Annotated in this window: 53 protein-coding genes, 2 tRNA genes and 3 pseudogenes (2 of these 58 only partly in view); 22 read left to right on the top strand and 36 right to left on the bottom strand. The window is 60.4% G+C overall.

From position 1 onward, the window contains the following. The 3 genes in view from mksF to mksB are tightly spaced (each overlapping or abutting the next) and all read right to left on the bottom strand, a layout consistent with a single transcriptional unit that may run on beyond the window. Positions 1–2,008: the 5' portion of an Mks condensin complex protein MksF gene (mksF, locus tag ACEN8Z_RS27385; RefSeq protein WP_495596259.1), read on the bottom strand. The gene continues 833 nt to the left of window position 1, outside the view; the window shows 2,008 of its 2,841 coding nt (coding positions 1–2,008); it begins with the start codon at positions 2,006–2,008; its stop codon lies off the left edge, out of view. Then, a complete protein-coding gene (mksE, locus tag ACEN8Z_RS27380) occupies positions 2,005–2,706 on the bottom strand; it encodes an Mks condensin complex protein MksE (protein WP_007997015.1) in 702 nt (233 codons plus the stop codon). Before mksE ends, mksF begins: the two co-directional genes overlap by 4 nt. Next, entirely contained in the window at positions 2,696–3,973 is a 1,278-nt protein-coding gene (mksB, locus tag ACEN8Z_RS27375; protein ID WP_007997016.1) for an Mks condensin complex protein MksB, read from the bottom strand. The genes mksE and mksB overlap by 11 nt, the downstream gene beginning before the upstream one ends. Before the next feature lie 236 nt (positions 3,974–4,209). Here mksB and ACEN8Z_RS27370 point away from each other — a divergent pair, with 236 nt between their 5' ends. Together ACEN8Z_RS27370 and rimI are read left to right on the top strand one after the other, a co-directional pair. Further along, a complete protein-coding gene (locus tag ACEN8Z_RS27370; RefSeq protein ID WP_495598202.1) occupies positions 4,210–4,956 on the top strand; it encodes an energy transducer TonB in 747 nt (248 codons plus the stop codon). After that, complete coding sequence (rimI, locus tag ACEN8Z_RS27365) at positions 4,949–5,401, top strand: ribosomal protein S18-alanine N-acetyltransferase (RefSeq protein ID WP_007981794.1); 453 nt, start codon at positions 4,949–4,951, stop codon at positions 5,399–5,401. Before ACEN8Z_RS27370 ends, rimI begins: the two co-directional genes overlap by 8 nt. A gap of 120 nt (positions 5,402–5,521) precedes the next feature. Here the strand turns inward: rimI and ACEN8Z_RS27360 are convergent, their stop codons facing one another. Next, positions 5,522–5,914 carry a serine kinase/phosphatase gene (locus ACEN8Z_RS27360; RefSeq protein WP_495596258.1) on the bottom strand — a complete coding sequence of 131 codons (393 nt, stop codon included), beginning with the start codon at positions 5,912–5,914 and terminating at the stop codon, positions 5,522–5,524. Between the two features lie 169 nt (positions 5,915–6,083). Between ACEN8Z_RS27360 and can the strand changes: the two genes are divergently transcribed. Continuing rightward, positions 6,084–6,728, top strand: coding sequence for a carbonate dehydratase (gene can, locus ACEN8Z_RS27355; protein WP_495596257.1), 645 nt, complete (start codon positions 6,084–6,086; stop codon positions 6,726–6,728). A 6-nt stretch (positions 6,729–6,734) separates the two neighbouring features. On the opposite strand, the gene ACEN8Z_RS27350 is transcribed toward can, so the two are convergent. The 3 genes from ACEN8Z_RS27350 to ACEN8Z_RS27340 all read right to left on the bottom strand — a co-directional run bounded on the left by ACEN8Z_RS27350 (position 6,735) and on the right by ACEN8Z_RS27340 (position 10,186). Next, a complete protein-coding gene (locus ACEN8Z_RS27350) occupies positions 6,735–7,259 on the bottom strand; it encodes an SET domain-containing protein-lysine N-methyltransferase (protein WP_495596256.1) in 525 nt (174 codons plus the stop codon). A 144-nt stretch (positions 7,260–7,403) separates the two neighbouring features. Beyond that, positions 7,404–8,576, bottom strand: a complete 1,173-nt coding sequence (locus tag ACEN8Z_RS27345) for a hypothetical protein (protein ID WP_495596255.1) — start codon at positions 8,574–8,576, stop codon at positions 7,404–7,406. Between the two features lie 191 nt (positions 8,577–8,767). Next, positions 8,768–10,186 carry a short-chain fatty acid transporter gene (locus ACEN8Z_RS27340; protein WP_495596254.1) on the bottom strand — a complete coding sequence of 473 codons (1,419 nt, stop codon included), beginning with the start codon at positions 10,184–10,186 and terminating at the stop codon, positions 8,768–8,770. Positions 10,187–10,386: 200 nt separating this feature from the next. Here ACEN8Z_RS27340 and ACEN8Z_RS27335 point away from each other — a divergent pair, with 200 nt between their 5' ends. The 4 genes and pseudogenes from ACEN8Z_RS27335 (at position 10,387) to ACEN8Z_RS27320 (ending at position 13,824) form a co-directional block, all read left to right on the top strand. Continuing rightward, the gene (locus ACEN8Z_RS27335; RefSeq protein WP_495596253.1) at positions 10,387–11,700 is read left to right on the top strand and encodes an MFS transporter; all 1,314 of its coding nucleotides are present in this window, start codon (positions 10,387–10,389) and stop codon (positions 11,698–11,700) included. Between the two features lie 118 nt (positions 11,701–11,818). Next, a pseudogene (locus ACEN8Z_RS27330) lies at positions 11,819–12,547 on the top strand (PAS domain-containing protein); the annotation flags it as partial. After that, positions 12,527–13,135 carry a methyl-accepting chemotaxis protein gene (locus ACEN8Z_RS27325; RefSeq protein ID WP_495598201.1) on the top strand — a complete coding sequence of 203 codons (609 nt, stop codon included), beginning with the start codon at positions 12,527–12,529 and terminating at the stop codon, positions 13,133–13,135. The pseudogene ACEN8Z_RS27330 and the gene ACEN8Z_RS27325, both read left to right, overlap by 21 nt. A gap of 89 nt (positions 13,136–13,224) precedes the next feature. After that, positions 13,225–13,824 (top strand): flavin reductase family protein, encoded by a 600-nt coding sequence (locus ACEN8Z_RS27320; RefSeq protein WP_495596252.1) that lies wholly within the window; start codon positions 13,225–13,227, stop codon positions 13,822–13,824. Between the two features lie 12 nt (positions 13,825–13,836). Here ACEN8Z_RS27320 and ACEN8Z_RS27315 read toward each other — a convergent pair whose 3' ends face one another. After that, a complete protein-coding gene (locus ACEN8Z_RS27315) occupies positions 13,837–14,205 on the bottom strand; it encodes a cupin domain-containing protein (protein WP_007997141.1) in 369 nt (122 codons plus the stop codon). 76 nt (positions 14,206–14,281) lie between these two features. Beyond that, positions 14,282–15,091: an AraC family transcriptional regulator gene (locus ACEN8Z_RS27310; protein ID WP_495596251.1), complete on the bottom strand. Its 810-nt coding sequence runs from the start codon at positions 15,089–15,091 to the stop codon at positions 14,282–14,284. A gap of 165 nt (positions 15,092–15,256) precedes the next feature. Between ACEN8Z_RS27310 and ddlA the strand changes: the two genes are divergently transcribed. Then, on the top strand, positions 15,257–16,351 hold the full coding sequence (ddlA, locus tag ACEN8Z_RS27305; RefSeq protein WP_495596250.1) for a D-alanine--D-alanine ligase: 1,095 nt from the start codon (positions 15,257–15,259) through the stop codon (positions 16,349–16,351). A 57-nt stretch (positions 16,352–16,408) separates the two neighbouring features. Here the strand turns inward: ddlA and ACEN8Z_RS27300 are convergent, their stop codons facing one another. From ACEN8Z_RS27300 to ggt, 3 genes are all read right to left on the bottom strand, one after another. After that, the gene (locus tag ACEN8Z_RS27300; RefSeq protein ID WP_095945264.1) at positions 16,409–16,780 is read right to left on the bottom strand and encodes a helix-turn-helix domain-containing protein; all 372 of its coding nucleotides are present in this window, start codon (positions 16,778–16,780) and stop codon (positions 16,409–16,411) included. A 3-nt stretch (positions 16,781–16,783) separates the two neighbouring features. Further along, positions 16,784–17,086, bottom strand: coding sequence for a type II toxin-antitoxin system HigB family toxin (locus tag ACEN8Z_RS27295; protein WP_495596249.1), 303 nt, complete (start codon positions 17,084–17,086; stop codon positions 16,784–16,786). A 175-nt stretch (positions 17,087–17,261) separates the two neighbouring features. Further along, positions 17,262–19,094, bottom strand: coding sequence for a gamma-glutamyltransferase (ggt, locus tag ACEN8Z_RS27290; protein WP_495598200.1), 1,833 nt, complete (start codon positions 19,092–19,094; stop codon positions 17,262–17,264). A 166-nt stretch (positions 19,095–19,260) separates the two neighbouring features. Between ggt and ACEN8Z_RS27285 the strand changes: the two genes are divergently transcribed. Then, positions 19,261–20,364, top strand: a complete 1,104-nt coding sequence (locus tag ACEN8Z_RS27285) for a DUF2817 domain-containing protein (RefSeq protein WP_495596248.1) — start codon at positions 19,261–19,263, stop codon at positions 20,362–20,364. Between the two features lie 169 nt (positions 20,365–20,533). On the opposite strand, the gene ACEN8Z_RS27280 is transcribed toward ACEN8Z_RS27285, so the two are convergent. The 6 genes from ACEN8Z_RS27280 to ACEN8Z_RS27255 form a co-directional block, all read right to left on the bottom strand. Further along, positions 20,534–20,610, bottom strand: a tRNA-Met gene (locus ACEN8Z_RS27280). 69 nt (positions 20,611–20,679) lie between these two features. After that, a complete protein-coding gene (locus ACEN8Z_RS27275; protein WP_495596247.1) occupies positions 20,680–22,152 on the bottom strand; it encodes an amidase in 1,473 nt (490 codons plus the stop codon). Positions 22,153–22,212: 60 nt separating this feature from the next. After that, positions 22,213–23,259: an ABC transporter substrate-binding protein gene (locus tag ACEN8Z_RS27270; protein WP_007981817.1), complete on the bottom strand. Its 1,047-nt coding sequence runs from the start codon at positions 23,257–23,259 to the stop codon at positions 22,213–22,215. A 27-nt stretch (positions 23,260–23,286) separates the two neighbouring features. Next, on the bottom strand, positions 23,287–24,093 hold the full coding sequence (locus ACEN8Z_RS27265) for an ABC transporter permease (protein ID WP_007981818.1): 807 nt from the start codon (positions 24,091–24,093) through the stop codon (positions 23,287–23,289). Then, positions 24,093–25,013 (bottom strand): ABC transporter permease, encoded by a 921-nt coding sequence (locus ACEN8Z_RS27260; RefSeq protein WP_495596246.1) that lies wholly within the window; start codon positions 25,011–25,013, stop codon positions 24,093–24,095. The genes ACEN8Z_RS27265 and ACEN8Z_RS27260 overlap by 1 nt, the downstream gene beginning before the upstream one ends. Before the next feature lie 15 nt (positions 25,014–25,028). Then, complete coding sequence (locus tag ACEN8Z_RS27255) at positions 25,029–26,147, bottom strand: ABC transporter ATP-binding protein (protein WP_007997126.1); 1,119 nt, start codon at positions 26,145–26,147, stop codon at positions 25,029–25,031. A gap of 226 nt (positions 26,148–26,373) precedes the next feature. On the opposite strand from ACEN8Z_RS27255, the gene ACEN8Z_RS27250 reads away from it, so the two are divergent. Beyond that, positions 26,374–27,279 carry a LysR substrate-binding domain-containing protein gene (locus ACEN8Z_RS27250; RefSeq protein WP_495596245.1) on the top strand — a complete coding sequence of 302 codons (906 nt, stop codon included), beginning with the start codon at positions 26,374–26,376 and terminating at the stop codon, positions 27,277–27,279. Positions 27,280–27,294: 15 nt separating this feature from the next. Here the strand turns inward: ACEN8Z_RS27250 and ACEN8Z_RS27245 are convergent, their stop codons facing one another. Next, positions 27,295–28,830 (bottom strand): methyl-accepting chemotaxis protein, encoded by a 1,536-nt coding sequence (locus tag ACEN8Z_RS27245; RefSeq protein ID WP_495598199.1) that lies wholly within the window; start codon positions 28,828–28,830, stop codon positions 27,295–27,297. Positions 28,831–29,684: 854 nt separating this feature from the next. On the opposite strand from ACEN8Z_RS27245, the gene ACEN8Z_RS27240 reads away from it, so the two are divergent. After that, positions 29,685–30,902 (top strand): MFS transporter, encoded by a 1,218-nt coding sequence (locus tag ACEN8Z_RS27240; protein WP_007997122.1) that lies wholly within the window; start codon positions 29,685–29,687, stop codon positions 30,900–30,902. A 186-nt stretch (positions 30,903–31,088) separates the two neighbouring features. Here the strand turns inward: ACEN8Z_RS27240 and ychF are convergent, their stop codons facing one another. From ychF to ACEN8Z_RS27200, 8 genes are all read right to left on the bottom strand, one after another. Further along, a complete protein-coding gene (ychF, locus tag ACEN8Z_RS27235; protein ID WP_007997120.1) occupies positions 31,089–32,189 on the bottom strand; it encodes a redox-regulated ATPase YchF in 1,101 nt (366 codons plus the stop codon). Between the two features lie 22 nt (positions 32,190–32,211). Beyond that, positions 32,212–32,796, bottom strand: coding sequence for an aminoacyl-tRNA hydrolase (pth, locus tag ACEN8Z_RS27230; RefSeq protein ID WP_277531739.1), 585 nt, complete (start codon positions 32,794–32,796; stop codon positions 32,212–32,214). Between the two features lie 169 nt (positions 32,797–32,965). Further along, complete coding sequence (locus ACEN8Z_RS27225; RefSeq protein ID WP_007973891.1) at positions 32,966–33,565, bottom strand: 50S ribosomal protein L25/general stress protein Ctc; 600 nt, start codon at positions 33,563–33,565, stop codon at positions 32,966–32,968. Positions 33,566–33,707: 142 nt separating this feature from the next. Further along, positions 33,708–34,649, bottom strand: a complete 942-nt coding sequence (locus tag ACEN8Z_RS27220; RefSeq protein ID WP_003208392.1) for a ribose-phosphate pyrophosphokinase — start codon at positions 34,647–34,649, stop codon at positions 33,708–33,710. A 46-nt stretch (positions 34,650–34,695) separates the two neighbouring features. Beyond that, positions 34,696–34,770 (bottom strand) — tRNA-Gln (locus ACEN8Z_RS27215). 36 nt (positions 34,771–34,806) lie between these two features. Next, entirely contained in the window at positions 34,807–35,658 is an 852-nt protein-coding gene (ispE, locus tag ACEN8Z_RS27210) for a 4-(cytidine 5'-diphospho)-2-C-methyl-D-erythritol kinase (protein ID WP_007997118.1), read from the bottom strand. Between the two features lies 1 nt (position 35,659). Then, positions 35,660–36,277, bottom strand: a complete 618-nt coding sequence (gene lolB / locus ACEN8Z_RS27205; RefSeq protein ID WP_007997117.1) for a lipoprotein insertase outer membrane protein LolB — start codon at positions 36,275–36,277, stop codon at positions 35,660–35,662. Between the two features lie 4 nt (positions 36,278–36,281). Continuing rightward, positions 36,282–38,006 (bottom strand): tetratricopeptide repeat protein, encoded by a 1,725-nt coding sequence (locus ACEN8Z_RS27200; protein ID WP_495596244.1) that lies wholly within the window; start codon positions 38,004–38,006, stop codon positions 36,282–36,284. Between the two features lie 234 nt (positions 38,007–38,240). On the opposite strand from ACEN8Z_RS27200, the gene hemA reads away from it, so the two are divergent. From hemA to ACEN8Z_RS27170, 6 genes are all read left to right on the top strand, one after another. Further along, the gene (gene hemA / locus ACEN8Z_RS27195; RefSeq protein WP_007997113.1) at positions 38,241–39,530 is read left to right on the top strand and encodes a glutamyl-tRNA reductase; all 1,290 of its coding nucleotides are present in this window, start codon (positions 38,241–38,243) and stop codon (positions 39,528–39,530) included. After that, entirely contained in the window at positions 39,527–40,609 is a 1,083-nt protein-coding gene (gene prfA / locus ACEN8Z_RS27190; RefSeq protein WP_007981853.1) for a peptide chain release factor 1, read from the top strand. Before hemA ends, prfA begins: the two co-directional genes overlap by 4 nt. Continuing rightward, complete coding sequence (gene prmC / locus ACEN8Z_RS27185; RefSeq protein ID WP_495596243.1) at positions 40,610–41,440, top strand: peptide chain release factor N(5)-glutamine methyltransferase; 831 nt, start codon at positions 40,610–40,612, stop codon at positions 41,438–41,440. Continuing rightward, a complete protein-coding gene (locus ACEN8Z_RS27180) occupies positions 41,434–42,189 on the top strand; it encodes a molybdopterin-synthase adenylyltransferase MoeB (RefSeq protein ID WP_495596242.1) in 756 nt (251 codons plus the stop codon). Before prmC ends, ACEN8Z_RS27180 begins: the two co-directional genes overlap by 7 nt. Continuing rightward, the gene (gene murI / locus ACEN8Z_RS27175) at positions 42,182–42,973 is read left to right on the top strand and encodes a glutamate racemase (protein WP_495596241.1); all 792 of its coding nucleotides are present in this window, start codon (positions 42,182–42,184) and stop codon (positions 42,971–42,973) included. The genes ACEN8Z_RS27180 and murI overlap by 8 nt, the downstream gene beginning before the upstream one ends. 124 nt (positions 42,974–43,097) lie before the next feature. Then, the gene (locus tag ACEN8Z_RS27170) at positions 43,098–43,616 is read left to right on the top strand and encodes an acyloxyacyl hydrolase (RefSeq protein ID WP_108228455.1); all 519 of its coding nucleotides are present in this window, start codon (positions 43,098–43,100) and stop codon (positions 43,614–43,616) included. A 122-nt stretch (positions 43,617–43,738) separates the two neighbouring features. Here ACEN8Z_RS27170 and ACEN8Z_RS27165 read toward each other — a convergent pair whose 3' ends face one another. The 7 genes and pseudogenes from ACEN8Z_RS27165 to ACEN8Z_RS27135 all read right to left on the bottom strand — a co-directional run bounded on the left by ACEN8Z_RS27165 (position 43,739) and on the right by ACEN8Z_RS27135 (position 49,154). After that, positions 43,739–44,044: a YkgJ family cysteine cluster protein gene (locus ACEN8Z_RS27165; protein WP_007981864.1), complete on the bottom strand. Its 306-nt coding sequence runs from the start codon at positions 44,042–44,044 to the stop codon at positions 43,739–43,741. A gap of 99 nt (positions 44,045–44,143) precedes the next feature. Next, on the bottom strand, positions 44,144–44,926 hold the full coding sequence (locus tag ACEN8Z_RS27160) for an SDR family NAD(P)-dependent oxidoreductase (RefSeq protein ID WP_495596240.1): 783 nt from the start codon (positions 44,924–44,926) through the stop codon (positions 44,144–44,146). Then, positions 44,923–45,018: pseudogene (locus ACEN8Z_RS27155) on the bottom strand (nuclear transport factor 2 family protein); the annotation flags it as partial. The pseudogene ACEN8Z_RS27155 and the gene ACEN8Z_RS27160, both read right to left, overlap by 4 nt. A 5-nt stretch (positions 45,019–45,023) precedes the next feature. Continuing rightward, positions 45,024–46,466, bottom strand: a complete 1,443-nt coding sequence (phrB, locus tag ACEN8Z_RS27150; RefSeq protein ID WP_495596239.1) for a deoxyribodipyrimidine photo-lyase — start codon at positions 46,464–46,466, stop codon at positions 45,024–45,026. 21 nt (positions 46,467–46,487) lie between these two features. Beyond that, entirely contained in the window at positions 46,488–47,429 is a 942-nt protein-coding gene (locus ACEN8Z_RS27145; protein ID WP_495596238.1) for a MerR family transcriptional regulator, read from the bottom strand. Further along, positions 47,429–47,971, bottom strand: a pseudogene (locus ACEN8Z_RS27140) (YbgA family protein); the annotation flags it as partial. The pseudogene ACEN8Z_RS27140 and the gene ACEN8Z_RS27145, both read right to left, overlap by 1 nt. A gap of 196 nt (positions 47,972–48,167) precedes the next feature. Next, a complete protein-coding gene (locus tag ACEN8Z_RS27135; RefSeq protein ID WP_495596237.1) occupies positions 48,168–49,154 on the bottom strand; it encodes an NAD(P)/FAD-dependent oxidoreductase in 987 nt (328 codons plus the stop codon). Between the two features lie 196 nt (positions 49,155–49,350). Here ACEN8Z_RS27135 and ACEN8Z_RS27130 point away from each other — a divergent pair, with 196 nt between their 5' ends. Together ACEN8Z_RS27130 and hemH are read left to right on the top strand one after the other, a co-directional pair. Next, positions 49,351–50,253, top strand: coding sequence for a TIGR01777 family oxidoreductase (locus tag ACEN8Z_RS27130; protein ID WP_495596236.1), 903 nt, complete (start codon positions 49,351–49,353; stop codon positions 50,251–50,253). Positions 50,254–50,266: 13 nt separating this feature from the next. After that, positions 50,267–51,289: a ferrochelatase gene (gene hemH / locus ACEN8Z_RS27125; protein ID WP_495596235.1), complete on the top strand. Its 1,023-nt coding sequence runs from the start codon at positions 50,267–50,269 to the stop codon at positions 51,287–51,289. A 117-nt stretch (positions 51,290–51,406) separates the two neighbouring features. Here hemH and ACEN8Z_RS27120 read toward each other — a convergent pair whose 3' ends face one another. Further along, positions 51,407–52,681 (bottom strand): uracil-xanthine permease family protein, encoded by a 1,275-nt coding sequence (locus ACEN8Z_RS27120; RefSeq protein ID WP_495596234.1) that lies wholly within the window; start codon positions 52,679–52,681, stop codon positions 51,407–51,409. A gap of 2 nt (positions 52,682–52,683) precedes the next feature. Next, positions 52,684–53,322: a uracil phosphoribosyltransferase gene (upp, locus tag ACEN8Z_RS27115; RefSeq protein ID WP_495596233.1), complete on the bottom strand. Its 639-nt coding sequence runs from the start codon at positions 53,320–53,322 to the stop codon at positions 52,684–52,686. A 164-nt stretch (positions 53,323–53,486) separates the two neighbouring features. On the opposite strand from upp, the gene ACEN8Z_RS27110 reads away from it, so the two are divergent. From ACEN8Z_RS27110 to ACEN8Z_RS27100, 3 genes are all read left to right on the top strand, one after another. After that, positions 53,487–54,044, top strand: coding sequence for a hypoxanthine-guanine phosphoribosyltransferase (locus tag ACEN8Z_RS27110; RefSeq protein ID WP_007981338.1), 558 nt, complete (start codon positions 53,487–53,489; stop codon positions 54,042–54,044). Between the two features lie 3 nt (positions 54,045–54,047). Next, the gene (locus ACEN8Z_RS27105; RefSeq protein ID WP_495596232.1) at positions 54,048–54,521 is read left to right on the top strand and encodes a WbuC family cupin fold metalloprotein; all 474 of its coding nucleotides are present in this window, start codon (positions 54,048–54,050) and stop codon (positions 54,519–54,521) included. A gap of 170 nt (positions 54,522–54,691) precedes the next feature. Beyond that, positions 54,692–55,141, top strand: the 5' portion of a protein-coding gene (locus ACEN8Z_RS27100; RefSeq protein WP_007981334.1) for a hypothetical protein. The gene runs 36 nt beyond the window's last position; 450 of the gene's 486 nt are visible here — the first part of the coding sequence; its start codon is at positions 54,692–54,694; its stop codon lies off the right edge, out of view.

Genomic DNA, 55,141 nt, shown 5'->3' with positions numbered 1-55,141 from the left:
GCTCCATATCGTCTTCGCTGTCGAACTTGGCCACGCCTTTGAGGCGCACCTGAGCGTACAGCGCTTCGATCTGGCCGTCGGCCCGCAGCAGGCCTTGCCAGCTGTCCTGATAGTCATTGAGTAGCGGCAGCAGGTTGTCCATGGAATCGTCGACCGGGTCCATGAACGGCGTGCCGAATGGCAGGTCCGCCGGCAGCAACTGACGGCGGCGCAGGGCGTCGTCGAGGGTGCGTTGCTTGGCTTCCATGTCGCCGATCTGCCGGCCGACCAGTTGCAGCTTGGCCGACAGTTGCTGGACGCGCTCGGTGAAGGCATCGCTGGAACGCTTCAATTCGTCCTGGGCCGCCTCCAGTTGTCCAAGCTGTTCCAGCTTGTCGCCTTCCTCGGCGCTCAGGGTTTGCGCGCGGCGGAAATCTTCCAGGGCTTTCTGCGCATCCAGCACTTGCTGGTACAGGGCTTCGGTCTGGGTCTTGCTCGCGGCGCGGTCGGCAGCCACGGCTTGCTGGGTTTTCAGTTGCTTGAGTTCTTTTTCCAGGCGTTCTTTCTGGTCGCGCAGGGCCGCGCGGTCAGCCAGGGCCTGCAAGGCCGGTGGTTCGATGTGCGAGATGTCGATGGACAGGCCCGGCACTTCGAAGCGTTCACCTTTGAAACCGTCGAGGATCAGCTCTACGGATTTGACCCACTCGCCGTCGTCGTCAAGGGTGATGCCGTGTTCACCCAACGGCAGGCTGAACAGTGCGCTGTTGAACAGGCGCATCAGGCGTTCGACGTCTTGCTGCGAGAATTCTTCGCGCAGACGGGCGTAGCTGTTGTTATCGGCGTGATCGAGTTGCTGCTTGACCGACTTCAGGCGTTTTTCCAGGTCACGCAAACGCTCGTCCAGGTCTTCGGCGCTGAACTGGCGGGATTGTGCGAGCGCACCTGCCAGTTCATCGTGAGCGTCCTTGGCGGCCAGCAGTTGCTGCTCCAGCACCTTGACGTCATCGATCAGGGCAAAGCGATGCTTGAGCACCGACAGTTCGCCGAGCCAGCGTTGGATGCCAGTGATTTCCCGCTCCAGGCGCATCAGTTCCTGAGTGCCGCCGCGCTGATCGTTTTGCAGGGCGTCCTGCTCGTTGCGGTAGTGCTCGGCCTGAATGGTCAGCTCTTCCTTGCGTGCACTGGCGTAGTCCGACCAGGTGCCCAGCAGGGAGTCGAGCAGCGGCGAGATCCGGTGCAGCTTGCCGCGCAGGATGTCGCGTTGCTTCACGCCGTTGGCCAGGGCTTCGACCAGCGGGCCGGCGGCGACCAGCGAGTTGTAGTCCTGCTCCATGCGGCGTACATCGCGGAACGCTTCTTCGCACGCGGCGATGTAGTCGACGCTGCCGGAACGCAAGCTGTGTTCGAAGGCATCGAGAAACAGTTGCTTGAGCTTGGCCGCGGTGATTTCGCGCATGTGCAGCAGGTTGATGAACAGCGCGCGGAAGGTCTTCAGGCTCTGCTCGCTGGTGGAGCGCAATGGAATCAGCGTCAGGTCCAGTGGAATCGAAGTGTGGCCACCGACCAGCAAGCGGCGTAGTTCGTCCGGCTTGAGTTCGTAGGCTTTCAGGCCTTCGCGTTCAAGGTTGGTGAACAGTTCTTTCTGGCGCAGGCAGGTGTCGTTCTTCTGGTAGTGGGCCAGGTCCAGTTTGCCGGCATAGGCAAAGAACTGGTGACCAAAACCGCCGCCCGGGCCGCGGCCGACCACACCGATCACGTGCGGACCGTGGGGCAGGTTCACCTCCACCAGGATGTAACTGGTGTCCGAGGCGAAGTAGAAGCGCCGGGACTGTTCCAGGCTGTACTTGCCGAAGCTCATGTCCGACATGCGCGCCAGGATCGGGAACTGCAGGGCGTTGATCGAGGCGGATTTACCGAGGTTGTTCGCGCCGTACACCGACAGTGGTTCTTCCAGCGGGAACAGACCGAGGCTGTAGCCGGCGGTATTCAAAAGGGCAAAGCGGCGGATGCCGTAACGTTCCTTGCTCATGCGTCGAGCTCCTGTTCTTCGGCGATGGCGCGGGCCAGGGCGTCTTCTTCGCTTTCGTCTTCAAACTCCGCTAGGTCGAGCGGGTCGTCGGTCTGCAGCAGTTTTTCGTCGCTGTCTTCGTCGATCAGCACCGGCACCGGCAACGGCAGCACGCTGTGCAGGCTGGCAGCCAGATCGCGGTCTTGCTGCACCGACAGGCAGACATCGAGGAAGCGGTGCATCGGCGGCAGGAATCGGTAGATGCCGTTTTCTTCGCTGGCAAAGCCGAGTTGGGTCATGCGGCGCATGATCTTTTCTTCCAGCTCGTCCTGGGTCTGCACTTCGGCCTGGATGAACAGATCGCGGTACTTTTCCAGCAATGACGGCAGCTCATCGCGGCCGAGGCTGCCGCCATCGAGCACGGAGATCGGGTCGCGGCCCTGATCGGCCAAGTGCTCGACGAGGATGAAGGTAAACAGCGCCAGGCGCTGGGCAGTCTTGTTCACCGCCGCCGCCGCGAGGTCCGGCACGAAGTAGTAGAAACCACGGGTGTCGCAGACCAGTTCAAAGCCCAGGGCCTTGAACAGCGTGCGGTACTGGTCCTGGAAGTTCGACAACTGTGCGTACAGCTCCGGATCGCGGCGGCTGACGTGGTAACCCTTGAACAGTTCGCGAAAGATCGGTGCCAGCTGGGACAGTTCGGATAGATCAAGATGCATAAGGAGTGCTCGCAGAATTCTCGGTGGCGTCATCGCTGACCGAGAGCAGGGCGAAGGAGCGCAGGCTGACCTGGTGCTCGTGAGTATGGTATTCGCGACGTTCCAGACGCTCGCGCTTGAAGCGTTTTTCCCGCGACAGGCGCGAGAACCAGTACAGCAATTCGTCGGTGGCGCCGTCCGGTTCCTGTTCCAGCAGCCAGGTCATCAGGTCCGGCATCGGCAGGGCGTCTTCGCAACGCTCGAGCATTTCCCGAACCGTGCGAGGCGCGCGCGGGGCTTCGCCTTTCTGGGTCTTGTGCGCTTTGGGGAAGCGTGCAGGTTTCGGTTCGAAACGGGCCAGGGCATAGACGTAGGCTTCGACCTGGCTGGCGCTGCCGAGGAAGGTGCTTTGCGGGCGGGTGAACATCGGCATCGCCGCCTGCGGCACGGCGTCGATGCCTTTGCGGCGGATCATCGACAGGGCCAATGCGGCGCCACGGGTCACGGCGTTGTGGCGACGGGCTTCTTCACGCAGCGGCAACAGCAGTTCGCGGGCATGACGCAGGGTCAGTTGAGCGCTGGTCTGCATTTCGAGGATGCGCGCGTGGGTGCGCAGCAGCATGTCGTCGTCGACCAGGTGGCCGAGGCGTTGCTGTTCGCTGAGCATTTTCAACAGGACGGTTTCGACCTTGCGCACGCCTTGTTCGAAGGCGCCATCGGCGTTCACCAGATCAATCATCGGCTCGACGTATTCGTCCCAGGTCGCCAGTACTTCAGCGTAACGCTGGCGCAACGGAATCTGCCGGTCGCTGGTTTTCGCCCGTTCGGCGACGGCCACCAGTGCCTGTTCGTCGTTATCGAGTTTTTTCAGCACGTCACGCACGCGCATGTCGAGCAGACGCAACTGGCGGGCCAGATCATTGCCATCGCGGATATCGAACGCGTCCTGGATATAACCGGCCAGACGCTCGAGGTGGCGCAGGTAGGCTTCGATTTCCAGGCACAGGCCCAGGCGGTGTTCGCGGCGCAGGTAGGCGAGGAAGTCGTGAATCTGCGCATTGAGCTCGAAACGGTTCGGGCTTTTGGCCACGGGAACCAGGATGTCGAGGCGAATCCACACGTCGAGCAGGCTGGTGATGTCCTGCGGCGTACTGTCGAGTTGCTGGGCGGCCAGTTGCGTGCGCAGTTCGTTCAGGCTCAGTGTGCCTTGGTCGAAGTGCTCGCACAGTGGCTCCAGAAGTGCCCAGTGTTCAGCGAGGGCGCGCAAGACGCGCTTGGGTTCGATCATCGGAATGGCCGGCTGGTTGGCGATTAAAAGCCGCGATTGTACTGCATCGTGGGCAATGCGATTCACTCTCGGGACGGGCTGTCGCCATTTTTCATAGGTGGAAAGACTATCGGTAAAGTCTATCGATCAACAGCGCGCGATCTTGTGCGAACGGCGGTAGAATCAGCGCACTTTAGTTATCCACAAGTGGCCGACCTTTGCTTATCGAGTCCCGTCGTCGCGCTTATCTGGCCGCCATGCAGGTGGTCAACTGGCTGCCGCGCACCGAATTGCCCTTTGCCGCGCCGTCGCGGCCCGAGCTGCTGAAGATCCCCGAGCCGGTTGTGGTCGCGCCTGTCGTGCCCGCTGTTGTGGCTGAGACGCCCGTAGCGCCTGTGGCCAAGCCGGTCGAGCGGGTGAAGATCGAGGTGCCACGGCCATCGCTGGCAAGCACGCGCACCGGTGCCAAACCGGTGGAAGAGGCCGAAGAGGCGCCGGTCGTGGTCAAGGCGCCGATCGTGCCGCCCCCGCGTTTCGCCCTGCAATTGCTGCGGGCCGGGCGTTGCCTGCTGCTGGTGGAGTTACCCACAGGCGAACCCTTCCAGACTCGTGATCCTGCTTACCTGCTGCTCAAAGACATGTTGCGCGCCGCCGGTCTGCCGGACAGCCCGCAAATCGTCGGCGAGCCGGTACGCTGGCCGTTGCTGGTGCGTGGCACGATGGATCAAGGCCCGGAAGCGGCCCGCGATTTCGTGCAAGGTTTTCTCTCGGTGCGGATGGAAGAAACGCCATGCGCCTGCTTGTGGCTGATCGGCCTGCCCGCCGTGCGATTTGCCGGCGAAGCGGATGCCGAGGCGTTCAATCGCGAGTTGCAGATCGAAGGCCTGGGCCCGGCCTGGGCGGTGCCGGGCCTGGAATTATTAATGGAAGAGCCACAGCGTAAGGCTGATGTCTGGCAAGCCATGCGTCGGCTGATGGCGCGCTGGAAAGAATCGAATGAGTGACGCTGTATCGTTTCGCCCGATGACCGAGGCGGACCTGGAAGCTGTACTGAAAATCGAATACGCGGCCTACAGCCATCCCTGGACCCGCGGGATTTTTCTCGATGGCCTGGGCAAGTACCAGATCTGGCTGATGTTCGAAGGTCAGCAACAGGTAGGCCACGGTGTGGTGCAGATCATCCTCGACGAGGCGCACCTGCTGAACATTACGGTCAAGCCGGAAAACCAGGGCCGTGGCCTGGGGCTGACATTGCTTGAGCATTTGATGTCGATTGCCTACAAGGCCGACGCCCGGGAGTGTTTCCTGGAAGTGCGCGACAGCAATACCGCAGCGTTCAAGCTGTATGAGCGCTACGGTTTCAACGAGATCGGCCGGCGTCGGGATTACTACCCGGCGGTGGGCGGGCGCGAAGATGCGGTGGTCATGGCCTGTACTTTGGTGGATTGAGCTTGAAAGCTTCGCCGGATCGCCTTCGCGAGCAAGCCCGCTCCCACAGGAGATTTATGCCGTACATAAAACCTGTGGGAGCGAGCTTGCTCGCGATGAGGGCCTGACAGACACCAAAGATCAGCGCTTGCCGTCCATCGGATCGCGCAGTGCCAGTTCCGCCTCATCCAGGCCATTGCCACCGCCAATTTCGTCCTCGTCGACGATGCTCAGGTCCCAGTCCGCACTACTATCATTGCCCGCCTCATGGGCATCCCGGGCGCCGTCTTCACGGATCAGGGTTTCCGGGCTCAGGTCATCGTCGGTAGGTTGATCGTCATCGGTCAGGCCCGCTTCACGTACGCGCTGGCGTGGCATCAGTTGCTCGCGCTCCTTTTCCAGCCGTTCGTCACCGATTCTGGCGCTGGGATCTTCTTCGTCGAAATCCAGCTCACGCACCGAGCCCATGCGGTCTTCGTCGTCATCGATGGGTTCCGGTTGCTCCGCATCGTACGGACGTCGTGAATCATTCATGGTAATTCCTCATACTGTAGGCCCTACTACGGTTGACCCGCGTGGCTACCGAGAATTCCACCGGCATGGAGCCCCGTGTTCCGGATCAGGAGAGTATCTGCATTTTCGCGCGTGACCCCGACGGACGGTTGTCAGTCAAAGCTGCGCATCATTCTTGAGGCTTCAAAGCATGAACGAATTACAAGATCTGATTGATAACAACGAGCGTTGGGCCGCTGCGATCAAAGAGGAAGATCCTGACTTCTTCGCCAAGCTGGCTCGCCAACAGACTCCGGAGTTCCTGTGGATCGGCTGTTCCGACGCCCGGGTGCCGGCCAACGAGATCGTCGGCATGTTGCCGGGCGATCTGTTCGTACACCGTAATGTGGCCAACGTCGTGCTGCACACCGACCTTAACTGCCTGTCGGTGATTCAGTACGCGGTCGATGTACTCAAGGTCAAACACATTCTGGTTACCGGCCACTATGGCTGCGGAGGTGTGCGCGCCGCGATGCAGGATCGCCAGTTCGGTTTGATCGACGGCTGGCTGCGTTCGATTCGAGACCTCTACTACGAGAAGCGCGAAGAGCTCGCCAAACTGGCCACCGAAGAGGAGCAGGTCGACCGCCTCTGCGAACTCAACGTGATTCAGCAAGTGGCCAACGTAGGGCACACCAGCATTGTGCAAAACGCCTGGCACCGCGGGCAGAGCCTGTCGATCCACGGCTGCATCTACGGCATCAAGGACGGTCGCTGGAAAAGCCTGAATGCCACCATCAGTGGTTTCGAGCAGTTGCCGCCGCAGTACCGCCTGCGTCCGTTCGAACCCCTGTAAAGCCCTTCAGCGCAGACTTTGCCGACGCCACTGTTGCAAAAACAGCTGGCCGTCGGCGTTTGGCGATTCATCGTAGCCGGTGATCCAGCCCCGACAGTTATACGAACCGCAGCGACAGGCAAACTGGCGCAGCAGTTTGTCTTCCGTGGCGGCGTAATCCATCGACAGCCAGTCGCCCTTTTGTATGTCTTTCAACGCCCACAACCACAGTTCACTCATGTCCAGAAAGACATTCGGGTCGCAGGAGTGTCGCAGCAGCCCACAGAAACGCGGGTCGTAGACATGCACACCAGGCGCCAGTTGCCGTGTATGCCGGCGGCGATAGGGCAGCAAATGCCCCGATACCCGGCAGATTCGGCTGATACGGGGGAATTCGCGTAGCGCCACGGCGGCCTTTGCCGTGCCTTTGTCGTTGGTGAGGATTTCAAAATCGTCCAGAGACGGAAATCCGAGGTGAAGGGGCAACGCCACAAAAGGGTAAACACCCTGCGGCGGTGGTGCGAGAGACTTGCGCAGCGCATTGGCTTTCATAACGATCCTTGTCGGCTAGGTGCTGCGACTTCCATCGGCTGACGATCCTGTCAGCGCCGCAGCACTTGGGTACGGCCCAAGCCTCTCGCAGATATCGCGGGCGGTCTACTGTCATAACTGACAGGTTGACTGCCAATGGTCGGTTTACAGCGGTGGAGTGGGCAGGGCAGTGGCTGGCGCTGGCGCCTTGAGCTGTTTGAGCTGCAACTGGATCGCTGCCGTCGAGCATTTGGCCGCCGCCTGTCCCGGCGTCAGGTTGCGAATCGAGGTGTAGAACAGCGCACAGGTTTTATCTTTCTCGGCCACTTGCCAGGTTTGCGTGCAGGTTTTCAGCTCGACATCGGCATTGCTGTCCGGTTGGCGGCCCATGGAGGCCTGCCAGCACGCAGCACTCAAATCCTGGCCCATGACTTTCAGGCCCGCTGCATCGGCCTTGGCCTTGGCATCGTTGCCGGAATAGTTCGCCGGGTCGGCGGCGTACCAGATGTAGCTCGGGTGATTGGAGCCCAGCACCCGCACCGTTACCCCTGCACTCGGACTGATCGTCGCCAGGCCCAGCACGTTTACGGTCGCCCCGTATTGTTGCTTGATCCAGTTACGCACCGGTGCGCCGAAGGCGACCATCGGCAATGCTTCACCGCTGGCGTTCAGGCTGACATTCCTGACCATGGTGGTCTGGTAGTCGTTGAAGTAGCTGTAGACGCCCTCCAGGTCCTTGCCTGCGTTGGATGGGGCGGCGATAGGGGCGATGTCGACAATGGTCTGAAAGCCTGGCGTCTGCTCGGCCGGGATGCCATTGGCGGTGAGCAACGTGGCCCAACGATCCGTGGTGGCGGACTTCAGATAATCCTGGGCCTGAGTCAACGAATAGTCGGGCGGGAAGTGCAGCAACTCGACACTTTTGCGGTTCTCCAGGGCCATGCCCAGCGGCAGGAACAGATACCAGCTATACGCCCATTTGCCGTCGGCATTCAGTTTGCTGGCGCCGTTATAGGCCAGGTCACCGGCATCGAGCAGCGCAGCCAAAGGTTTTTCATAGCCGTTGGGCACGCCGATGATTTCAGCGTGGAGCTGACCATTGTCGGTTTTGACCAGAACCTTAGCGTCGCCGTAGCCATCGCGTTGCACGCTCTGGGTCAGGTAATGCTCCACGGTTTGCTCAAGCGTCCAGTTGCGAAAGCAGATCACGTTGCAATTGTTGGGGTAGGCGAAGAGGCGGGTAACGCGTTCGGTAGTGCCCAGCTTCAGGGCGACATCGGCGTGGGCAGCGGCACTCAGGGTGAGGGCCGCGAGGGTGAGTCCTGCGAGTTTTAGCATGCTCAGATCCTTTTCAGCGTGGGTTCCCGGTAGCGGAGTACTACGTACTGAAACCGCTGGTGGCACATTTCAAATGTGGGAGCGGGCTTGCTCGCGAATGCATTGGATCAATCGACCTCCACGTTGATTGACACACCGCCTTCGCGAGCAAGCCCGCTCCCACATGTACTTTCGTAGGTTGTAAATTCAGGCTATGGCATCACCGGCGGCGTATAGGCCAGCGTCGTCCCCAACACCCAGAGTAGCAGCAGCACCAGCGGCGTGTGCACCAGCAACTGCACGAACGAGAAACCGATCAAGTCCCGCGCCTTCAACCCCAGCACGCCCAGCAACGGCAGCATGTAGAACGGATTGATCAGGTTCGGCAAGGCTTCGGCGGCGTTGTAGATCTGTACGGCCCAACCCAGGTGATAGTTCAGGTCATTGGCCACCTGCATGACGTACGGCGCTTCGATGATCCACTTGCCACCACCGGACGGAATGAAGAAACCGAGGATTGCCGAGTACACGCCCATCAGCAGGGCATAGGTGTCGTGGGAGGCAATGCTGACGAAAAAGGTCGAGATGTGGTGCGCCAGGGTCTGCGCATCGGCGCCTTTGACCGTGGTCATCAACGCGGCGATCGAGCCGTACAGCGGGAACTGGATCAACACGCCAGTGGTGGTCGGCACCGCGCGGGCCACGGCGTCAAGAAAGCTGCGTGGGCGCCAGTGCAGCAGGGCGCCGAGCATGATGAACAGGAAGTTGTAGGTGTTCAGCCCGGAAATCGCGCTGATGGCCGGTTTGGTCGAGAACTCGTGGAACAGCCAGCCACCGGCCAGCAGCACCAGCAGGATCATCAGCAGCGGGCTGTATTCCAGCCATTCGCCGGGGCGGGTGCGTGGTTGCAGCGGCGGCAGGTTGAAACTCGGGTCGACACCGCAGGCCTTGGCGTCACGCGCCGAGTTCGGGCCGGGGGCGGTCGCGTAGGCAATGATCAGCGAGATGACGATCAAGGCCAGCAACATCACGCCGGACTGCCAGAGAAATATCGTCTGGGTGAATGGAATCACCCCGGTGATCGACAGAATCGACGGCGGCAGGCTCGCCGGGTTGGCCTGCAACTGTGCAGCGGACGACGACAGGCCCAGGGCCCACACAGCACCGAGACCCAGATAGGCGGCGGCACCGGCAGCACGATAGTCCATCTTCAGATCGGTACGACGGGCAAGGGCGCGCACCAGCAAACCACCGAACACCAGGGACAGGCCCCAGTTCAGCAACGACGCGACCATCGAAATCAACGCGACCCAGGCCACGGCGGAGCGGCCGTTTTTCGGCAGTTTGGCCAGACGGTCAATCAGCTTCACCGCCGGCGGCGAACTGGCGACCACATAACCGCCGATCACTACGAAGGCCATCTGCATGGTGAAGGGGATCAGGCTCCAGAAGCCATCACCAAAGGCCATGGCCGCGTCGGTGGGTTTGGCTCCCATCGCCATGGTGGCCAGGGCCACGATAATCACTGCCAGGGCAGCAAACACCCAGGAGTCGGGAAACCAGCGTTCGGCAAAACTTGAGCAGCGCAGGGCAAAGCGGGCGGAGCGGCTATCTTCGATATCAGCGGCCACGGGAGTACCTCGAATTTTTATGTTTGTTGTGGTCTTCGGGGCAGTAACCGCCCGTCTGGACAGACCCCAACATTAATTCAACCCGAGGATTTTTGCGGGGCTGTTTTGTGGCTATGGGACTTTGGTCTAACGGGTTGTCCGCCAGCGCGTTTGCGTAGACCATGGGCGCCTTGGTTTTTGCCTGTGCCAGAGTTCTTTTCATGACTGCCAACACCGATTCGCGCCCGGCGCCATTCAGCCGCTCGGACTACAAGACCCTGGGGCTCGCTGCCCTTGGCGGGGCGCTGGAAATCTACGACTTCATCATTTTCGTGTTTTTCGCCCTGACCCTCAGTCAGTTGTTCTTCCCGCCGGAAATGCCCGAGTGGCTACGTTTACTGCAAAGCTTCGGGATCTTCGTCACCGGTTACTTGGCGCGACCGTTGGGCGGCATACTGATGGCGCACTTCGCCGACCGTTTGGGGCGCAAGAAAGTCTTCAGCCTGAGCATCCTGATGATGGCGTTGCCGTGCCTGCTGATCGGGATCATGCCGACCTACACGCAAATCGGATATTTTGCACCGTTGCTGCTGTTGGCCCTGCGCATCCTCCAGGGCGCGGCGGTGGGCGGCGAAGTGCCGAGTGCCTGGGTATTCGTCGCCGAGCATGCGCCGATCGGTCATCGAGGCTACGCCTTGGGTTTCCTGCAGGCGGGGCTGACATTCGGCTATCTGATCGGTGCATTGACCGCAACCTTCCTGGCGCAGGCATTCACTCCGGCAGAAATTCTCGATTACGCCTGGCGTTACCCATTCCTGCTCGGCGGCGTGTTCGGAGTGATAGGCGTATGGCTGCGTCGCTGGCTCAGCGAAACCCCGGTGTTCATGGCCATGCAGGCGCAGCGCGAGGCGGCCGGCGAACTGCCACTGCGCACGGTCTTGCGTGAGCATCGCCTGGCCATTTTGCCTGCGATGATTCTCACCTGTGTGCTGACCTCGGCCGTGGTGGTCTTCGTGGTCATTACCCCGACCATGATGCAGAAAACCTTTGGCATGACCGCCAGCCATACCTTCGCCTTGAGCGCATTGGGCATCGTGTTCTTGAACATCGGCTGCGTGCTCGCCGGTCTGCTGGTCGACCGCATTGGCGCCTGGCGCACGGTGATGCTCTATAGCCTGCTGCTGCCGCTGGGCATCGGTGTGCTTTACAGCAGCCTGATCATGGGCGGCGACTGGATCGGCCTGGCCTATGCCGTGGCGGGGCTGTCCTGCGGGGTGGTCGGTGCGGTGCCATCGGTGATGGTCAGCCTGTTCCCGGCGCGGATTCGCGTCTCGGGCATCTCGTTCACCTACAACATTGCCTACGCCGCGTGGGCAAGTGTCACGCCGCTGTTGTTGATCGGCCTGATGCCGTGGAGTCCATGGATCTGTGTGATGTTCAGTGCGGTGATGGGGGCGGTGGGCATGGGCAGTGCGGCGTATTTCGGTGCGCGGATGCCGAGAGTCGCAGGCTGTTCTGCCGCGGGCGCGCATTGATTGTGCGGCTTGGAAATATTTTTTGTAGGACAAGCCTGAAGCACGCTTAAGAAAATGTTTCCAAGGCCGATGGTTAGGCTGCATATCGCTTTCTACCCCTGTCCATCGGTGCTTTCCCATGTTCAATAAACGCTTGAAGCAGGAGCTGTCGGCTCTTCGTGAAGAACTCTCCAGCCTCCAGCAAGTGAAGGAAAGTCTGGAAAGCGAGATGCTGGTGCTGACCCTCGACAGCGATGGACGGATTCAGTCGGTCAATCAGAACTTCCTTGGCGAAATGCATTACAAGAGCGCCGACCTGATTGGCCGACACATCGACGACTTCGTCCCGGATCACGTGAAATCCGACGAATTCCAGCAGCGTTTCAAGAACGCACTGACCCGTGGCGAGCACTTCGCCGGTGCGGTGCGCCTGTTGCGCGGCACGGGGCAGGAAGCGTGGTTGCGCTCGATCCTGCAACCGGTGCGCTCGGCGGATGGGCGGATCAAGTGTTTTTCGATCTTCTCCAGCGACCTGACCCGCACCATCGAGGCTTCTCGCGAACACGAGAACCTGATCGGTGCGCTGGTTCGCTCCACGGCGGTGATCGAATTCGACCTCAACGGCAACGTGCTGACCGCCAACGACCGCTTCCTCGGTGGCATGGGTTACAGCCTGGCGCAGATCAAGGGCAAGCATCACCGTACCTTCTGCCTGCCGGAGGAATACAACAGTGCCGAGTACCAGAACTTCTGGCGTCGCCTGAATGCGGGCGAGTACGTGGCTGACCGTTTTAAACGCGTCGACAGCCATGGTCGGACGGTCTGGCTGGAGGCGTCCTATAACCCGGTGACCGACGCCAACAATAATCTCTACAAGGTGGTGAAGTTCGCCACGGTGATCACCGATCAGGTCAATCAGGAACAAGCCGTTGCCGAGGCCGCCAACATTGCCTACGGCACCTCGCAACAAACTGACCGAAGCGCCCAGCGCGGTAACGCCGTGGTGACCCAGGCCGTGGACGTGATGCGTGATCTGGCCAAGCATATGCAAACCGCCGGCGAAGGCATCGAAGCCCTGAACGAGCAGTCGCTGGTGATCGGTACCATCGTCAAAACCATCAGTGGCATTGCCGAGCAGACCAACCTGCTGGCGCTCAACGCGGCCATCGAAGCGGCGCGCGCGGGCGAACAGGGTCGGGGCTTCGCCGTGGTGGCGGATGAAGTCCGGCAACTGGCTTCGCGCACCAGCCAGGCCACCGACGAAATTGTCCTCGTGGTGCGGCAGAACCAGGACATGGCGCGCAACGCCGTGGCGCTGATGACCGACGGCAAGCTTCAGGCCGAACAGGGCCTGGCACTGGCGGCGGAAGCGGGTACGGTGATTGTCGAGATCCAGGACGGCGCGCAGAAAGTGGTCAATGCGGTGGGGCAGTTTGCCAATCAACTCACTAACTGACCTGCGATCAGCTCTTGGTGGGAGCAAGCCCGCTCCCACAGGGTTACGTGGGCGCTACAATCGGCTCTTTTCCCCTGGAGCAGACTTCCATGAGCGTTTCTCACCGCCGTCCGGTTCCCTTGTCCAAGGCCTATCGTCTGCTCAATCACGGGCCGACCGTGCTGGTCAGCGCAGCCCACGGTGGCCAGCGCAATATCATGGCGGCAGCCTGGGCCATGCCGCTGGATTTCGAACCACCGAAAATTGCCGTGGTGCTGGACAAGTCCACCTGGACTCGCCAGTTGCTGGAAGCCTCGGGCACTTTTGTACTGAACGTGCCGTGTGCTGCCCAGGCCGACATTGTGCAGACCGTCGGTTCGACCTCCGGCCTGGAGTTGACCCAGGGCCAGGGACGCGACAAGTTCGAGACCTACAACTTGCAGACCTTCACCGGCCAGTCGGTTGATGCGCCGATGCTCGAAGGTTGCGTGGCCTGGCTGGAATGTCGCCTGTTGCCGGAGCCGAACAACCACCAGCAGTACGATCTGTTCCTGGCCGAAGTGATTGCCGCCCAGGCTGACGAGCGCGTGTTCAGCGAAGGGCGCTGGCACTTCGAAGGTCAAGACGCCTTGCGCACCTTGCACCATGTGGCGGGCGGGCACTTCCTGACCATTGGTGAGCCGGTGGACGGCAAGACCTTGCAGGCCTAAGTCGGCCGGTGCTCAGATCCACACATCATTTTCTGCCGTGCGCTCGCCACCTTCGCTGCCCGTGTTGAGCACGCCCTTGGGTTCGATCAGCAGGAGTTTTACCTCCTGCCCGGCACAGGGTTTGTGCTCGACGCCTTTGGGCACTACGTACATTTCCCCGGCGTTCACCAGCACGTGGCCATCGCGAAAGTCGATGCGTAACTGGCCTTCCAGAACGATGAAGGTTTCGTCGGTATCAAGGTGGTCGTGCCAGATAAAGTCCCCTAGCAGCTTCACCACCTTGAACTGGTAGTCGTTCATTTCGGCGATGACCCGGGGCGACCAGTGCGAGTCGATCCGGTTGATTTTTTCAGCGAAGTTCAGGCTTTCGTAAGCGTTCATGAAACAGCTCTCGCGGTTGTTTGTGAACCCACGATAGCCAGCGACTCAGCGCGCTTCTTGTACGATTGTGCGTGGCTCAACGGCGCAGCATTTTCATCCAGCGGGCCGGTGACAGGCCGTAGGTTTTGCTGAATTGCCGAGTCATGTGGCTCTGGTCGGTGAAGCCTGCGATCAGCGCGGCACTGACCAGCGTCTGACCCTGAATCAGTAGCGCACGGACCAGGTCCAGACGCCGCATGGTCAGGTAACGGTAGGGGCTGGTGCCGAACAACAGGCGAAAATCCCGGGACAGGCTCCAGCGATCCCGACCGCTATGCTGCGCCAGTTCATCGAGTGTCACGGTACGATCGAGGGCGCCGTGGATGTATTCCCGCGCGCGTTGCGCGGCCACGTAATCGAAACCCGAGCGCTTGTCCGACGCACCGGAAACGGTGCTCAAGGCTTGCGCCAGATCGAACAGCGCATCCTGTTCTTCCAGCGGGTCGAGCGGGCAATCCAGGCTGCGCAGCAACGCGCCCGTGGCGGCGAACAAGCGGGGATCGTTCGACAGCCCGGTCTTGATGAATGGCAGTGCTCGCCCGCCGAGTATCTGCTGGATCAGCGCCGGTTCGATGTACATCATCCGGTACTGGAAACCGGACTCGGTACCGGCCTCGCCATCGTGGGCTTCGTCCGGGTGCAGCACGATCGTTGCGCCCGGCAGGCTGTGACGCCAGCCGCCGCGATACTGAAAGCTCTGCACTCCGGCCAGGGTGTGGCCGATGGCATAAGTGTCGTGGCGGTGAAGGTCGTAGCCATGGCCGGCAAAAAACGCCTCGAAACGCTGAAGCCCACCGACATCGGGCGCGCGAAGGAACCAGTCATTTCGAGGCGGACGCTTGGCCATGGTGATGATCGTCTTGAGCTTGATGCACAACACGGTAACCCAGGCAGCGGTTCCCTGTCTTCTGATCGGATGGAGGCTTGCCCGCTAGAAAACCAAGGGCAAATACTGCACTGTGGGGCGCATTCGCTACAGGTCGTTTTTTATTTGTCAGGATGAGGCCAGGTCATGAGCAAGCTGCGCGTGGGGATCATTTTCGGGGGCCGTTCGGCGGAACATGAGGTGTCGCTGCAGTCGGCGAAAAACATCGTCGATGCGCTGGATCGTTCACGCTTCGAGCCGGTGCTGATCGGCATCGACAAACAAGGCCACTGGCACCTCAACGACCCTTCCAACTTTTTGCTGAATCAGGAAAACCCGGCGCTGATCGCCCTCAATCAATCCAATCGCGAACTGGCAGTGGTGCCGGGCAAGGCCAGCCAGCAACTGGTGGAAACTTCCAGCCAGGAAATGCTCGGCCATGTCGATGTGATCTTCCCGATCGTCCACGGCACCCTCGGTGAAGACGGTTGCCTGCAGGGTTTGCTGCGCATGGCCGATCTGCCGTTTGTCGGCTCCGATGTGCTCGGTTCGGCCGTCTGCATGGACAAGGACATCAGTAAGCGCCTGCTGCGTGATGCCGGCCTGGCCGTGACGCCGTTCGTGACATTGACCCGCGCCACGGCGGCGCGCACCGGGTTTGCCGAGGTTCAGTCCCGGCTCGGCCTGCCGCTGTTCGTCAAACCGGCGAATCAGGGCTCTTCCGTGGGGGTGAGCAAAGTCACCGATGAGGCCGAATACACCTCGGCGGTGGAACTGGCCTTGAGTTTCGATACCAAGGTGTTGATCGAATCTGCCGTCAGCGGCCGCGAGATTGAATGCGCAGTGCTCGGCAATGAAGACGCCATCGCCAGTGGCTGCGGCGAGATCGTGGTGCACAGCGGGTTCTACTCCTACGACAGCAAATACATCGACGACAAGGCCGCTGAAGTGGTGGTGCCGGCCAATATCAGCGTCGAGGCCAGCGAGCGCATTCGCGCCCTGGCCGTCGAGGCATTTCAGATACTGGGTTGCTCCGGCCTGGCCCGCGTCGATGTGTTCCTGACCGACAGCGGCGAAGTGCTGATCAACGAAATCAATTCGCTGCCCGGCTTCACCCGCATCAGCATGTACCCGAAACTGTGGCAGGCCACCGGCATGACCTACAGCGAACTGGTGACGCGATTGATCGAGCTGGCGCTGGAAAAGCACCAGGTTCGGCAGGGGTTGAAGATCAGTCGATAAGTGGAGTACTGCATCATCCGTATTATCGGTGGGTATGCTTGCAAGAGCCGACCCTGATCAAGCGTGCTTGACCGGTTTGATCAGGCTCTGGGCGGGTATCCCGAACAGCTCGTGCAGTTTCCAGATCATCGGAAGCGTCAACGCTCGCTTGCCGTTGAGTACTTCATAAACACGATTTGTGCGGCCGATGGCGGGTGCAAGATCGGCGGCGGACAACCCGGACTGCTCCATTCTGAACTTGATCGCATCGATAGGGTTGGGTAAGTCGACCGGGAAGTGCTTCGACTCATACGACTCGATCAGCGTAATCATGATGTCAAAGTAATCTCCCTCGGGAGTGCCAATTTCTGGTTCATTCTCAAACAGTGCAGACACGCTCTTGAGCGCGGCGCGGTAATCCTCTTCGGTGTGAATCGGATGAATGTTCATGGGTTACTCCATTTCGACGTTATCAGCGTCGACCGTGTCGTACTGCTTGTGAGTGCCGACAAACTTTATGTACACGGCGCCAAAGCGATAAGCCACGGCGACTATCAGCCTGAAGTCGTTACCCTTGATGTTGAACACGACTCTGCGGCTTTTGAGAATACTGGCTGTAGCGAAGTGCAGCTTTATGTCGGCAGGCGTTTTCCAGGCCGCATTTCTTGCCTCGTCAATCCAGGCCAACAAGGGTTGTTCTGCGCTCGGGTATCTCTCCCAAAATTGCTTCAACTGATTGATGGCGATGATTCTCATGGCATGATCCTAGTCCCATCATGGGACTGATGCAAGTCTGCGGAGGCGTGGAAACTCTAACCAGGACGCAATTATTTGCGGGTAGGAAAAAGCAGCGGGAGAGAGGCGACTCGGACTCTTTACCTATAAAAAGGGCCTACCAACCGGTAAGCCCTTTCTCATTCCTGCGTGCGACTCAATCCCCCAGCGCTTGCCCCTCACGCCGCGGGTCGGCACCTCCCGTGAGTGACGCTTTCCCCTGGGCGTCCTTCACCCGAACGATCGCCTGGGTGCCGCTGGTCATGTCGATTTCGCTCACGTTGTGCCCTTTGTCTTTCAGCGCCTGAATCAGCATCGGGCTGAACTGTCCCTGTTCCAGTTCGGTCGGGCCATTGCGGCTGCCGAAGTTGGGCAGGTTGATGGCGGCTTGCGCATCGAGGTTCCAGTCGAGCAGGCCGATGGTGGATTTGGCCACGTATTCGATGATTTGCGAGCCGCCGGGGGAGCCGACGGTGGCGAGGAATTCGCCGCTCTGGCGGTCGAAGATCAGGGTTGGGGCCATGGATGAGCGCGGGCGTTTGCCGGGCTCGACGCGGTTGGCGACTTTCTGCCCGTTTTCCTCGGGGATGAATGAGAAGTCGGTCATCTCGTTGTTGAGCATGAAACCCTGAACCATGATGTGGGAGCCGAACGCCGACTCGATGGTGGTGGTCATCGACACGGCGCCGCCTGCGTCATCGACGGCCACCACTTGCGAGGTGGAAATCCGCAGCGGCGAACGGTCCGGTGCGTAGGCCACTTGAATCCCCGGCGGAGTGCCGGGTTTGGCCGTGCCCATACTGCGTTCGCCGATCAGGGCGGCGCGGCTGGCCAGGTAAGCCGGTTCGACCAGCCCCTTGACCGGCACGGGTACGAAGTCTGTATCGGCGACGTACTGAGCGCGGTCTGCGTAGGCCAGGCGTTCGGCTTCGGAGATCAGGTGCACGGCTTGCGGGTCGGGTTCGATGCCGGCCGGGGCCTTGGTCTTGACCGGTTTGAGCGGCGCCAGCGCCAAGCGTTTATCGCGAGTCTCCAGGGCCTGCAGCGTGCCGAGGATCTGCGCCACAGCGATCCCGCCTGACGACGGCGGCGGCATGCCGCAGACTTGCCAGCGCTTGTAGTCGGTACACAGTGGTGCGCGTTCCTTGGCCTGATAGTTGGCGAGGTCGCTCACGGACAAGCTGCCGGGGTTGGCGTGGCCCTGCACCCTGGCCGCGATTTCCTGGGCAACAGGGCCTTTGTACAAGGCATCCGGGCCTTCATGGGCGATGCGTTTGAACACGGCGGCCAGTGCCGGATTCTTCAAGTTTGTGCCGACGGCTTTTGGGCTGCCATCGGCATTGCGGAAATAAGCCATCATTTCCGGGGAGCGCTGCATGGACGAATCCGCAGCGATCAACTGGTGCAGGCGCGGCGAAATGGCGAAGCCTTGTTCGGCGAGCTGGATGGCCGGTTCAAACAGCTGCGCCCAGGGCAGGCGTCCGTGTTTTTGATGGGCCAGTTCCAGGGCGCGCAAAACGCCGGGGGTACCCACCGAGCGACCGCCGATTTGCGCCTGGGTGAACCCCATCGGTTGTCCGTTGGCTTGCAGGAAAAGTTTCTCGGTGGCGCCGGCCGGGGCAGTTTCACGGCCGTCGTAGGTGCGCACGGCTTTGCCATCCCAAAGTACGATCAATGCGCCGCCACCGATGCCCGAAGACTGTGGTTCTACCAGCGTCAACACCGCTTGCATCGCAATTGCGGCATCGATGGCCGAGCCGCCCCGACGCAGCATTTCCCGTCCGGCTTCGGCCGCCAGCGGGTTGGCTGCTGCCGCCATGTATTTTTCGGCGTGTTGGGTGCGCAGGTCGGTGCGGAACCCGGAAGCGCTTTCCGGAGCGAGCGGTAATGTCGGCACCGAAGCGTTGTTACACGCGGTCAGGGTCAAGGCGCTGGCGAGCAGAACCAGGGCTGGCAAGTGAAAGCGGCGTAAAGGGAAGTTCGAGAACACGTGGGGTACTCCGTCCATTGGATCTACGATCAATGGACTTTATCGGCCGACCGGGAGGGACGCAAACCAGGTCCCACGGCACCGACGTTTTTGTCCTTCATCAATGGCAGGATTTTCTGTAGGGTCGTTGCCAACAGACAGGTCAGAAAATCAACAAGAGGCAGACATGCAAACCGAGTTTCCAGCGCAACCCGGCTATCGCACCCAGCGTGAACAGTTCCTGGCCGCCGCGACCACGGCAGGCGCAACGCTGACGGAGTATCCACACCCGCTCACAGGGCCGTTCGGCGAATCGCTGAGTACCGATGTGGCGGTGCTCGGTGATCCGGGCGCCAAGCGCCTGTTGATTGCGCTGAGCGGCACTCACGGGGTCGAAGGCTTCTATGGCTCGGGCTGCCAGATCAAATGGCTGCAGGAGCTGGGCAAGCGTTCCCTGCCAGCGGATGTCGCCGTGGTCATGATCCATGCCATCAACCCCTGGGGCATGGCGTGGTTGCGTCGGGTCAACGAAGACAACATCGACCTGAACCGCAATCACCTGGATTTCCAGCGACCGCTGCCAGACAACCAGGCCTACAACGCCCTGCACGAAATCTATGCCTGCCCGCAGTTGCGCGGCCCCGCGCGAGATAGCGCCGATGCCATGCTCGACGAGCAGATTCGCCAGCACGGCTGGACGGCGGTGATGTCGATCGTCGAGGGCGGTCAGCATGCTCATCCCGACGGACTGTTTTTCGGCGGGCTGGCACCGAGCTGGTCGAACCGCACGCTGCACCGGATTCTGCAACAGCACGTAGCCCATGCCGAGGTCGCCATGTGCTTCGACTTGCACACTGGCGCTGGCGAGTATGGTCATCCGATGTTGCTGACGATTACCGAGGCAGCCTATCCGGCGCTGGCGGACGCGCAGGCGATTTACGGTCCGTGGCTCTACAGCCTGCAAACCGGCGCCGACACCGTCAGCGAAACCGGCGTGGCGGCAACGGCCACCGGCTACACCTCGCAGGCGTTGATCGATGCGCTGCCGCAGGTACGGTTGATGCCTTTTGTCATCGAGTGCGGAACGTATCCGGGGCCGGACGTTCATCGTCATCTGCGTGATGACCACTGGCTGCATCTGCACGGCAATCCGAGTGATGCAGTAGGGCGCGGGATCAAGTTGAATCTGCTGGAGCAGTTCTATCCGGCCGACAGTGATTGGCAGGCGATGGTCTGGTTACGGACGTGGCAGATCTGGGAGCGGGCGTTGTCCGCATTGCCGACGGTGTAGGAGCGAGCTTGCTCCGGGCGGCGTTCCGACGATGGTCGTTAACGATAACGCGTGTTTACTGGTTAAGCGCGGCGCTCTTTAGTTCATCGCGAGCAAGCTCGCTCCTACAGGGATATAAAAACGAGGCATAAAAAAACGGCCTACCTTTCGGTAAGCCGTTTTTAGTACTTGGTGGCTACACAGGGACTTGAACCCCGGACCCCAGCATTATGAATGCTATGCTCTAACCAACTGAGCTATGTAGCCAAGTGGCGCGCATTATTCACCGGTAACGGGGATGCGTCAAGCACAAATCTAAAATATTTCTCTGCGCTTTCAACCGTTTATCAAAATCCCTCCTCTGAGCAGCGGTGAAGGGCAGCGCTGGAACCAGCGACTGGCCTGTTCATAGGCGTGCGCCAATTGCAGGACAGCGAAGTCGGCCTGGTGTCTGCCGATGATTTGCAGGCCCATGGGCAGACCGTTCTGGTTGAAGCCCACTTGCACGTTAGCCACCGGGCTCCCGGACAAAGTGCCGGGAATCACCACCTCCATCCAGCGGTGATAGGTGTCCATGGTCACGCCTTCGATGGAGGTGGGCCACGGTTGAGTCTTATCGAACGCAAACACCTGAGCGCTGGGCAGCAACAGGTAGTCGTATTGTTCGAACAGCCTGGAGATCGCCCGATACCAGTCGCTGCGCGTCACCGAGGCAGCAAACACGTCGGTGGCCGAGAGTTTCAGGCCGTTTTCCACTTCCCAGCAGGCTTCCGGTTTCAACAGTGCACGTTTTTGCGGGTCGGAGTAAGTCGCGCCCAACGAGCCGGCGACCATCCAGTGACGCAAGGTCCGCCAACTGCTCCACAGCTTCTCTGGAGCGAATTCGGACTGTACAGGCTCGATATGGCAACCCAGGCTTTCGAAATCGGCAAAGGCCTTTTCGCACAACGAGAGGATGCCTTTTTCCATCGGCAGGTAGCCGTTGAAGTCGCCGAGCCAGCCCAAACGGGTGCCTTTGAAGTCCCGATCCAGCGGCGCCGCAAATGCGCTGCCGGACTCGGCGATGGACAGTGGCGCCCGCACATCGGCTCCGGCCTGCACCGACAACAGCAACGCCGCATCGCGCACGCTGCGCGCCATGGGGCCTTCGTAGCCGAGTTGGTCGATAAACAGGTCGGCACTGTCATCGAAGGGCACGCGACCCTGGGACGGACGGAAACCGAAGATGTTGTTGAAGGCGGCCGGGTTGCGCAGCGAGCCCATCATGTCGCTGCCATCGGCCACCGGCACCAGGTGCATGGCCAGCGCCGCTGCCGCGCCGCCGCTGCTGCCGCCAGCGGTTTTGCTCGGGTCATAGGCGCAGCCGGTCGCGCCAAACAGCGGGTTATAGCTTTGCGAGCCGAGGCCGAATTCCGGTGTATTGCTCTTGCCGATGATGATCGCGCCGGCGGCTTTGATCCGTTCGACCATGATGCCGTCGCGCTCGGGAATGAAGTCCTTGAACAGCGGCGAGCCGAAGGTGGTGCGGATGCCGCGGGTCAGGGACAGGTCCTTGATCGCGTGGGGCAGGCCGTGCATCCAGCCGCGATACTCGCCACGAGCCAGTTCGGCGTCGCGCTGATCGGCCTGGGCCAGCAGGTCTTCCGGCGCTTGCAGGCTCACCAGCGCGTTGACCTGCGGGTTGAAGCGTTCGATATGGGCAAGATAAGTCTGCATCACTTCCCGGCAGGAAACCTGGCGCAGGCGGATACGTTCGGCGAGTTCATGGGCCTGCAACAGGACCAGTTCGCTGATGTTGTTAGAAGTCATTGCAAGCGGCCTTTCAGACGGCTGGAAAAACGCCCCGTCATTGCGCCGGGGCGGCAGGGATCAACGCATCAGGTTGGTCCAGAGACGGTCGGCCAGGCGGATCGCGCCTTCGCCACAGGTCTTGCTGAACACCACCTGGGTGCCTTCGGGAATGTGCAGTTCCGGAGCGTCTTTCAGTCCGGCGTCGAGGAACGGTTCCACACCTTTGATCGGGCTCTGGTGCTTGAGGAAGTTCTGGGTCATTGCGGCGTTTTCAGGCTGGCTGAGGAACGCGATGAAGGCCTTGGCGTTCGCCGGGTTCTTGCTGCCGGTCGGGATGACCATGTTGTCGACCCAGGCCAGCACGCCTTCTTTCGGGTACAGGTACTTCAGGCCCGGTTTCATCTCCCGGGCGCGCATCGACGAACCGCCCCAGAAGGTCGACATGTCGATTTCACCCGAGGCGAGGTTTTCGCGGATCGAGCCAGCCTTGGAGCTGTAGGTTTTGACGAACGGTTTCTGCGCCTTGAGCAGGGTTAAAATCTGCTGCATCTGTTTCGGGTCTTCGCTGCACAAAGGAATGTTCAGGTACAGGCTGGCCATGTCCACCACGTCGCTGACCGAATCGAACATGTTGATGCGCCCTTGCAGCTCGGCAGGCGGTTCGTAAAGCACCTTGTAGCTGTCGGCAGGGCCTTTGTAGCGCCCGGTGTCGAGCACCACGCTGGTGGTGCCCCAGATGAACGGCACGGAGTACGCGCCTTCCGGATCCCAGGTGGGTTTTTTCAGGTTGTCGACGACGCCGGCGTAGTAGGGCTCGTTGACCGGATCAAAGCGCTCCAGCAGTTTTTCCTTGATCAGGATCGGAATGAACTGGTGAGACGGGATCGCCACGTCGTAGCCGGCACCGCCCTGTTTCAATTTGGCCAACAGGGTTTCATTGGAGTCGTAGGAGTCGACGGTGACTTCGATGCCAGTCTGCTTCTGGAATTTGGCGAGAATTTCCGGCGAAAAGTAGCCGCTCCAGCTCACCACGTTGAGTTTTTCCGCGGCCTGAACACTGCCGGCCATGGTCAGCGGCAAGGTCAGGAACAACGAAGTGCCGATGCTTTTAATCCACTTGCTCATGCTATTTCCCCACAGTACGTAGAAGGTTCAGGATTTCTTTTTGCCCAGCAGATAGGAAAGGGTGACGAACAGCACCGAGACGCCCAGGATCAGGGTCGACACAGCGTTGACGTCGGGTGTCACGCCCATGCGCAACAGGCCGAAGATGAAGATCGGCAAGGTCGTGGTGCCGGCCTGGGAGACCATCATCGAGATCACGAAGTTATCCAGCGACACGATGAAGGCGAGCATCAGCCCGGAGAAAATCCCCGGCATCAGCAGCGGCAGGGTGACCTTGCGGAAGGTCCGCCATGGGCCGGCATACAGGTCGGCCGAGGCTTGTTCCAGGGACAGGTCCATGTCGTTCAGGCGTGCCCGTATCGGCAGAAAGGCAAACGGAATACAGAACACCGTGTGAGCGATGATCAGGTTGCCGTAGCCCAGGGACAGACCGATGGTAGAGAACAGTGCAAGGGTGGCGACGCCGACCACGATTTCCGGCAGCACCAAGGGCAACATGATTGCGCCCATGGACAGTTGCAGGCCCTTGAACTTCGCACCCCGTGAAGTACCGAGGGCGGCGAGGGTGGCGATGGCCGTGGCGACCATGCTGGCGCAGACGGCGATTAACAGGCTGTTGCCGGCCGCCTGGCGCAGGGCCTGGTTGGCGAACGCCGCGCGATACCAGTCGAGGCTGAACCCGGTCCACACCGTTGCCGATTGGTTGGCGTTGAACGAGAACACCACCAGCACCACGATCGGCGCGTAGAGGTACAGGTAGAACAGGAAGCTGAAGCCGCCGAAGCCCGGGAAGTCCTGCACGCCCAGCGTATTGCGTTTGAACAGGCCGATCATCACGCACCTCCTTTGGCGATGCGCTGGCGCTCTGCACGCAAGGCATAAACCGTCAGAACCAACATCACCGCCGCCATCAGCACCAGCGACAGTGCTGCACCGAATGGCCAGTTCCGCGCATCGCTGAACTGCCGGAAGATCAGGTTGCCGAGCATCATTCGCGTCCCGCCGCCGAGCAACTCCGGGGCGATCATCGCGCCCAGGCAAGGAACGAACGTGAGGATGGCGCCGGCGAGAATTCCCGGTTTGGCGATCGGCAACACCACTTTGCGCAGGGTGCGCACACGGCCGGCGTAGAGGTCCTGAGCGGCTTCGAGCAGGCGGATGTCCATTTTTTCCAGGGTGGCGTAGATCGGCAGCACGACGAAGGGCGCGTAGGTGTAGACCAGCCCGAGCAGCACCGCGCCGTCGGTGTAGAGCAGTTGCAACGGCTGGTCGATGACCCCGAGGCCCATCAGGCTGTTATTGATTACCCCGGTGTTACGCAGCAGCAGAATCCAGGCGTAGGTGCGGATCAGCAGGTTGGCCCAGAACGGCACGGTGATCAGGAAGATCAGCAAGCCACGGCGATGAGCCGGTTGCATGGCCAGCCACACGGCCACCGGAAAACCGATCAGCAGGGTGATGACGGTGGTCAGCCCGGCGATGCCGATGGAGCGCAGGGCAATGATCAGGTAGGAGTCGGCGAAGGCCAGGCTGTCGTCCAGTTGCCGTTCGAACAGCAGCGAGGTGTAGGCATCGCTGCTGAACACTTTGTTCACCCCGCCGTAGGGGTTGGCCTCCATCAGCGAGTAACCGATGACGATCAGGATCGGCACGATCAGAAACAGGCCGATGGCGATCAGCGCCGGGCTGACACCGAGAAAACTCTGGAGGGCCCGCCGACGTTCCAGTGTGTTGGCAATCGGTAAAGCGTGCATGGCAATTCCTCGTGCTCAATCGTGCAGGACGCTGGCGCTACCCTGGTCGAACAACAGACCGGCCTGGCTGCCGACGGCGAAGCGCTTGCTTTGGTCGACGCAGTTAGGCGTGCGCACGGTAAGGCGCGAACCATCGCTCAGGCTGACCTGGTATTGCAGGTCAGTGCCGAGGTAGATCTGCGCTTCGATCCGGCAAGGCAAAGCGCCTTCGGTACTGCCCGGCACCAGATGCAATCGTTCGGGGCGTACGGACAATGCAACGTTGGCCCCGACTCGCACATCGCTGCATGGCTGCGCAGGCAGCGGATGTCCGGACGGGCCGGCGAACCAGGCCAGGCCGTCTTCGACGCGGGTGACCGTACCTTCGATGAAGTTGGTTTCGCCGATGAAGTCCGCGACAAAGCGATTGCGCGGGCGTTCGTAGATGTCTTCCGGACGACCGACCTGCTGCACTTCGCCTTCGGACAGCACGGCGATGCGGTCGGACATGGTCAGCGCTTCTTCCTGGTCGTGGGTGACGAAGATGAAGGTGATCCCGGTTCGCGCCTGGATGGTTTTCAGCTCTTCGCGCATGGCCTGGCGCAGCTTGAGATCCAGCGCCGAGAGCGGTTCGTCGAGCAGCAGGACTTTGGGATGCGGCGCCAGCGCGCGGGCGAGGGCGACGCGCTGTTGCTGGCCGCCGGAGAGTTGCGCCGGCTTGCGGTTGGCAAAGCGTTCCATCTGCACCAGGGCAAGCATCTCGCGCACCCGTTCGGCCATTTGCGTTTTGTTCAGGACTTTGCCCATCGGGTGGGATTCAAGACCGAAGGCCAGGTTCTCGGCGATGGTCATGTGCGGGAACAGCGCGTAATGCTGGAACACCGTGTTGACCGGGCGCTGGAAGGGCGGGCGGTCGGCGATGTTTTCGCCGTAGAGCAGAATCTCGCCTTCGGTGGGAAATTCGAACCCGGCGATCATCCGCAAGAGCGTGGTCTTGCCGCAGCCCGAAGGGCCGAGAAGGGTGAAGAATTCGTTGTCGCGAATGTCCAGGTCGATGCTTTTCAGTGCCACCGGGCCGGTGCGTGGATCACCGTAGACTTTACGCACTGAGCGGATGGACACCGCCAGTGTTTGCAGCGAATGCAGGGCATTCATGCGTTACCTCCGATTCCCCCATCGTCCGCGAGTGCTGTAAACAGTCGGGCCGTCGGACCATGGATATTATTTTTCTGGGCAGGATCGAGATTGCGTTCGGGTGTTGTAACCAGCTGTTTTTTTGTTCTGCTGTGGATCGATTATCAGCGAGGGGTTGCGGGGGCGAAACTTCAATTTTAACATAGGGGCTGTTAAAAAATTTAACAGCAAAAGGCGCCCGGAAACCATGCCTGACCACCGTTTGCCGCCGCTCAACGCGGTGCGTGCCTTTGATGCCGCAGCCCGGTTGGGCAGCTATGTCGAAGCCTCCAAGGCCCTGCACGTGACCCAGCCGGCCATCGGCCGTCACGTGAAGTTGCTGGAAGACTGGCTGGGCATCCAACTGTTCGAGCGCACCTCTCGCGGGGTCAACCTGACGGTGGCGGGGGAGAAGTATCACCGCAAGATCGCCGCCGCTTTGCAGCTGATCATCGAAGCCGGAAAAGAGGCGCAGCCCAAACACGCCGAGCGCTGGCTTCGCATCATGGTGGTGCCGGGGTTCGCCAAGCGCTGGCTGATGCCGCGAATCGAGACCATGCGTCATCTGCGACCGGGTTTGAAGTTCGCCATCGAACCCAATTCGACCTTCACCGAAGTGGATGGCAAAAGCGCTGACCTGGGCATCGTCTACGGGGTGGATGGCCAATATGCCCACTCCCGCACCAGCCTGATTTGTCCTCGGGTGTTTCCGATCTGTTCCCCCGAATATCTGGCCAGCGTCGCGCCCATTGGCAGCCCCGCGGACCTGGTGAAACACAACCTGATTCACGTCGATGACGGCGAGTGGTGGAACCTGTGGTTCGCCGCCAACGACCTCGACATCCACCTCAATTCGGACATGCTCTACGTCAACAATGACCACGCATTATCGGTGGCCGAGAGCGGGCAGGGCATTGCGCTGGCCAACGAAGTGCTGGTGCGCAAAGAGCTCGATACAGGCAAGCTGGTGCGGGTGGTGGACGCGCAAGTGAAGCTGGAAAGCTATCGGGTGCTGACGCCGTCCGCCGAGCTCTCGGCGGACGTGGCGTGGTTTATCAATTGGCTCAAGACCGAGCTGGAGCAGGACTTCCCGGAAGCGGTCATCCACACCTGAGAAGCACTGCCGGATTCAACTCAAGCGGAAGCGCCCGGTGTTGTCGCTGAGGGCCTTGCTGCCGTGGCTCAAGGTGTCCGCTGCCTGGTTCACCGCACGGGCACCTTCGAGCAGACGCAGCGCCGCTTGATCGACCTGCTGGATATTGCCGCTGACCTCGTCGGCGGTACTGGCCTGTTCCTCCACCGCCGTGGCGATTTGCGCCAGGGTATCGGTGACACTCTGCACCGCACTGGCGATTTCCCCGAGGCGTTCACCTAGGCCGGTGACCGCTTGCGCATCGGACTCTGCCTGACTGCACGCGGCTTGCATCAGGCTGACGGCCTCATTCACGGTATTACGGAGGCTGTCGACCGTGCCGGCAATCTGCGCGGTCGACGATTGCGTGCGTTGCGACAGACTGCGCACTTCATCGGCCACCACTGCGAAGCCGCGCCCTTGCTCTCCCGCCCGGGCCGCCTCGATGGCGGCGTTGAGTGCCAGCAGGTTGGTCTGCTCGGCGACGCCGCGGATGGTGTCGACCACCAGTTGAATCTGCTGTCCCTGCTCGCTGACCCGTCCCAGTGCCGCCGCTGTCTCGTTCAGGCGTTGATTGAGTTGCTGGATGCTCGCAGTGGTGCGCAGGCTGTCTCGGCTGCTGTCGGCGGCAATGCGCCGGGTGTGCTGGGCGCTGCCGGACGCCTGTTCGCAACTGTGGGCAACCCCTTGTGAGGTGGCGGCCAATTGCGTCGCCGCCGCGGCAATCTGGCTGATCTGCAACTGCTGGGCTTCGACTTCGCCCAGAGCGTCGCTGGAGTGATGGTTGAGGGTTTGCACCGCGTTGCTCAGTTGCAGGGTTTCGTGATCCACCCCTTGCAGGCTGGTGCGCAGTTGCACCACGGCGACGTTCAGCGCGGTGCTGATGACTGCCAGTTCGTCCCGCCCCTGAACCGGCACTTGCAGACTCAGATTGCCGTCGCGCAAGGCTTCGGCCAGTACCGTGATGCCGCTGGCACTACGGCGAATCGAAGCCTGCAAACAGATGAACAGATACAGCGCGGCCAGTAACAGACAACCCAACACTGCGGCTACCACGATGAACTGGCGGATCGCCGAGCCGTGGTAGTAATCCAGGCGTTGATCCAGCGATACCAGCGACTGCTGGCGCAGTGAGGCGAGGTCGGCGAGCAGGGCATCGAGACTGCGCTCGAAGTCATCCGGCTTGAGGTTGATGCTGCCGCCGAACACGCCGTCATCCAGCACCTTCAGGCCGGCGTCCAGGTGCTTGAGGCTGTCATGGTATTGCCCGGCCCAGGTTTGCAGGGCGCTGGGCAAGCGCGCTTCGAGCAAACCTGCGGTTTTAACCAACTGCTCACGGGCGTCGCCAATGCGGCTGCGCAAGTCGCGCAATTGCAGACGGCTTTGCAGGGTGAACTGTCCGGACACCACCGAAGCCTGTCCCACTGCCGCCAGGCGACCAACCCGTTCGATCAGGTCCGGCGCATGTTGAGTGGAGATTTGCGTCAGCAAATAAGTCTCCAGCCACGGCGCCAGTGTCAGGCGATTGTCCATGGCGATCTGCTCGCGCAAGGCTTGCAGGGCGCTCAGGGCGTTGGTGAAGCGATCATAGCCATCGGGCCACCAACCGACACTGCTCAGGCTTTTTGAGTCGAGGCCATCGAGGGCGGATTGCAGGGCCTGGTAACGCGTCAGGCTTTTGCCCTCGGCGCCTTCTTTTTGCAGGGCATTGCCCAACTCGGCAGTGGCCTGGCTGACGGCGGGCTGAACCGCATCGAAGGCGGCCATCGCAGCGAGTGTGGCTGGTGTTGGCTGGCGATTGGTTTCCGTCGCGCGCCACCGGGCGGCGCGATCACGCTGGGCGGCGAGCAGGTCATCCAGCGTATCAAGAGCCAGCAGTTGCCGCACCCCGGCGCGTTCGCCGGAGATCAGGCTGAGTTTGTCGCGATAGTCCTGGCCGATCATCCACAGACTGCCCACCAGCGGCAGGATAAACAGCAAAAACAACAGCTGGAATTTGCGTGCAAAACCGAAATGCCCCAGCAGTCCGATCCCCGGTGATAAAAAAAACTGCATGCCCCATGACTCCTCTGGACACCACGCACCATTGGCGTGCGTCGAAGGTTGTTGCACCTCCGACTCGTGCCCTCTAAAAAGGCCCCGAAAGTTCACCCTTGTCCGCTCTGTAGGCCGACTCTGTGGCGAAACTTCCCATTCTCGGCCTCCTTTGTAAGGGGGCCGCGTTCAAGCAGACAAGCAAGGCAAGATTCAGACCATGGCTTTGCGCTATCACTTTCCCCGATGGAAACCGAGTTCGTTAGCTGGCTAAGGGGATGGCGCTGTCGCACCGAAAAATGGCACATTGACGCACCTGCCCGTTTGCACCCATCAGTTGTACGGAAAACCCCATGGCTATCAGCAACGCCCAGACCGGCTCAGTGCCGGCGTCCGCTACGCCCCAAAGCAGTCCCCTGGTGATGCGCATCATCGGCGCGGTGGCGCTGGCGCATTTGATCAACGACCTGATCCAGTCGGTGCTGCCGTCGATCTACCCGATGCTCAAGGCCAACTATGGCCTGACCTTCACCCAGGTCGGCCTGATCACCCTGACATTCCAGCTGACGGCCTCGCTGCTGCAGCCGTGGGTCGGTTACTACACCGACCGCCATCCCAAGCCGTGGTTGTTGCCGGCGGGTACGGTCTGCACCTTGGTCGGGATTCTGATGATGTCGGTGGTCGGCAGCTTTCCGTTGATTCTGCTGGCAGCGGGCTTGATCGGCATCGGTTCTTCGACCTTTCACCCGGAAGCTTCCCGCGTGGCGCGACTGGCTTCGGGTGGGCGCTTCGGGCTGGCGCAATCGACCTTCCAGGTTGGCGGCAACGCGGGCTCGGCGTTCGGCCCGTTGCTGGCGGCAGCGATCATCATTCCCTACGGCCAGGGGCACGTGGCGTGGTTCGGGCTGTTCGCGGTGTTTGCGCTGTTCGTGCTCTACCGGATCAGCCGTTGGTACGCCAACCACTTGAACCTGTTCAAGCTCAAGCAAGGTCAGGCAGCGACCCACGGCCTGTCCAAGGGCCGAGTGACCAGCGCGCTGGTAGTGCTCGGGCTGCTGGTGTTCTCCAAGTACTTCTACATGTCCAGCCTCACCAGTTACTTCACGTTCTACCTGATCGAGAAATTCGACCTGTCGGTGGCCAGTTCGCAGTTGCACCTGTTCCTGTTTCTCGGCGCGGTCGCGGCGGGGACATTCTTTGGCGGGCCGATCGGCGACAGGATCGGACGTAAGGCAGTTATCTGGTTCTCGATCCTCGGCGTTGCACCGTTCACCTTGTTGCTGCCGCATGTCGACCTATTCTGGACCAGCATCCTCAGCGTGGTCATCGGCTTCATCCTCGCCTCGGCGTTCTCGGCCATCGTGGTGTACGCCCAGGAACTGGTGCCGGGCAATGTCGGGATGATCGCCGGGGTGTTCTTCGGATTGATGTTCGGCTTCGGCGGTATCGGCGCGGCATTGCTGGGGCACCTGGCGGATATTCACGGCATCGAATACGTGTACTACCTGTGTTCGTTCCTGCCGTTGTTCGGGGTGTTGGCGATTTTCCTGCCGCGCACCAAAAAGGCCTGACTCGACACAATTCCCCTGTGGGAGCGAGCTTGCTCGCGATAGCGGTGTATCAGTCAACATCATCGTTGAATGTCATATCGTCATCGCGAGCAAGCTCGCTCCCACAGGGGAATGTGGTGTGGCGGATGATTGTTTCAGGCATAAAAAAGCCGCATATCAAACGCGGCTTTTTCTTGGGCGTGTAGCTTACACGTTGAAGCGGAAGTGCATCACGTCGCCGTCTTTGACGATGTAATCCTTGCCTTCCAGGCGCCATTTACCGGCTTCCTTGGTACCGGCTTCGCCCTTGTACTGGATGAAGTCGTTGTAGGCGATCACTTCGGCGCGGATGAAGCCTTTTTCGAAGTCGGTGTGGATCACGCCAGCAGCTTGTGGTGCGGTGGCACCGACGCGGACGGTCCAGGCGCGGACTTCTTCGACACCGGCGGTGAAGTAGGTCTGCAGGTGCAGCATTTCGTAGCCAGCGCGGATCACGCGGTTCAGGCCAGGCTCCTCGAGGCCCAGGGCTTCGAGGAACATGTCTTTTTCTTCGCCGTCATCGAGCTCGGCGATTTCCGCTTCGATCTTGTTGCACACCGGTACAACCACGGCGCCTTCTTCTTCGGCGATGGCCTTGACCACGTCCAGGTGCGGATTGTTGTCGAAGCCGTCTTCAGCGACGTTGGCAATGTACATGACCGGTTTGGTGGTCAGCAGGTGGAAGCCCTTGATCACCGCTTTCTCGTCGGTGCCCATGTTCTTCATCAGGCTGCGCGCCGGCTTGCCTTCGGTGAAGTGAGCGATCAGTTGCTCCAGCAGGCCTTTCTGGACCACTGCGTCCTTGTCACCACCCTTGGCATTGCGCGCGACTTTCTGCAGTTGCTTCTCGCAGCTGTCGAGGTCGGCGAAGATCAGTTCCAGGTCGATGATTTCGATGTCGCGTTTCGGGTCGACGCTGTTGGAGACGTGAATCACGTTCTCGTCTTCGAAGCAGCGGACCACGTGGGCGATGGCATCGGTTTCACGGATGTTGGCCAAAAACTTGTTGCCCAGGCCTTCGCCTTTCGACGCGCCGGCTACCAGGCCAGCGATGTCGACGAATTCCATGGTGGTCGGCAGGATGCGCTTTGGATTGACGATGGCTGCCAGGGCATCCAGACGCGGATCCGGCATCGGCACGATACCGCTGTTCGGTTCGATGGTGCAGAAGGGGAAGTTCTCGGCCGCGATCCCGGATTTGGTCAGGGCGTTGAACAGGGTGGACTTGCCGACGTTAGGCAGACCGACGATGCCGCAATTGAATCCCATGGTGTTTTCCCCGAGGAGTGAGTCAGGCCTTCTGGCTGTGCAGGTTTTTCATCGCGCGGTTCCATTCCCCGGCGAGGATATCCGGCAGCACGCCGAGGGCAAAGTCGATGCTGGCATCGAGTTTTTCCTGTTCGGCGCGTGGCGCACGACTCAGGACGAAATTTGAAACCATACTGGCAACGCCCGGGTGGCCAATGCCAAGCCGCAAGCGATGAAAGGTATTCTGATTGCCCAGTTGCGCAATGATGTCGCGCAACCCGTTGTGACCGCCGTGGCCGCCGCCCACTTTGAGCTTGGCAACACCCGGAGGCAGATCGAGTTCGTCATGCGCCACGAGGATTTCTTCAGGCTTGATGCGGAAGAAACCGGCGAGTGCCGCCACGGCCTGGCCGCTGCGGTTCATGTACGTGGTGGGAATCAGCAGACGAACATCCTGACCCAGATGCGAATAGCGCCCGGTCAGGCCGAAATATTTGCGGTCCGCCACAAGGTTCACACCTTGTGCGTTCGCGATGCGCTCAACAAAAAGGGCCCCTGCGTTATGCCGGGTCTGTTCGTATTCGGCGCCTGGATTTCCCAGGCCAACGATCAGTTTGATGGCAGTCACGATAGGGGCCCTTCATTGGAGTGGTGGATAACATCGCCGCAATCAGGGAGAGCGGCGAAAGTGGACGAAAATTGCTCATTTACCATGATGTAAACTCCGCGTTCTCGCCCGCTTTCTCGCTATGCTCTAGTCCGCGATGTTTCCGGTCACTCCGGCGTACAGAGTAAAATTACTCTGCAGCGCCTTCTGCAGCTTCTGGAGCAACACGTGGAGCGTGAACGTTGGCAACAGCCTTGTCATCGCCGTGTGCCAGGGCCACGAACTCAACGCCTTTAGGAGCCTTGAGGTCCGACAGGTGAATGATCGAACCGATTTCAGCGTTAGCCAGGTCGACTTCGATGAACTCAGGCAGATCTTTCGGCAGGCAGGAAACTTCGATCTCGGCAACAACGTGCGAGATTTCGCCGCCTTTCTTGGTCGGTGCTTCTTCGTTGATGAAGTGCACTGGAACGATAGCGGTCAGTTTCTGGCCAGCGACTACGCGTACGAAGTCAGCGTGCATCACGTGGCCTTTGGCCGGGTGACGCTGCAGGGCTTTGATCACGACGTTCTGCTTGGTGCCACCAACGTTCAGCTCGATGATGTGGCTGTAAGCCGCTTCGTTTTCGAGCAGTTTGGCAACTTCTTTGGCCAGCATGCTGATGGATTCAGGGGCTTTGTCGCCACCGTAAACTACAGCTGGAACCAGGCTTGCGAGACGACGCAGGCGGCGGCTCGCACCTTTCCCCAGGTCGGAACGCACTTCAGCATTCAGAGTAAAATCGTTCATGTTGTATCTCCAAAATAACCACATTCGCCCCAGCGTTTGCGACCAGCGCTAAAGGCGATATGGGCAAAAAAGCCCCGCCCCGACATGAATGCCGGGGCGGGGCGCTTTTCGTCAACGAGACATTTCGAGAAGGGCAGGGCCCTTAGCGGAACATCGCGCTGATCGATTCTTCATTGCTGATGCGGCGGACCGCCTCGGCAACTACCGGTGCGATATCCAGTTGGCGGATACGCGAACAGGCTTGTGCTGCAGCGGACAGAGGAATGGTGTTAGTCACCACCAGCTCGTCCAGCATGGAATTTTCAATGTTTTCGATCGCCCGACCCGACAGCACAGGGTGCGTGCAGTAGGCGAAAACCTTGGCTGCGCCATGCTCTTTCAGGGCCTTGGCCGCGTGGCACAGGGTGCCTGCGGTATCGACCATGTCATCAACCAGAATACAGGTACGCCCTTCGACATCACCGATGATATGCATCACTTCAGAGTGATTGGCTTTCTCACGGCGTTTGTCGATGATCCCGAGATCTACGCCCAGGGATTTGGCAACGGCACGTGCACGCACGACGCCGCCAATGTCCGGGGACACGATCATCAGGTTTTCGAAGCGCTGATCTTCGATGTCATCCACCAGAACCGGGGAGCCGTAGATGTTATCTACCGGAATATCGAAGAAACCCTGGATTTGGTCAGCATGCAGATCAACCGTGAGAACACGGTCGATGCCGACTACGGTAAGCATGTCAGCCACGACTTTCGCGCTGATAGCCACACGTGCGGAACGCGGACGGCGATCCTGACGGGCATAACCAAAGTAAGGAATAACAGCAGTGATACGAGTAGCCGAGGAGCGGCGGAAGGCATCAGCCATCACTACCAGTTCCATCAGGTTATCGTTGGTCGGAGCGCAAGTCGGCTGAATAATGAAGACGTCTTTACCGCGGACGTTTTCATTGATCTCGGCTGTAATTTCGCCGTCGGAGAATTTACCGACAGAGATGTCACCGAGAGGGATATGCAGCTGACGTACGACACGCCGAGCCAGATCGGGGTTAGCGTTCCCCGTAAAGACCATCATCTTGGACACGCGCAGTACCTGAAGGCTGAGGGTAACCTGGATGAGTATAGGAAAATGGCAGGGGCGGCTGGATTCGAACCAACGCATGGCAGGATCAAAACCTGCTGCCTTACCGCTTGGCGACGCCCCTGTATCTGTTGCAACGATTACCCAGTAATCGGTTCCTTTAGAGCAGACTTCGCAGCTTGCGATGCAACATCGAAATGTTGCTTCCTTTTGCTACAAAACCTGTAAGGGTCTCTGTCAGAAGGGCCGAGACTTTATCAGCTTCAGCTTTGCTTGGGAAGCCCCCAAACACACAACTTCCAGTTCCGGTGAGTTTTGCTTCGGTATATTTACCTAACAAATTCAAAGCGTTACGTACCTCTGGATAACGCCTTGTTACCACCGGCAAGCAGTCATTTCGACTGTTTCCCTTGGGAACGGGGCGCACTTTAATGGGAGGAGTGTTACGTGTCAACAACGGATCTGAAAAAATTTCTGCCGTACTTACAGAGACTTGCGGCACCAGCACCAGATACCACGGTTCTTCCGGGTCGACAGGGGTCAGTTTCTCCCCCACGCCTTCGGCAAATGCCGCGTGGCCACGTACGAAAACCGGGACGTCGGCACCTAGCGTCAATCCCAGGCCAGCCAGGCGATCTTCATCCCAGCCCAATTGCCACAGATGATTGAGGCCGAGCAAAGTCGTTGCGGCATTCGAACTGCCGCCGCCAATGCCGCCGCCCATGGGCAGGATTTTTTCGATCCAGATATCGACGCCCAGCGAGCAAGCGGATTGCTCCTGAAGTTTTTTCGCAGCCTTGACGATCAGGTTGCTGTCGTGGGGGACGCCCGGGAACTCGGTGTGCAGTTGAATGACGCCGTCATCACGCAGGGCATAGGTGATTTCGTCGCCGTAATCGAGGAACTGAAACATCGTCTGCAACTCGTGGTAGCCGTCTTCGCGGCGACCGAGAATGTGCAGCATCAGATTGAGTTTGGCCGGAGATGGCAAAGTCAGGCGATTGGCTGGCATGTCACGACCCCAGTTTGCGCGGTTGCCAGGCCTTGATCACCAGTGTGACGTCAAGGTCGGTGCCGTGCAGCTTGATTCGCTCGGGGAGCCAGTAACCGTTTTGCTGGGTGTAGTCGGTGTATTCGACCTGCCAGCCATCCTGTTCGAGGTTGGCCAGGCGACTGTCGGCATCCAGTGTCAGGTGACTTTTGCTATCCGGAGCCGGAAGCCCGCGGACCCACCAGGCCAGGTTGGACACCGGCAGCTTCCAGCCCAGTTGCTCTTCGAGCAACACTTCAGGGGTCGGTGCGTCGTAACGCCCCTGGTTGGCGACTTCCAGCGAAACCTTGCCCGGCCGTCCGGTCAGGCGAGCGGCGCCGCGGCCCAGTGGTCCGGACAGACGAATGTCGTAGTAATCCTGGCGTTGCAACCAGAACAACGTGCCGCTGCCCGAGTCTTTCGGGGCGCGGATGCCGATCTTGCCGTCGATCTGCCAGCCATCGAGGCCGGTCAGTTGCTGTTTGTGCTCGCGCCATTGGGCGGGGTTGCCGTGACCCTCGACTGATTCGCGGGGACCCAGGCCCGCGCAACCGGCGAGCAGGGCAATAAAACTGAAAACGATGAAATGGCGCAAAAACATAATCTTAAAGAGTCTCTGATCCGGTCAGGCGTTTGATGGTGCCGCGCAGGGTCGGGCTTTCGGGTTGTTCCTTGAGGAACTTGCCCCAGACCTGTCTGGCTTCACGCTGTTTGCCATTGGCCCACAGGACTTCGCCCAGGTGAGCGGCGACTTCCTGATCGGGGAAGCGTTCCAGGGCCTGGCGCAGCAGGCGCTCGGCTTCGTCGAGATTGCCCATGCGGTAATTCACCCAGCCAAGGCTGTCGAGTACCGCCGGGTCTTCCGGACTGATCTGGTGCGCCTGTTCGATCAGGGCCTTGGCTTCGGCGTAGCGTGTGGTGCGGTCAGACAGGGTGTAGCCGAGGGCGTTCAACGCCATGGCATTGTCCGGGTCGCGCTTGATGATCGCGCGCAGGTCTTTTTCCATCTGCGCCAGGTCATTGCGTTTTTCCGCCTGCATGGCGCGGGTGTAGAGCAGGTTCAAGTCGTCCGGGTATTTCTGCAAGGCCTGTTGCAGAACATTCCAGGCCTTGTCGCCCTGATTGTTGGCGGACAGGGTTTCGACTTCGATCAGGTACAACTGGATGGCGTAATCCGGCTGTTCATCGCGCTCTGCCGCCAGCTTGCGTTGTGCTTCGGCGGTCTTGCCGTTATTGATCAGGATGTCGGCCTGACGCAATTGCGCCGGCAGGAAGTCGTTGCCCGGGCCAACCTTGGCATATTCGATCAGTGCGCCTTGCGGATCGTTTTGTTCTTCGGCGATGCGGCCGAGGTTCAGGTGCGCCGAGTCGACGTGGCTTTCCCGGGCGATCAGGTCTTCAAGATGACCCTTGGCCTCATTCCAGTCCTTGGCTTCCAGGCAGACCAGTGCCAGGGAGTAACGCAGCTCGTCGTCTTCCGGGTATTGCTGGACCAGGCTCGAGAACTCGGCCTTGGCGTCGTTCATGCGGTCCTGTTCAACCAGCATGCGTGCGTAAGTCAGGCGCAGGCGCTTGTCATCCGGGTATTTCTTGATGCTTTTCTGCAGCAACGGCAGGGCTTCGTCACCGCGATTCAGGGTTTGCAGCAGGCGTGCGCGCAGCAGGATCGGAGCGATTTCTCCGTCATCCGGCGGATTGTTTTCCAGCAGCGTCAGCGCGCCTTTGGCATCGCCATCCTGTTGCATCAGCAGCGCCTTGCCGAAAATCAGCTGGCTGTTGTTCGGATGGCGTTGCAGCAAACGGTCGAAGCTTTTCATCAAGCCGTTGCGGGTGTCCTGGTCGGTGTCGGCCGCGGACAGCGCGAGGAAGTCGAAATGGGTGTCGCCCTTGCCTTGCAGGACTTTTTCCATATAGACCATGGAGTCGTCGTAACGCCCGGCACGTGCCAGCTGTACGGCGGCGGCGCGTTGCGCTTCGAGGTCGTTGGGGGCGTTTTTGGCCCAGATCAGCGAGGTATCCAGGGCTGCCTGATCGGCGCCCAGATATTCGGCGATACGGAATGCCCGCTCGGAGATACCCGGATCCTGGGTGTTGATGGCCTGGGTCACATAGTTGTCCAGGGCAATGTCGAAACGATTGCGCTGGCCAGCCAGTTCGGCACTCAACAGGCTGAAGATGGTTTCCTCGCTGAATGAGCTGTAGACCTTGGGCTTTTCAGGGGCCGGGGTGCTGTCTTCAACCGGCGACGTACCGTCCGACGATACGGGTGCCAAGGCCTGGCAGCCGCTGAGGAAGACAAGAGCGAGGAACAACGCGGAAGATCTATTCATATAGGGGGAGGACGACTAACCTGCGGTCAGATCATCATGACACAAGCTTTCGGCCAAACATAACCGGCCGGCCAATTTACCCGCACAGCGGATCCGGCAACGCCTGGCTGCCTTGTAAACGAGAACCGCTCGCAACGTCGACGTTGCCTACCGGCGCGATAGATATCGAGTAGTTGTTCTGATTCCGTTGAAGTAGGACAATTGTCGGCTTCACGTCACCATCAGCGACTTTGAATGGCCTTCCTTGCACTCGGTATTAACCACAAGACTGCTTCAGTAGACGTCCGCGAGCGCGTGGCTTTTACCCCTGAGCAGCTGGTTGAGGCCTTGCAGCAGCTCTGCCGACTCACCGACAGCCGCGAAGCTGCGATCCTCTCCACCTGCAATCGCAGTGAACTCTATATAGAACAGGATCACCTGTCGGCGGACACTGTGCTGCACTGGCTGGCCGAATATCATCATTTGAGCTTCGAGGAGCTGCGCGAAAGCGCCTATGTGCATGAAGATGATGCGGCAGTTCGTCACATGATGCGGGTCGCTTCCGGGCTCGACTCGCTGGTGTTGGGCGAACCGCAGATTCTCGGCCAGATGAAGTCGGCCTATGCCGTGGCCCGTGAGGCCGGCACCATCGGTCCATTGCTCGGGCGGCTGTTCCAGGCCACGTTCAATGCGGCCAAACAGGTGCGCACCGACACGGCCATCGGCGAGAACCCGGTGTCGGTGGCGTTTGCCGCGGTGAGCCTGGCGAAACAGATTTTCAGCGACCTGCAACGCAGCCAGGCGTTGTTGATCGGCGCCGGCGAGACCATCACCCTGGTCGCCCGCCATTTGCATGACCTGGGTGTGAAGCGCATCGTCGTCGCCAACCGCACCCTGGAACGTGCCAGCATTCTGGCCGAACAGTTCGGCGCCCATGCGGTGTTGCTGTCGGATATTCCGGCAGAGCTGGTACGCAGTGATATCGTCATCAGCTCCACTGCCAGCCAGTTGCCGATTCTGGGCAAGGGTGCAGTGGAAAGCGCCTTGAAACTGCGCAAGCACAAACCGATCTTCATGGTGGATATCGCCGTTCCGCGCGATATCGAGCCAGAAGTCGGCGAACTGGACGACGTTTACCTCTATAGCGTCGACGATCTCCACGAGGTAGTGGCCGAGAATCTCAAGAGCCGCCAGGGTGCAGCCCAGGCCGCCGAAGAGATGGTCTCGGTCGGTGCCGAAGACTTCATGGTCCGCCTGCGTGAATTGGCGGCGGTGGACGTACTCAAGGCCTATCGTCAACAGAGCGAACGCCTGCGCGACGAAGAATTGCAAAAGGCCCAGCGCATGCTGGCCAACGGCAGCAGTGCCGAAGAGGTGCTGGTGCAACTGGCTCGCGGGCTCACCAACAAACTGTTGCACGCACCCAGCGTGCAGTTGAAAAAGCTCTCTGCCGAAGGTCGCCTGGATGCGCTGGCGATGGCCCAGGAACTCTTTGCCCTCGGTGAGGGCTCATCGGATAGCTTTTCGGATAAAAAACCGCAATGAAAGCGTCACTGCTCAATAAGCTGGATATCCTCCAGGACCGTTTCGAGGAATTGACCGCCCTGCTGGGCGACGGCGAGGTCATTTCCGATCAGAACAAATTCCGTACCTATTCCAAGGAGTACGCGGAAGTTGAACCGATCGTGGGCGCCTATAAAGAACTGCTGAAAGTGCAGGATGACCTCGAAGGTGCCCAGGCATTGCTCAAGGACAGCGACCCGGACATGCGTGAAATGGCCGTGGAAGAAGTTCGCGAGGCCAAGGAACGTCTGGTCACGCTTGAAGCCGACCTGCAGCGCATGCTGCTGCCCAAGGATCCGAACGACGGGCGCAACGTGTTCCTCGAGATCCGTGCCGGCACCGGCGGCGACGAGGCGGCGATTTTCTCCGGCGACCTGTTCCGCATGTATTCGCGTTACGCCGAGCGTCGTGGCTGGCGGGTGGAGATCCTCTCGGAAAACGAGGGTGAGCACGGCGGTTATAAAGAGGTGATTGCCCGGGTCGAGGGCGACAACGTCTACGGCAAGCTCAAGTTCGAATCCGGCGCGCACCGTGTGCAGCGGGTTCCGGCGACTGAATCCCAGGGCCGCATCCACACGTCGGCCTGCACCGTGGCGGTCTTGCCCGAGCCGGACGAACAGGAAGCGATCGAGATCAACCCGGCCGACCTGCGCATCGATACCTATCGTTCCTCCGGCGCCGGTGGCCAGCACGTCAACAAGACCGATTCGGCGATTCGCATTACGCACTTGCCGTCCGGCATCGTGGTCGAATGCCAGGAAGAGCGTTCGCAGCACAAGAACCGTGCCCGGGCGATGTCCTGGTTGTCGGCCAAGCTGAACGATCAGCAGACCTCCGCCGCGGCCAACGCTATCGCCAGTGAGCGCAAGCTGCTGGTCGGCTCCGGTGATCGCTCCGAGCGTATCCGCACTTACAATTTCGCCCAGGGCCGGGTCACCGACCACCGGGTCAACCTGACCTTGTATTCCCTCGACGAGATTCTCGCCGGCGGCGTCGAGGCGGTGATCGAGCCGTTGCTGGCCGAGTACCAGGCCGATCAACTGGCTGCGATAGGTGAGTAAATGACGATCATCGCCAGTTTGTTGCGCGCCGCCGATCTGCCCGACTCGCCGACGGCGCGTCTGGATGCCGAATTGCTGCTGGCGGCAGCGTTGGGCAAGTCCCGCAGTTTCCTGCACACCTGGCCGGAGCGTATCGTGCCGAGCGAAGCGGCGCTGACGTTCGCCGAGTATTTGCAGCGCCGCCGCAGCGGTGAGCCGGTGGCCTATATCCTCGGCCAGCAAGGTTTCTGGAAGCTGGATCTGGAAGTGGCACCGCACACACTGATTCCGCGCCCCGACACCGAGCTGCTGGTGGAAGCTGCGCTGGAACTGTTGCCGGCCACACCGGCCAGGGTACTCGACCTTGGCACCGGCAGTGGCGCGATTGCCCTGGCCCTGGCCAGCGAGCGTCCGGCCTGGAGCGTTACTGCCGTGGATCGGGTGCTGGAAGCCGTGGCCCTGGCCGAGCGCAATCGCCAGCGCCTGCACCTGAACAACGCCAAGGTACTGAGCAGTCATTGGTTCAGCGCCCTGGAAGGTCAGCGTTTTCAACTGATCATCAGCAATCCGCCCTACATTGCAGCGGCCGATCCGCATCTGGTCGAGGGCGATGTGCGCTTCGAGCCGGCCAGCGCCCTGGTGGCGGGTGTCGACGGGCTCGACGATCTGCGCCTGATCGTCGCCCAGGCGCCGGATCATCTGGACGCCGGCGGTTGGCTGATGCTCGAACATGGCTACGATCAGGCCGAGGCGGTCCGCGATTTGCTGCTGACCCGCGGGTTCGAAGAAGTCCACAGCCGCACCGATCTGGGCGGTCACCAACGCATCAGTCTGGGGCGCCTGCCGTGCTGAATGATCAGGAGTTGCTGCGTTACAGCCGGCAGATTCTGCTGCAACACATTGATATCGACGGCCAGTTGCGACTCAAGCAAAGCCGCGTATTGATCGTCGGTCTTGGCGGCCTTGGCGCGCCAGTGGCGCTGTATCTGGCGGCCGCCGGCGTTGGCGAGTTGCACCTGGCGGACTTCGACACGGTCGACCTGACCAACCTGCAACGCCAGATCATTCACGACACCGACAGCGTCGGCATGACCAAGGTCGATTCGGCGCTCAAGCGCCTGACCGCGATCAATCCCGAGATTCAACTGGTCGCCCATCGTTCGGCGCTGGATGAGGATTCCCTGGCCGCGGTGGTGGCCGGGGTAGATCTGGTCCTCGATTGTTCTGACAATTTTTCCACCCGTGAAGCGGTCAATGCCGCTTGCGTGGTGGCCGGCAAACCGCTGGTCAGTGGTGCGGCGATTCGCCTCGAAGGGCAACTGTCAGTGTTCGATCCGCGTCGGCCGGAGAGTCCGTGCTACCACTGTTTGTATGGGCACGGCAGCGAAGCCGAGCTGACATGCAGCGAGGCCGGCGTGGTCGGTCCGCTGGTGGGGCTGGTTGGCAGTCTGCAAGCCCTCGAAGCGCTGAAGTTACTGGCCGGATTCGGTGAGCCGCTGGTGGGGCGCCTGCTGTTGATCGATGCCTTGGGTACACGCTTCCGTGAGTTGCGGGTCAAGCGCGATCCGGGTTGCAGCGTCTGTGGGTCGAAACATGCGTGAAGCGCCGATTGGCGTGTTCGACTCCGGTGTCGGCGGGCTCTCGGTACTGGCCGAGATCCAGCGTTTGCTGCCCAATGAGTCTCTGTTGTACGTCGCCGACTGCGGGAATATTCCCTACGGCGAGAAAACCCCGCAGTTTATCCAACAGCGTTGCAGCGTGATGGCGGAATTCTTTCGTCAGCAGGGCGCCAAGGCCCTGGTGCTGGCGTGCAACACGGCGACGGTGGCCGGTGTCGCCGACCTGCGTCGCGACTATCCAGAATGGCCCATCGTTGGCATGGAGCCGGCAGTCAAGCCGGCCGCCGCCGCAACCCGCTCCGGCGTAGTGGGGGTGCTGGCCACCACCGGTACCTTGCAGAGCGCCAAGTTCGCCGCGTTGCTCGACCGCTTCGCCACGGACGTGAAAGTAATCACCCAGCCTTGTCCCGGGCTGGTGGAGCTGATTGAAAACGGCGACCTGCATAGCCCCGAATTGCGTCAACTGCTGTCCGGGTATGTCGAGCCGCTGCTGGCCGCCGGCGCGGACACCCTGATTCTCGGCTGCACCCACTACCCTTTTCTCAAGCCGATGCTCCGGCAGATGATCCCCGAGGACATCAGCCTGATCGATACCGGTGCCGCCGTCGCGCGGCAACTCCAGCGGCTTTTGGCCGAAGGCGAACTGCTCGCCGATGGGCCTGCCCGTGAGGCGCAGTTCTGGACCAGTGCCGATCCGGTTCATTTCAGAAATATCTTGCCGATACTGTGGAATACGGCTGGCATTGTGCGAAGCTTCAACAGGTAAGAAAGTCCCGGGGGAATCAAACGAAGAATTGGGGTGAGCTTCTGATAAATCGCCGATTTCTATAGCTTTTCAGGGCTGAGCAACAAAAAAACCATACGAAATTGTTCGGAAAAGGAAGTTTCTAATGAAGCGACTATTCTGCTTGGCCGCGATTGCGGCCGCACTAATGGGGCACACCTTTACCGCGCAGGCGGCAGGTGTGGAGTTCGCGGTTGGTCAGACCAGCGATTCGACTATGACGTATCGACTGGGCATGCAATTCGATTGGGACCAGAGCTGGTGGCAGAGTGACGTCGGTCGCATGACCGGTTACTGGAGCGGCGCCTACACCTACTGGGAAGGCGACAAGACCTCGAGCAATAACAGCCTGTCGTTCTCCCCGGTATTCGTTTACGAATTTGCCGGCCAGAACGTCAAACCGTACGTTGAAGCGGGCATTGGCGTGGCGGTGTTCTCCAATACCCGACTCGAAGACAACAATATCGGCAGTGCTTTCCAGTTTGAAGACCGGCTCGGTTTTGGCCTGCGCTTCAACGGCGGCCATGAAGTCGGGATCCGTGCGACGCACTATTCCAACGCCGGGCTCGCCAGTTCCAACGACGGTGTAGAAAGCTACTCGCTGCATTACACGTTGCCGTTGTAATTGCATCCCCCTGTAGGAGCGAGCCTGCTCGCGATGACGGTGTGTCAGTTGCCAGCTTAGTTGGCTGACAGTCCGCAATCGCGAGCAGGCTCGCTCCTACAGGAGCTGTGTTGTTTTCCGATTCAGCGATACGCCGTCGAAATCCCCTGGCGTTCGTCGATGCACTCCGGAGCGCCCATCTCAAACTCCCGGCAGATCAGCGGGCGTTTTTCGTAGATGGTGCACATCATCGTGTTGCGATCCAGCGCAGCACACCAGCCGTCGTCCAGGCGCAACATGACTTCCCCACCCCAGTCATCGGTATCGATGAACCGTTCAGGCACACCTGTATCGGTGATCAGCATGACTTCGAGCTGACAGCAACAGGCTGCGCAGGTCGAGCAGGTGACCGCGGGTTCCGCGATTTGCGTATGGGGGATGGTTTTCATGGCGCGCAGTGTAAGGCAGTCGCCGGATGCTGTGTGAAAGGTCTGACGGACGCTCAAGTATCGAAACGTCCGGGATACCGCTGCCGATGATGGCGATTTTTACGGTTGATCCTTGATGGGTGGCTGGCTGCGCACCATGCGCTTGCCGATCTCCAGTTTCACTTGTTCCGGCAGTTTGGAGAGCGGCCAGAGGGCGGCCATGAAGGCGGCCGGGAAAGCGATTTCCAGCGGGCGGTCCTTGAGTTTTTCGAAAATATGCCGCGCAGCTTTCTCCACTGGCCAGCTCAAGGGCATGGGGAAGTCGTTGTTCGCCGTCAGCGGCGTTTCGAAACCCCCGGGGCTGACCACCGTGACCTCTATGCCTTCGGGGGCCAGGTCGATGCGCAGGGATTCGAACAGATAACGCAGCCCGGCCTTCGAGGCGCCGTAGGCTTCTGCCTTGGGCAGCGGCAGGTAAGTCACCGTACTGGCCATGGCCACCATATGCGGTGCGGTGCCGGCCCGCAGCAAGGGCAGGGCGGCTTCGATGCAATAGCTGCTGGCCAACAGGTTGGTGCGCACCACATGCTCGACAATCGACGCATCGAATTGCTTGGCGTCCACGTACTCGCAGGTACCGGCGTTGAGTATCACCGAGTCCAGCGAGCCCCAGTCCTCGGCAATCTGCTCGCCGATTTCGCGCACGGTCTGGCTGTTGGTCAAGTCACCGGCCACCACCAGCACCTGCCCCGGATAGCGTTGCGACAAGACTTTCAACTGCGCTACCGAGCGCGAACTGACGGCCAGGTGCGCACCGGTTTTCAGGATTTCTTCAGCCAGGGCGGCACCGATGCCGCTGCTGGCGCCGGTCAGCCAGTATCGTCGTGAGAGTGTACGGCTCATCCCAATCTCCTTTTCAGCCAGGCCATTGTTCGGCCCAACACGGGTAAATGTTCATAAAGCAATGCCCCGGTATCGAAGTGATCCCGGTGGCGGTCACTCATGACTCAACGGCGGCGTATTGCCGTGACGGCAGATTTTTGAATGCCGTCAACGCGCGCGTACGGGAGGTACTCAAGTCGACGATCGGTGAGGGGTAATCCACACCACCGAAAAGGCCACCGAGATTGGCGGGGTTGTGCACTTGTTTTTTGTTCAGCCCGGCCAGTTCAGGCAGCCATTGCTTGATGAACACACCTTCGGGATCGAATTTTTCCGACTGGCTCAGCGGGTTGAAAATCCGGAAGTACGGCACCGAGTCGGTGCCGGTGGAGGAACTCCACTGCCAGCCACCATTGTTCGCCGCCAGGTCGCCATCGATCAGGTGACGCATGAAAAAGCGTTCACCTTCGCGCCAGTCGATCAGCAGGTTTTTGGTCAGGAACATTGCTACCACCATGCGCAGGCGGTTGTGCATCCAGCCGGTAGCCAGCAGTTGGCGCATGGCGGCGTCGATGATCGGCAAGCCGGTACGTGCCTGTTGCCAGGCGGCAAGTTCTTCGGGGGCGTTGCGCCAGGCTAGCGCTTCGGTTTCCGGGCGAAACGCGCGGTGCCGGGAAACCCGTGGGTAGCCCACCAGGATGTGTTTGTAGAACTCGCGCCACAGCAGTTCGTTGATCCAGGTGACGGCACCGGTGTTGCCGCTTTCGAATTCGCCTTGATTGCTGTGCAGGGCCGCGCGCAGGCATTGGCGAGCTGAGATCACCCCGGCGGCGAGATAAGCCGAAAGCTGACTGGTGCCGGGCTTCGCCGGGAAATCGCGTTCGCTTTGGTAGTGGTCGATTTGCGTATCGCTAAAGCTGTCGAGGCGATGTCGGGCTTGCGCTTCGCCCGCCGGCCACAGGCTGCGCAGGTTGTCACCGGGCGTTGCGAAACCGTCGACACTCGAGGGGATCGCATCGCTGACAATGTTCAGTGGCGCTTGTTTCTGCGGTGCGCGTACCAGGCTGGGTAGCGAGTGGTGAAGTCGTTCGTAACAGACTTTGCGGAACTGGCTGAAGACCTGAAAGTAAGTGCCGGACCGGGTCAGCACGCTACCGGGCTGGAACAGCAACTGATCGAGGTAGCGGCGAACTTCGATGCCTTCGGCCCTTAGCATCCGGGCGACCGCTGCATCGCGACGGGATTCATGGATGCCGTACTCTTCGTTGAGGTACAGCGCGTTGACCTGCCACTGTCGGCACAGGTTCAGCAACACCGTTGGCGCGTCATCCCAGCGAGGTGCCTGGCGGATCAGCAGGGGAATGTTCAGTTGACCCAGTTCGCGGCTCAACTCGCGCAGGTTGCGCAGCCAGAAGTCCACTTTGCAGGGCGCATCGTCGTGTTCCAGCCATTGTTCCGGGCTCAGTAGATAGACCGCCACGCAGGGGCCTCGAGCCGCGGCGGCCGAGAGTGCGGTGTTGTCATTCAGGCGCAAGTCGCTGCGCAGCCAGATCAATTGCATTTTGGTATCCACGCGATTCATTTAAATCAGCCCGCACTGAACGAGTGCCTGATGTGCCGACAATGGATCTTCGGCCAGGTACAAATCAGCGATCCCGGTAGTACTTGCGGACAATTCGGCGTGGTGGATGCATACCGTTGGTCCGGCAATCATTTTTGGGCAACTGACGCCTTTGAAAAGCTTCGCCAGTTGCGCCAGGTTCATGGCCTTGCTGGAGTACAGCAGAACGCCACGGGGTTGCAGCAGTTCGACCGCCAGTGTCAGTTCGCCGACAGGCAGCGGCCAGTCGAAGACCTCCACCGGGCAATCGGCACTGCTGATCAGCCAGGCCGTGAGCCACAGGTGGGGCTCCACGGGCAGGTCCGAGTGGTTGATCAGCAGCAGAGGCGCGGTGCGCAACTGACGATTGTTATGGTAGATGCGTGCTCCGAATTTGCTGCGCAGCCAGGCACAAAAAAACACCCGCTCCATCTGCGCACCGAATTGGCCTTGCCAGCGTTGTTCCAGAGCAGCCAGCAAAGGCATCAGCAATTGCGCGCACAGGGTTCGCGGCGGATACAACGCCATCGCCTGATTGACGCTGTCATCCAGAGAGCGCTCCTGCAGTCCTCTGACCGCCTGCAGCAACGTTTGCAGCAAGGCGTGCCAATCGTTGTCGACGGACTTGCTGAAGGTTTGCGGTGTGTCGAGCAATGGCTTGACCTGGCTGACGGCAACGCCACGGTTGAGCCAGGTGAGGATGCTCTGGATGCGTTTTACATGGTCGGCCGAAAACAACCGGTGCCCCTTGGGTGTGCGTTGCGGCACGATCAGGCCGTAGCGCCGCTCCCAGGCGCGCAGGGTCACGGCATTGACGCCGGTTAGCCGCGCCACTTCACGGATCGGCAGCCAGCCTTCGTCCAGCGCCTTTTTAAAGTCATCGCCGAGGTCTTCCCGGGCGCTGGTGTCGAGTGTTTTTTTCATCAAATGGCGTTTTGCAGGCTGAGGTTTTCCGGGTGCGGTTGCAGGTAGACCTGCTGTGCGATGTACGGATCGGGGTGTTGGCGAAAGTGATGTTTGAGCAGCGTCAGCGGCACCACCAGCGGCACGATGCCCAGGCGGTACTGGCTGATCACGTGCTGCACTTCCTGCTTTTCTTCGTGGCTGATGGCCTGTTTCAGGTAGCCACTGAGGTGTTGCAGGACGTTGGTGTGGGTCCGGCGGGTGGCGCATTTTTTCAGCGCCGACATCAACTCGCTGAAATAGCGGGGGCCGAGTTCCTGCGGATCGGTATGACCCATGTTGCCCAGCAAGTGGCCCAGGGTCTTGTATTGCACCGGGTTGTGGGCCATCAGCAGGTATTTGTAGCGCGAGTGAAAGTCAATGAGATCGCGCCGGGTCAGGCCTTCCTGGCGTAGCTGCTGCCAGGCACTGTAGGCGAATACGCGGGTGAGGAAGTTTTCCCGCAGCACTGGATCGTTGAGCCGGCCGTCTTCCTCCACCGGCAAGTCCGGGTGCAGGAGACAGGCGTTGATGGCGATTTTCTGTTTGGTGGGGGCATGGGGCATCGGAGCACCTCGAATCTGAACCTGTGCAGACGGTCGAGTCTGTACAAGATAACTTCATCATAGATTCGAAGTTGTACAAGTCAAATGTTGTGTATAAGTTTTGTGGCGGGCTGCTGTCCATGGCGACAGCAGCGATGTGCTCGGGTTGGTGCTTTTACTGCAGGTGTTCATGCAAGCGGCGGGCGGCTTCCTGACCGCTGAGCCAGGCCCCTTCGACGCGCCCGGACAGGCACCAGTCGCCACAGGCATACAGCCCCAGGTCGGCATCGGCCAGGGTGCCCCATTCGTGACTGCTGGCGGGGCGGGCGTAGAGCCAACGGTGGGCGAGGCTGAAGCTCGGCGCGGGCATGGAGTCGTGCAGCAGTTCGGCAAACGCGCCATGCAACTGTTCGATCACGGCTTCCTTGGACAAGTCGATGTGTTGTCGGCTCCAGGCGCTGGTGGCGTGCAGTACCCAAGTGTCGAGGGTGTTGTCGCGCCCGGGTTTGCTGCGGTTGCGGGCCAGCCAGTCGAGTGGGCTGTCCTGTACGAAGCAGCCTTCCATGGGCGTTTCCAGCGGCGTTTCGAAGGCCAGGGCGATGGCCCAGGTCGGGTCCATTTTCACCCCGGCGGCGGCCCCGGCGAGTTTCGGCGCGGATGCCAGCAAAGCCGTGGCCTGTGGGGCCGGCGTGGCGATGACCACGTGACTGAACGGTCCGTGGGTGAAGCCCTCGGCGTCCTGCAGGTGCCAGTGTTCTTCACCGCGATAGATCTCGGTGATCCGGCAGGCGAAATGCACTTCAAGGTCACCGAGCAGGGCGCGGGTGATGGCGCTCATGCGCGGTGTGCCGACCCAGCGGGTCTGCTCGTCCGGCGACAGGCTGAGCTGGCCGCCATGGTAGGTGTACAGCTGCGGCGTCCACTCGGCGACCCAGCCGTTTTCTTGCCAGCGCTGGACTTCGTTGGCAAAACGCCGCTCACGGGCGGTGAAATACTGCGCGCCCATGTCCAGAGCACCCGCATCGCTGCGCTTGCTCGACATGCGCCCGCCGCTGCCGCGGCTTTTATCGAACAGTTGAACCACATGCCCGAGGTCGGTCAGGGCCTGGGCGGCGGAGAGTCCGGCAATGCCGGTGCCAACGATTGCGATAGGTACAGTCATAGGGGCCTCGTTTGCCTTTCTGTACAGACTACGCCGGGGTTCAAACCTGTACAATGTTGTTTTTTGGTATAACTTTTAGCGTTCTCGTTCTGACAGCTTGGCCTATTGTTAAACACAGAGCCTGCTCGATACCAAAGATCCCTGCTTATAAAAATAGACTAATGGACAAGGTAAAACGCCACGCGAGGAAGAAGTCATGCACATATTGCTGACCGGCGGTACTGGTTTGATAGGACGTCAGCTCTGCCGGCACTGGTTGGGCCAGGGACATCGCCTGACAGTCTGGAGTCGCAAGCCTGAAAAAGTCGCGAAAACATGTGGTGCCCAAGTGCGTGGAGTTGCCCGGCTGGAGGATCTGGGGCAGGAGCCGGTGGATGCAATCGTCAATCTGGCCGGAGCGCCGATTGCCGACCGGCCCTGGACTCACAGGCGTAGAGCCTTGTTGTGGAGCAGCCGGATCACGCTGACTGAAACCTTGCTGACGTGGCTTGAAAGTCGCGAGCAGAAGCCACGGGTCTTGATTTCCGGTTCGGCTGTCGGCTGGTATGGCGACGGTGGCGAGCGCGAACTGACCGAGGACTCGGGGCCGGTCAGCGAAGATTTCGCCAGCCAGTTATGCATCGCCTGGGAAGAGACTGCACAGCGGGCTGAAACGCTGGGCATTCGCGTCATCCTCATTCGAACCGGGTTGGTGCTGTCGGCAGAGGGCGGCTTTTTGTCGCGGCTGTTATTGCCGTTCAAACTGGGACTGGGAGGGCCGATCGGCAACGGCCGGCAGTGGATGCCGTGGATTCATATCGACGATCAAATCGCCCTGATTGATTTTCTTCTGCATCGCAACGAAGGCAGCGGTCCCTATAATGCGTGCGCGCCCAAGCCGGTGCGCAACCGCGAGTTTGCCACGGCGTTGGGCAGCGTGCTGCATCGCCCGGCGTTCATGCCGATGCCGGCCTTTGCATTGAAGGTGGGGTTGGGCGAGTTGTCGCTGTTGTTGCTCGGTGGCCAACGGGCCACCCCAGTGCGTTTGTTACAGGCTGGTTTCACTTTTAAGTTCACGGATTTGCGCGCGGCTCTGGACGATCTGTCCGGTCGCCTTTGAAATAGGACGTTGCATGACCGATCACGCGTTGCTTCTGGTCAACCTGGGTTCACCTGCCTCCACCTCAGTGGCGGATGTGCGCAGCTACCTCAATCAATTTCTGATGGACCCGTACGTGATCGACCTGCCATGGCCGGTTCGACGCCTGCTGGTGTCGCTGATCCTGATCAAGCGTCCCGAGCAGTCGGCCCATGCTTATGCCTCGATCTGGTGGGACGAGGGCTCGCCGCTGGTGGTGCTCAGCCGTCGCCTGCAACAAGCCATGGCCGGCCAGTGGCAGCATGGTCCGGTCGAGTTGGCGATGCGCTACGGTGAGCCGTCGATTGAATCGTCACTGGTTCGCATGGCTGCGGCGGGGCACAAGCGGATAACTCTGGCACCGCTTTATCCACAGTTCGCCGACAGCACCACCACCACGGTCATAGAGGAAGCCAAGCGGGTTGTGCGCGAGAAAAACCTCGACGTGCAGCTGTCAGTGCTGCAACCGTTCTACGATCAACCTGAATACCTCGATGCGCTGGTGGCCACGACCAGGCCCTATCTGGAGCAGGATTTCGATCACTTGCTGATGAGCTTTCACGGCTTGCCGGAACGGCATCTGAAGAAGCTCAACCCTGGTCACAGCTTCGAGGGTGGTGGTGATTGCTGCGCCGGGGCGCCGCCGGAGGTGGTCGCTACCTGTTATCGCGGCCAATGCCTGCGTACGGCGGCAGAGGTCGCCAAGCGCATGGGGCTGCCGGAGGGCAAGTGGTCGGTGTCGTTCCAGTCGCGCCTGGGGCGTGCCAAATGGATCGAACCCTACACCGAAGCGCGCCTCGATGAGTTGGCCAAAAGCGGCGTGAAAAAGATTCTGGTGATGTGCCCGGCATTCGTTGCCGATTGCATCGAGACACTGGAAGAAATCGGTGATCGCGGCAAAGAACAATTCCGCGAGGCGGGGGGCGAGGAGTTGGTGCTGGTGCCGTGCCTCAACGATGACCCGCATTGGGCGCGGGCGTTGAGTGTGCTGTGCGAGCGCGCGCCTTTGGCGCTTTAAAAGCTTCGTCGGAACGCCGCCCGGAGCAGGTCCGCTCCCACAGTTTGGAATGCATTCCCCTGTGGGAGCGAGCTTGCTCGCGATAGCTATCTGGCAGACTACAAATATCTCAAGCTGTTAGATCAGCGGCTCATTCGCCTTCTTGTGCTTCCAGCTGTCATTACCCGGCAGGATCAGGTTCAAGCCAATCGCCACCACCGCGCACAGCGCGATGCCCTTGAGGCCGAAATCGTCCGGCCCGGTGCCGGTGCCGATCAGCACGCCGCCGATCCCGAACACCAGGGTCACCGAAACAATCACCAGATTGCGCGCCTCGCCCAGATCGATCTTGTGGCGAATCATCGTGTTCATCCCCACCGCCGCAATCGAACCGAACAACAGGCAGAGAATCCCGCCCATCACCGGCACTGGAATGCTTTGCAGCAGTGCGCCGAACTTGCCGATGAACGCCAGGCTGATGGCGAAGATCGCCGCCCAGGTCATGATTTTCGGGTTGTAGTTCTTGGTCAGCATGACCGCGCCGGTCACTTCGGCGTAGGTGGTGTTGGGCGGGCCGCCGAACAGACCGGCCGCTGTAGTGGCAATGCCGTCACCGAGCAGGGTGCGGTGCAGGCCGGGTTTTTTCAGGTAATCGCGACCGGTCACACTACCCACTGCAATCACGCCGCCGATGTGTTCTATGGCCGGGGCCAGGGCAACCGGAACGATAAACAGAATCGCCTGCCAGTTGAATTCCGGCGCGGTGAAGTGCGGGAGAGCGAACCATGGTGCCGCGGCAATCTTCGCGGTATCGACCACGCCGAAGTAGAACGACATGCCGAAACCGACCAGCACGCCGGAGATGATCGGCACCAGGCGGAAGATGCCCTTGCCGAAAACCGCAACGATCAGTGTGGTGAGCAGCGCGGGCATCGAGATCAACATCGCCGTCTGGTAATGAATCAATTCGCTGCCGTCGCCGGCCTTGCCCATGGCCATGTTGGCGGCAATCGGCGCCATGGCCAGGCCAATCGAGATGATCACCGGCCCGATCACCACCGGCGGCAGCAGGCGGTCAATGAACCCGGTGCCTTTGATCTTCACCGCGAGGCCGAGGAAGGTGTAGACGAAACCCGCCGCCATCACACCGCCCATGGTCGCGGCCAGACCAAATTGGCCCTTGGCGAGAATGATCGGGGTGATGAAGGCAAAGCTCGATGCCAGGAACACCGGCACCTGACGCCCGGTGACGATCTGGAACAGGATCGTCCCCAGGCCGGCCGTGAACAGCGCCACGTTCGGGTCGAGACCGGTAATCAGCGGCATCAACACCAGGGCGCCGAAGGCCACGAACAGCATCTGTGCACCCGACAGCACCGTGCGCCAGAGCGGATCGTTGAACTCTTGCTGCATGGTCACGCGTCCTTCTGCTTGGTGCCGAAGATCTTGTCACCGGCATCGCCCAGCCCTGGGATGATGTAACCATGTTCGTTCAGTTTTTGATCAATTGAAGCGGTGTAGATGATCACGTCCGGGTGAGCCTTCTCGACCGCAGCGATGCCTTCTGGCGCAGCGACCAGCACCATGGCGCGAATGTCCTTGCACCCGGCCTTTTTCAGCAGGTCGATGGTGGCAACCATCGAGCCGCCGGTGGCGAGCATCGGGTCGATGATCATGGCCAGGCGTTCGTTGATTTCCGGTACCAGCTTCTCAAGGTAGGTGTGGGCCTCGAGGGTTTCCTCGTTACGGGCCACGCCCACGGCGCTGACCTTGGCGCCCGGGATCAGGCTGAGCACGCCTTCGAGCATGCCGATACCGGCCCGCAGGATTGGCACTACAGTAATCTTCTTGCCGGCGATCTTCTCGACCGATACGGTTCCGCACCAGCCTTCGATATCGTAGGCTTCCAGCGGCAGGTCTTTGGTGGCTTCATAGGTCAGCAGGGCGCCGACTTCCTGAGCGAGCTCACGGAAATTCTTCGTGCTGATGTCTGCACGGCGCATAAGGCCAAGTTTATGACGGATCAGCGGGTGGCGGATCTCATGGATGGGCATGGGGAATGGCTCCGGCAGCGGGCAAAAAAACCGGCCTAGATTAATCTATCCGAGGGTGTTGTCCTATAGACATACAGTACGTTAGTCCACAAAGGCTTGATCTGGCCTCGGTTGATGCGTACCTTTGCCCGCTTTTCCGAATCCGTCACCCCCTGGAGAGCGCCATGTCCGCTGATCTCGAGCATATCCGTCAAATCATGCGAGAGGCTGACTGCCTGTACACCGAAGCTGAAGTCGAGGCGGCCATCGCCCGCGTCGGTGCACAAATCAACGAACAAATGGCAGACAGCAACCCGGTGGTGTTCTGCGTGATGAACGGCGGGCTGATTTTCTCCGGCAAGCTGCTGACCTATCTGCAGTTCCCGCTGGAAGCGTCCTACCTGCACGCCACCCGCTATCGCAACGAAACCAGCGGCGGCGACCTGTTCTGGAAAGCCAAGCCGGAAGTTTCCTTTATCGACCGTGATGTGCTGATCATCGACGACATCCTCGACGAAGGTCACACCCTGGGCGCGATCATCGACTTCTGCAAACACGCTGGCGCACGTAAAGTGCACACCGCCGTGCTGATCGACAAAGACCACGACCGCAAGGCCCGTCCTGACCTCAAGGCCGATTTCGTCGGTCTGCCGTGCATCGACCGCTACATCTTCGGTTACGGCATGGACTACAAAGGCTACTGGCGTAACGCCAACGGGATTTTCGCCGTTAAAGGAATGTAAGACATGGATACGCCGCGTTTTCTGGATCAGACCTTGTTCACCGAGCTGGCCGGGAAAGCCGCGGCCAATCCTCGTGGGCGCCAGCATCACAATTTCCATCAGATGGAAGACGCTTGCCATCGCATGGCGGTGGGGTTGCAGCCGTCCACGTATATTCCTCCTCACCGGCATTTGGGCGACAACAAGGCCGAAACCCTGTTGGTCCTCAAGGGCCGGCTGGGCGTGCTGATCTTTGACGAGACCGGTACGGTGCTGAGCAAGACCGTGCTTGAGGCCGGTGGCGACTGCGTTGGCGTGGACCTGCCAACCGGTGTGTTCCACGGTTTGGTGGTGCTGGAGGCCGACAGCCTGATGTTCGAATGCAAGGCCGGTCCTTATCGTCCGGTCGGTGAAGGTGAGCTGGCGCATTGGGCGCCGCGCGAAGGCGAGCCTGGTGTTGCCGAGTATCAGGCCTGGATGCGCGCGCAATTCGACTGATCTTTGCCCCTGTGGGAGCGGGCTTGCTCGCGAATGCGGTGTGTCAGTTGCAGTGATGTGACTGACACTCCCTCTTCGCGAGCAAGCCCGCTCCCACATTGGTTTCTGTGCACTTGAACCACTTTCTTCAGCCCATGTTAGAGTGCTCGGCCCCGATTCCGGAGCCTGTCATGAGCCGTTCCATCCGCTGCTGCGCCGCCCTGTTGCTGACCCTCAGCCTGCCCCTTGCCGCCGCGCCGGCGCCCATGCACAGTCAATTCCTGCCACCGGACGATCTCACTCTGCGCGATGCTGATCCCGAACAGCAGCAACTGATGCAGGTCACCGATTATTCGGTAGTGGTCGGTGCTCAGCGCCAATCCAATCAACAGCCGATTCCGGTCACGTCGCCGTTGCTGATTCGTCTCAAGGGCAAATCGCTGAACAAGGGCGCCACCATCAGTCAGGTGCTGGTCAATTTCGATGGTGAAAGCAAAAGCCTGAAGAAACCGGTTTACGACGAGCCGAGCAAAACCCTGACCCTCTATTACCCGCTGGCGCAATACCGGGTGGTGATCGATTTGTTGCGCAACGATACGGTGTATTGCCAGTTTCTCAGCTACGCCAATGGCCATGTCTGG

This window comes from Pseudomonas sp. Pseusp10, assembly GCF_059492225.1.
This window is presented reverse-complemented; position numbering and strand designations above follow the sequence as displayed.

What these genes read in the sequence shown, in the direction of transcription:
- mksE (WP_007997015.1), bottom strand. Translation starts at nt 2,706, where the DNA reads ATGCATCTTGATCTATCCGAACTGTCCCAGCTGGCACCGATCTTTCGC.
- mksB (WP_007997016.1), bottom strand. Translation starts at nt 3,973, where the DNA reads ATGATCGAACCCAAGCGCGTCTTGCGCGCCCTCGCTGAACACTGGGCA.
- ACEN8Z_RS27370 (WP_495598202.1), top strand. Translation starts at nt 4,210, where the DNA reads ATGCAGGTGGTCAACTGGCTGCCGCGCACCGAATTGCCCTTTGCCGCG.
- rimI (WP_007981794.1), top strand. Translation starts at nt 4,949, where the DNA reads ATGAGTGACGCTGTATCGTTTCGCCCGATGACCGAGGCGGACCTGGAA.
- ACEN8Z_RS27360 (WP_495596258.1), bottom strand. Translation starts at nt 5,914, where the DNA reads ATGAATGATTCACGACGTCCGTACGATGCGGAGCAACCGGAACCCATC.
- can (WP_495596257.1), top strand. Translation starts at nt 6,084, where the DNA reads ATGAACGAATTACAAGATCTGATTGATAACAACGAGCGTTGGGCCGCT.
- ACEN8Z_RS27350 (WP_495596256.1), bottom strand. Translation starts at nt 7,259, where the DNA reads ATGAAAGCCAATGCGCTGCGCAAGTCTCTCGCACCACCGCCGCAGGGT.
- ACEN8Z_RS27345 (WP_495596255.1), bottom strand. Translation starts at nt 8,576, where the DNA reads ATGCTAAAACTCGCAGGACTCACCCTCGCGGCCCTCACCCTGAGTGCC.
- ACEN8Z_RS27335 (WP_495596253.1), top strand. Translation starts at nt 10,387, where the DNA reads ATGACTGCCAACACCGATTCGCGCCCGGCGCCATTCAGCCGCTCGGAC.
- ACEN8Z_RS27320 (WP_495596252.1), top strand. Translation starts at nt 13,225, where the DNA reads ATGAGCGTTTCTCACCGCCGTCCGGTTCCCTTGTCCAAGGCCTATCGT.
- ACEN8Z_RS27315 (WP_007997141.1), bottom strand. Translation starts at nt 14,205, where the DNA reads ATGAACGCTTACGAAAGCCTGAACTTCGCTGAAAAAATCAACCGGATC.
- ACEN8Z_RS27310 (WP_495596251.1), bottom strand. Translation starts at nt 15,091, where the DNA reads ATGGCCAAGCGTCCGCCTCGAAATGACTGGTTCCTTCGCGCGCCCGAT.
- ddlA (WP_495596250.1), top strand. Translation starts at nt 15,257, where the DNA reads ATGAGCAAGCTGCGCGTGGGGATCATTTTCGGGGGCCGTTCGGCGGAA.
- ACEN8Z_RS27300 (WP_095945264.1), bottom strand. Translation starts at nt 16,780, where the DNA reads ATGAACATTCATCCGATTCACACCGAAGAGGATTACCGCGCCGCGCTC.
- ACEN8Z_RS27295 (WP_495596249.1), bottom strand. Translation starts at nt 17,086, where the DNA reads ATGAGAATCATCGCCATCAATCAGTTGAAGCAATTTTGGGAGAGATAC.
- ACEN8Z_RS27285 (WP_495596248.1), top strand. Translation starts at nt 19,261, where the DNA reads ATGCAAACCGAGTTTCCAGCGCAACCCGGCTATCGCACCCAGCGTGAA.
- ACEN8Z_RS27275 (WP_495596247.1), bottom strand. Translation starts at nt 22,152, where the DNA reads ATGACTTCTAACAACATCAGCGAACTGGTCCTGTTGCAGGCCCATGAA.
- ACEN8Z_RS27270 (WP_007981817.1), bottom strand. Translation starts at nt 23,259, where the DNA reads ATGAGCAAGTGGATTAAAAGCATCGGCACTTCGTTGTTCCTGACCTTG.
- ACEN8Z_RS27265 (WP_007981818.1), bottom strand. Translation starts at nt 24,093, where the DNA reads ATGATCGGCCTGTTCAAACGCAATACGCTGGGCGTGCAGGACTTCCCG.
- ACEN8Z_RS27260 (WP_495596246.1), bottom strand. Translation starts at nt 25,013, where the DNA reads ATGCACGCTTTACCGATTGCCAACACACTGGAACGTCGGCGGGCCCTC.
- ACEN8Z_RS27255 (WP_007997126.1), bottom strand. Translation starts at nt 26,147, where the DNA reads ATGAATGCCCTGCATTCGCTGCAAACACTGGCGGTGTCCATCCGCTCA.
- ACEN8Z_RS27250 (WP_495596245.1), top strand. Translation starts at nt 26,374, where the DNA reads ATGCCTGACCACCGTTTGCCGCCGCTCAACGCGGTGCGTGCCTTTGAT.
- ACEN8Z_RS27245 (WP_495598199.1), bottom strand. Translation starts at nt 28,830, where the DNA reads ATGGACAATCGCCTGACACTGGCGCCGTGGCTGGAGACTTATTTGCTG.
- ACEN8Z_RS27240 (WP_007997122.1), top strand. Translation starts at nt 29,685, where the DNA reads ATGGCTATCAGCAACGCCCAGACCGGCTCAGTGCCGGCGTCCGCTACG.
- ychF (WP_007997120.1), bottom strand. Translation starts at nt 32,189, where the DNA reads ATGGGATTCAATTGCGGCATCGTCGGTCTGCCTAACGTCGGCAAGTCC.
- ACEN8Z_RS27225 (WP_007973891.1), bottom strand. Translation starts at nt 33,565, where the DNA reads ATGAACGATTTTACTCTGAATGCTGAAGTGCGTTCCGACCTGGGGAAA.
- ispE (WP_007997118.1), bottom strand. Translation starts at nt 35,658, where the DNA reads ATGCCAGCCAATCGCCTGACTTTGCCATCTCCGGCCAAACTCAATCTG.
- lolB (WP_007997117.1), bottom strand. Translation starts at nt 36,277, where the DNA reads ATGTTTTTGCGCCATTTCATCGTTTTCAGTTTTATTGCCCTGCTCGCC.
- ACEN8Z_RS27200 (WP_495596244.1), bottom strand. Translation starts at nt 38,006, where the DNA reads ATGAATAGATCTTCCGCGTTGTTCCTCGCTCTTGTCTTCCTCAGCGGC.
- hemA (WP_007997113.1), top strand. Translation starts at nt 38,241, where the DNA reads ATGGCCTTCCTTGCACTCGGTATTAACCACAAGACTGCTTCAGTAGAC.
- prfA (WP_007981853.1), top strand. Translation starts at nt 39,527, where the DNA reads ATGAAAGCGTCACTGCTCAATAAGCTGGATATCCTCCAGGACCGTTTC.
- prmC (WP_495596243.1), top strand. Translation starts at nt 40,610, where the DNA reads ATGACGATCATCGCCAGTTTGTTGCGCGCCGCCGATCTGCCCGACTCG.
- murI (WP_495596241.1), top strand. Translation starts at nt 42,182, where the DNA reads ATGCGTGAAGCGCCGATTGGCGTGTTCGACTCCGGTGTCGGCGGGCTC.
- ACEN8Z_RS27170 (WP_108228455.1), top strand. Translation starts at nt 43,098, where the DNA reads ATGAAGCGACTATTCTGCTTGGCCGCGATTGCGGCCGCACTAATGGGG.
- ACEN8Z_RS27165 (WP_007981864.1), bottom strand. Translation starts at nt 44,044, where the DNA reads ATGAAAACCATCCCCCATACGCAAATCGCGGAACCCGCGGTCACCTGC.
- ACEN8Z_RS27160 (WP_495596240.1), bottom strand. Translation starts at nt 44,926, where the DNA reads ATGAGCCGTACACTCTCACGACGATACTGGCTGACCGGCGCCAGCAGC.
- phrB (WP_495596239.1), bottom strand. Translation starts at nt 46,466, where the DNA reads ATGCAATTGATCTGGCTGCGCAGCGACTTGCGCCTGAATGACAACACC.
- ACEN8Z_RS27145 (WP_495596238.1), bottom strand. Translation starts at nt 47,429, where the DNA reads ATGAAAAAAACACTCGACACCAGCGCCCGGGAAGACCTCGGCGATGAC.
- ACEN8Z_RS27135 (WP_495596237.1), bottom strand. Translation starts at nt 49,154, where the DNA reads ATGACTGTACCTATCGCAATCGTTGGCACCGGCATTGCCGGACTCTCC.
- ACEN8Z_RS27130 (WP_495596236.1), top strand. Translation starts at nt 49,351, where the DNA reads ATGCACATATTGCTGACCGGCGGTACTGGTTTGATAGGACGTCAGCTC.
- hemH (WP_495596235.1), top strand. Translation starts at nt 50,267, where the DNA reads ATGACCGATCACGCGTTGCTTCTGGTCAACCTGGGTTCACCTGCCTCC.
- ACEN8Z_RS27120 (WP_495596234.1), bottom strand. Translation starts at nt 52,681, where the DNA reads ATGCAGCAAGAGTTCAACGATCCGCTCTGGCGCACGGTGCTGTCGGGT.
- upp (WP_495596233.1), bottom strand. Translation starts at nt 53,322, where the DNA reads ATGCCCATCCATGAGATCCGCCACCCGCTGATCCGTCATAAACTTGGC.
- ACEN8Z_RS27110 (WP_007981338.1), top strand. Translation starts at nt 53,487, where the DNA reads ATGTCCGCTGATCTCGAGCATATCCGTCAAATCATGCGAGAGGCTGAC.
- ACEN8Z_RS27105 (WP_495596232.1), top strand. Translation starts at nt 54,048, where the DNA reads ATGGATACGCCGCGTTTTCTGGATCAGACCTTGTTCACCGAGCTGGCC.